This is a genomic window from Sphingomonas cynarae (assembly GCF_039537815.1).
GTDB lineage: Bacteria > Pseudomonadota > Alphaproteobacteria > Sphingomonadales > Sphingomonadaceae > Sphingomonas > Sphingomonas cynarae.
Genome location: NZ_BAABBF010000001.1, coordinates 513,067 through 569,959 on the forward strand (window position 1 = coordinate 513,067; position 56,893 = coordinate 569,959).

General features: G+C 68.2%; 51 protein-coding genes, 1 tRNA gene, 1 pseudogene and 1 riboswitch (2 of these 54 running past the window's edge). Of the genes and pseudogenes, 17 read left to right on the forward strand and 36 right to left on the reverse strand.

Annotated features, from left to right (window positions below):
- Positions 1–266, reverse strand: the start of a protein-coding gene (locus ABD719_RS02365) for a DcaP family trimeric outer membrane transporter (RefSeq protein WP_344691755.1). 1,231 nt of this gene lie to the left of the window's left edge; only the first 266 of its 1,497 coding nucleotides appear in the window; the start codon lies at positions 264–266; the stop codon falls past the left edge of the window.
- A 151-nt stretch (positions 267–417) separates the two neighbouring features.
- Between ABD719_RS02365 and acs the strand changes: the two genes are divergently transcribed.
- Positions 418–2,343, forward strand: a complete 1,926-nt coding sequence (gene acs / locus ABD719_RS02370) for an acetate--CoA ligase (protein ID WP_344691756.1) — start codon at positions 418–420, stop codon at positions 2,341–2,343.
- On the forward strand, positions 2,340–2,972 hold the full coding sequence (locus ABD719_RS02375; RefSeq protein WP_344691955.1) for a LuxR C-terminal-related transcriptional regulator: 633 nt from the start codon (positions 2,340–2,342) through the stop codon (positions 2,970–2,972). Before acs ends, ABD719_RS02375 begins: the two co-directional genes overlap by 4 nt.
- Here the strand turns inward: ABD719_RS02375 and ABD719_RS02380 are convergent.
- From ABD719_RS02380 to ABD719_RS02390, 3 genes are all read right to left on the reverse strand, one after another.
- Complete coding sequence (locus ABD719_RS02380; RefSeq protein WP_344691757.1) at positions 2,962–6,237, reverse strand: hybrid sensor histidine kinase/response regulator; 3,276 nt, start codon at positions 6,235–6,237, stop codon at positions 2,962–2,964. The two genes, ABD719_RS02375 and ABD719_RS02380, sit on opposite strands and share 11 nt — an antisense overlap.
- 125 nt (positions 6,238–6,362) lie before the next feature.
- Positions 6,363–7,838, reverse strand: a complete 1,476-nt coding sequence (locus tag ABD719_RS02385; protein WP_344691758.1) for a DUF389 domain-containing protein — start codon at positions 7,836–7,838, stop codon at positions 6,363–6,365.
- Complete coding sequence (locus tag ABD719_RS02390; RefSeq protein WP_344691759.1) at positions 7,835–9,175, reverse strand: chloride channel protein; 1,341 nt, start codon at positions 9,173–9,175, stop codon at positions 7,835–7,837. Before ABD719_RS02390 ends, ABD719_RS02385 begins: the two co-directional genes overlap by 4 nt.
- Positions 9,176–9,484: 309 nt before the next feature.
- Here ABD719_RS02390 and recF point away from each other — a divergent pair, with 309 nt between their 5' ends.
- Positions 9,485–10,540, forward strand: a complete 1,056-nt coding sequence (recF, locus tag ABD719_RS02395) for a DNA replication/repair protein RecF (RefSeq protein ID WP_344691760.1) — start codon at positions 9,485–9,487, stop codon at positions 10,538–10,540.
- Between the two features lie 30 nt (positions 10,541–10,570).
- On the opposite strand, the gene ABD719_RS02400 is transcribed toward recF, so the two are convergent.
- Together ABD719_RS02400 and ABD719_RS02405 are read right to left on the reverse strand one after the other, a co-directional pair.
- Complete coding sequence (locus tag ABD719_RS02400) at positions 10,571–11,467, reverse strand: EthD domain-containing protein (RefSeq protein WP_344691761.1); 897 nt, start codon at positions 11,465–11,467, stop codon at positions 10,571–10,573.
- 23 nt (positions 11,468–11,490) lie between these two features.
- Positions 11,491–12,552, reverse strand: coding sequence for an SDR family oxidoreductase (locus tag ABD719_RS02405; RefSeq protein WP_344691762.1), 1,062 nt, complete (start codon positions 12,550–12,552; stop codon positions 11,491–11,493).
- A gap of 106 nt (positions 12,553–12,658) precedes the next feature.
- Between ABD719_RS02405 and ABD719_RS02410 the strand changes: the two genes are divergently transcribed.
- The 3 genes from ABD719_RS02410 (at position 12,659) to ABD719_RS02420 (ending at position 16,246) form a co-directional block, all read left to right on the forward strand.
- Positions 12,659–13,039: a winged helix-turn-helix transcriptional regulator gene (locus ABD719_RS02410; RefSeq protein WP_192125709.1), complete on the forward strand. Its 381-nt coding sequence runs from the start codon at positions 12,659–12,661 to the stop codon at positions 13,037–13,039.
- 151 nt (positions 13,040–13,190) lie between these two features.
- Positions 13,191–15,710: a TonB-dependent receptor domain-containing protein gene (locus ABD719_RS02415; RefSeq protein WP_344691764.1), complete on the forward strand. Its 2,520-nt coding sequence runs from the start codon at positions 13,191–13,193 to the stop codon at positions 15,708–15,710.
- An 89-nt stretch (positions 15,711–15,799) separates the two neighbouring features.
- Entirely contained in the window at positions 15,800–16,246 is a 447-nt protein-coding gene (locus ABD719_RS02420; RefSeq protein ID WP_344691765.1) for a BLUF domain-containing protein, read from the forward strand.
- On the opposite strand, the gene ABD719_RS02425 is transcribed toward ABD719_RS02420, so the two are convergent.
- Positions 16,187–17,119 carry an AEC family transporter gene (locus ABD719_RS02425; protein WP_344691766.1) on the reverse strand — a complete coding sequence of 311 codons (933 nt, stop codon included), beginning with the start codon at positions 17,117–17,119 and terminating at the stop codon, positions 16,187–16,189. The genes ABD719_RS02420 and ABD719_RS02425 overlap by 60 nt on opposite strands.
- An 11-nt stretch (positions 17,120–17,130) precedes the next feature.
- On the reverse strand, positions 17,131–18,624 hold the full coding sequence (locus ABD719_RS02430; protein WP_344691767.1) for an FAD/NAD(P)-binding protein: 1,494 nt from the start codon (positions 18,622–18,624) through the stop codon (positions 17,131–17,133).
- Positions 18,625–18,816: 192 nt separating this feature from the next.
- On the opposite strand from ABD719_RS02430, the gene ABD719_RS02435 reads away from it, so the two are divergent.
- A complete protein-coding gene (locus ABD719_RS02435) occupies positions 18,817–20,457 on the forward strand; it encodes an inorganic phosphate transporter (protein ID WP_344691768.1) in 1,641 nt (546 codons plus the stop codon).
- Here ABD719_RS02435 and asd read toward each other — a convergent pair.
- Positions 20,452–21,324, reverse strand: a complete 873-nt coding sequence (asd, locus tag ABD719_RS02440; protein WP_344691769.1) for an archaetidylserine decarboxylase — start codon at positions 21,322–21,324, stop codon at positions 20,452–20,454. The two genes, ABD719_RS02435 and asd, sit on opposite strands and share 6 nt — an antisense overlap.
- Positions 21,325–21,356: 32 nt before the next feature.
- On the opposite strand from asd, the gene ABD719_RS02445 reads away from it, so the two are divergent.
- Positions 21,357–23,033: an aminotransferase class III-fold pyridoxal phosphate-dependent enzyme gene (locus ABD719_RS02445; protein WP_344691770.1), complete on the forward strand. Its 1,677-nt coding sequence runs from the start codon at positions 21,357–21,359 to the stop codon at positions 23,031–23,033.
- Here the strand turns inward: ABD719_RS02445 and ABD719_RS02450 are convergent.
- Positions 23,006–23,614 (reverse strand): hypothetical protein, encoded by a 609-nt coding sequence (locus ABD719_RS02450; RefSeq protein ID WP_344691771.1) that lies wholly within the window; start codon positions 23,612–23,614, stop codon positions 23,006–23,008. The genes ABD719_RS02445 and ABD719_RS02450 overlap by 28 nt on opposite strands.
- Positions 23,611–24,261 carry a class I SAM-dependent methyltransferase gene (locus ABD719_RS02455; protein ID WP_344691772.1) on the reverse strand — a complete coding sequence of 217 codons (651 nt, stop codon included), beginning with the start codon at positions 24,259–24,261 and terminating at the stop codon, positions 23,611–23,613. The genes ABD719_RS02450 and ABD719_RS02455 overlap by 4 nt, the downstream gene beginning before the upstream one ends.
- A gap of 215 nt (positions 24,262–24,476) precedes the next feature.
- On the opposite strand from ABD719_RS02455, the gene ABD719_RS02460 reads away from it, so the two are divergent.
- The 3 genes from ABD719_RS02460 to ABD719_RS02470 all read left to right on the forward strand — a co-directional run bounded on the left by ABD719_RS02460 (position 24,477) and on the right by ABD719_RS02470 (position 27,539).
- The gene (locus ABD719_RS02460; protein ID WP_425567090.1) at positions 24,477–25,436 is read left to right on the forward strand and encodes a UDP-2,3-diacylglucosamine diphosphatase; all 960 of its coding nucleotides are present in this window, start codon (positions 24,477–24,479) and stop codon (positions 25,434–25,436) included.
- Complete coding sequence (locus ABD719_RS02465; RefSeq protein WP_344691773.1) at positions 25,433–26,455, forward strand: glycosyltransferase family 4 protein; 1,023 nt, start codon at positions 25,433–25,435, stop codon at positions 26,453–26,455. Before ABD719_RS02460 ends, ABD719_RS02465 begins: the two co-directional genes overlap by 4 nt.
- A gap of 904 nt (positions 26,456–27,359) precedes the next feature.
- The gene (locus ABD719_RS02470) at positions 27,360–27,539 is read left to right on the forward strand and encodes a hypothetical protein (protein WP_344691774.1); all 180 of its coding nucleotides are present in this window, start codon (positions 27,360–27,362) and stop codon (positions 27,537–27,539) included.
- Between the two features lie 51 nt (positions 27,540–27,590).
- Here the strand turns inward: ABD719_RS02470 and thiC are convergent, their stop codons facing one another.
- The 9 genes from thiC to ABD719_RS02515 all read right to left on the reverse strand — a co-directional run bounded on the left by thiC (position 27,591) and on the right by ABD719_RS02515 (position 35,964).
- Positions 27,591–29,438, reverse strand: a complete 1,848-nt coding sequence (thiC, locus tag ABD719_RS02475) for a phosphomethylpyrimidine synthase ThiC (RefSeq protein ID WP_192125721.1) — start codon at positions 29,436–29,438, stop codon at positions 27,591–27,593.
- A gap of 40 nt (positions 29,439–29,478) precedes the next feature.
- Positions 29,479–29,587: riboswitch (TPP riboswitch) on the reverse strand.
- Between the two features lie 109 nt (positions 29,588–29,696).
- Entirely contained in the window at positions 29,697–30,749 is a 1,053-nt protein-coding gene (locus ABD719_RS02480; protein WP_344691775.1) for a ferritin-like domain-containing protein, read from the reverse strand.
- Positions 30,750–30,798: 49 nt separating this feature from the next.
- On the reverse strand, positions 30,799–31,809 hold the full coding sequence (locus ABD719_RS02485) for a ferritin-like domain-containing protein (RefSeq protein ID WP_344691776.1): 1,011 nt from the start codon (positions 31,807–31,809) through the stop codon (positions 30,799–30,801).
- 192 nt (positions 31,810–32,001) lie between these two features.
- On the reverse strand, positions 32,002–32,874 hold the full coding sequence (locus ABD719_RS02490; protein ID WP_344691777.1) for a MipA/OmpV family protein: 873 nt from the start codon (positions 32,872–32,874) through the stop codon (positions 32,002–32,004).
- Between the two features lie 68 nt (positions 32,875–32,942).
- Positions 32,943–33,386, reverse strand: a complete 444-nt coding sequence (locus tag ABD719_RS02495) for a DUF2141 domain-containing protein (RefSeq protein ID WP_344691778.1) — start codon at positions 33,384–33,386, stop codon at positions 32,943–32,945.
- Positions 33,298–34,107, reverse strand: a complete 810-nt coding sequence (locus tag ABD719_RS02500; protein ID WP_344691779.1) for a sterol desaturase family protein — start codon at positions 34,105–34,107, stop codon at positions 33,298–33,300. The genes ABD719_RS02495 and ABD719_RS02500 overlap by 89 nt, the downstream gene beginning before the upstream one ends.
- The gene (locus tag ABD719_RS02505) at positions 34,104–34,847 is read right to left on the reverse strand and encodes a fatty acid desaturase (RefSeq protein ID WP_344691780.1); all 744 of its coding nucleotides are present in this window, start codon (positions 34,845–34,847) and stop codon (positions 34,104–34,106) included. Before ABD719_RS02505 ends, ABD719_RS02500 begins: the two co-directional genes overlap by 4 nt.
- Positions 34,844–35,359 carry a sterol desaturase family protein gene (locus tag ABD719_RS02510; RefSeq protein ID WP_344691781.1) on the reverse strand — a complete coding sequence of 172 codons (516 nt, stop codon included), beginning with the start codon at positions 35,357–35,359 and terminating at the stop codon, positions 34,844–34,846. The genes ABD719_RS02505 and ABD719_RS02510 overlap by 4 nt, the downstream gene beginning before the upstream one ends.
- Before the next feature lie 62 nt (positions 35,360–35,421).
- Positions 35,422–35,964: a GNAT family N-acetyltransferase gene (locus ABD719_RS02515; RefSeq protein ID WP_344691782.1), complete on the reverse strand. Its 543-nt coding sequence runs from the start codon at positions 35,962–35,964 to the stop codon at positions 35,422–35,424.
- Between the two features lie 124 nt (positions 35,965–36,088).
- On the opposite strand from ABD719_RS02515, the gene ABD719_RS02520 reads away from it, so the two are divergent.
- Positions 36,089–36,943 (forward strand): manganese catalase family protein, encoded by an 855-nt coding sequence (locus tag ABD719_RS02520; protein ID WP_344691783.1) that lies wholly within the window; start codon positions 36,089–36,091, stop codon positions 36,941–36,943.
- Between the two features lie 239 nt (positions 36,944–37,182).
- Here the strand turns inward: ABD719_RS02520 and ABD719_RS02525 are convergent, their stop codons facing one another.
- The 3 genes from ABD719_RS02525 to ABD719_RS02535 form a co-directional block, all read right to left on the reverse strand.
- Positions 37,183–37,404 (reverse strand): hypothetical protein, encoded by a 222-nt coding sequence (locus tag ABD719_RS02525; RefSeq protein ID WP_192125728.1) that lies wholly within the window; start codon positions 37,402–37,404, stop codon positions 37,183–37,185.
- Between the two features lie 3 nt (positions 37,405–37,407).
- Positions 37,408–37,644 (reverse strand): hypothetical protein, encoded by a 237-nt coding sequence (locus ABD719_RS02530; protein ID WP_344691785.1) that lies wholly within the window; start codon positions 37,642–37,644, stop codon positions 37,408–37,410.
- A gap of 282 nt (positions 37,645–37,926) precedes the next feature.
- Positions 37,927–38,169 (reverse strand): hypothetical protein, encoded by a 243-nt coding sequence (locus ABD719_RS02535; protein WP_344691786.1) that lies wholly within the window; start codon positions 38,167–38,169, stop codon positions 37,927–37,929.
- Between the two features lie 141 nt (positions 38,170–38,310).
- Between ABD719_RS02535 and ABD719_RS02540 the strand changes: the two genes are divergently transcribed.
- Positions 38,311–39,183: an SDR family oxidoreductase gene (locus tag ABD719_RS02540; RefSeq protein ID WP_344691787.1), complete on the forward strand. Its 873-nt coding sequence runs from the start codon at positions 38,311–38,313 to the stop codon at positions 39,181–39,183.
- Between the two features lie 46 nt (positions 39,184–39,229).
- Positions 39,230–39,460, forward strand: coding sequence for a hypothetical protein (locus ABD719_RS02545; RefSeq protein ID WP_344691788.1), 231 nt, complete (start codon positions 39,230–39,232; stop codon positions 39,458–39,460).
- 67 nt (positions 39,461–39,527) lie between these two features.
- Here ABD719_RS02545 and ABD719_RS02550 read toward each other — a convergent pair whose 3' ends face one another.
- The 3 genes from ABD719_RS02550 to ABD719_RS02560 all read right to left on the reverse strand — a co-directional run bounded on the left by ABD719_RS02550 (position 39,528) and on the right by ABD719_RS02560 (position 42,798).
- The gene (locus ABD719_RS02550) at positions 39,528–39,980 is read right to left on the reverse strand and encodes a hypothetical protein (RefSeq protein WP_344691789.1); all 453 of its coding nucleotides are present in this window, start codon (positions 39,978–39,980) and stop codon (positions 39,528–39,530) included.
- A gap of 15 nt (positions 39,981–39,995) precedes the next feature.
- Positions 39,996–41,192 carry a multidrug effflux MFS transporter gene (locus ABD719_RS02555; RefSeq protein WP_344691790.1) on the reverse strand — a complete coding sequence of 399 codons (1,197 nt, stop codon included), beginning with the start codon at positions 41,190–41,192 and terminating at the stop codon, positions 39,996–39,998.
- Between the two features lie 91 nt (positions 41,193–41,283).
- Positions 41,284–42,798, reverse strand: coding sequence for a hypothetical protein (locus tag ABD719_RS02560; RefSeq protein WP_344691791.1), 1,515 nt, complete (start codon positions 42,796–42,798; stop codon positions 41,284–41,286).
- Between the two features lie 229 nt (positions 42,799–43,027).
- Between ABD719_RS02560 and ABD719_RS02565 the strand changes: the two genes are divergently transcribed.
- Positions 43,028–44,440, forward strand: coding sequence for an amino acid permease (locus tag ABD719_RS02565; RefSeq protein ID WP_344691792.1), 1,413 nt, complete (start codon positions 43,028–43,030; stop codon positions 44,438–44,440).
- 24 nt (positions 44,441–44,464) lie between these two features.
- Here the strand turns inward: ABD719_RS02565 and ABD719_RS02570 are convergent, their stop codons facing one another.
- The 9 genes and pseudogenes from ABD719_RS02570 to ABD719_RS02610 all read right to left on the reverse strand — a co-directional run bounded on the left by ABD719_RS02570 (position 44,465) and on the right by ABD719_RS02610 (position 52,943).
- Positions 44,465–45,598: an MFS transporter gene (locus ABD719_RS02570; protein ID WP_344691793.1), complete on the reverse strand. Its 1,134-nt coding sequence runs from the start codon at positions 45,596–45,598 to the stop codon at positions 44,465–44,467.
- Between the two features lie 8 nt (positions 45,599–45,606).
- Positions 45,607–48,012, reverse strand: coding sequence for a ligase-associated DNA damage response DEXH box helicase (locus tag ABD719_RS02575; protein ID WP_344691794.1), 2,406 nt, complete (start codon positions 48,010–48,012; stop codon positions 45,607–45,609).
- 79 nt (positions 48,013–48,091) lie between these two features.
- Positions 48,092–48,304 carry a hypothetical protein gene (locus ABD719_RS02580; protein ID WP_344691795.1) on the reverse strand — a complete coding sequence of 71 codons (213 nt, stop codon included), beginning with the start codon at positions 48,302–48,304 and terminating at the stop codon, positions 48,092–48,094.
- Between the two features lie 385 nt (positions 48,305–48,689).
- Positions 48,690–48,797, reverse strand: a pseudogene (locus ABD719_RS18665) (PEPxxWA-CTERM sorting domain-containing protein); the annotation flags it as partial.
- 671 nt (positions 48,798–49,468) lie between these two features.
- A tRNA-Lys gene (locus ABD719_RS02590) sits at positions 49,469–49,544 on the reverse strand.
- A gap of 19 nt (positions 49,545–49,563) precedes the next feature.
- Positions 49,564–50,037, reverse strand: a complete 474-nt coding sequence (gene folK, locus ABD719_RS02595) for a 2-amino-4-hydroxy-6-hydroxymethyldihydropteridine diphosphokinase (RefSeq protein WP_344691797.1) — start codon at positions 50,035–50,037, stop codon at positions 49,564–49,566.
- Complete coding sequence (gene ribA / locus ABD719_RS02600; protein WP_344691798.1) at positions 50,034–51,113, reverse strand: GTP cyclohydrolase II; 1,080 nt, start codon at positions 51,111–51,113, stop codon at positions 50,034–50,036. Before ribA ends, folK begins: the two co-directional genes overlap by 4 nt.
- Before the next feature lie 14 nt (positions 51,114–51,127).
- On the reverse strand, positions 51,128–51,922 hold the full coding sequence (locus ABD719_RS02605; protein WP_344691799.1) for an exodeoxyribonuclease III: 795 nt from the start codon (positions 51,920–51,922) through the stop codon (positions 51,128–51,130).
- A gap of 400 nt (positions 51,923–52,322) precedes the next feature.
- Positions 52,323–52,943, reverse strand: coding sequence for a LolA family protein (locus ABD719_RS02610; protein WP_344691800.1), 621 nt, complete (start codon positions 52,941–52,943; stop codon positions 52,323–52,325).
- Positions 52,944–53,280: 337 nt separating this feature from the next.
- Here ABD719_RS02610 and ABD719_RS02615 point away from each other — a divergent pair, with 337 nt between their 5' ends.
- Positions 53,281–53,736 carry a hypothetical protein gene (locus tag ABD719_RS02615; RefSeq protein WP_344691801.1) on the forward strand — a complete coding sequence of 152 codons (456 nt, stop codon included), beginning with the start codon at positions 53,281–53,283 and terminating at the stop codon, positions 53,734–53,736.
- Between the two features lie 158 nt (positions 53,737–53,894).
- Here ABD719_RS02615 and ABD719_RS02620 read toward each other — a convergent pair whose 3' ends face one another.
- Positions 53,895–56,240 carry a DNA translocase FtsK gene (locus ABD719_RS02620; protein WP_344691802.1) on the reverse strand — a complete coding sequence of 782 codons (2,346 nt, stop codon included), beginning with the start codon at positions 56,238–56,240 and terminating at the stop codon, positions 53,895–53,897.
- A 119-nt stretch (positions 56,241–56,359) separates the two neighbouring features.
- On the opposite strand from ABD719_RS02620, the gene ABD719_RS02625 reads away from it, so the two are divergent.
- Positions 56,360–56,893, forward strand: the 5' portion of a protein-coding gene (locus tag ABD719_RS02625) for a UbiH/UbiF/VisC/COQ6 family ubiquinone biosynthesis hydroxylase (RefSeq protein ID WP_344691803.1). Its footprint extends 681 nt past the window's final position; only the first 534 of its 1,215 coding nucleotides appear in the window; it begins with the start codon at positions 56,360–56,362; the stop codon falls past the right edge of the window.

Below are 56,893 nucleotides of genomic sequence, written 5' to 3' on the forward strand. Positions count from 1 at the left end.
ACGGGTGCCGGTTGCGTCGGGGTGGAGGGGGCCTGTGCTGCCTGTACCGGCGGCGGTGGCGAAGGGAAGGTGGCCGCCGTCCCGCGTCGCCCGGCCAGTTCGGCACGGAGATCGACCACCGCCTGTTCGAGCATCTTCAGCCGCGCCTCCAGCGCCGCTTCGCGCGCGCTGACGTTTTGGGCATGTGCCGGGATCGGCGTGAGGGCCAGCGCGGCGACGCCCGACAGCGCCCATGGCCGTGGCATTCGATATGCGCGCCCGCTCATCCGCCTCTCCTGCCGTGACGGGGCGTACCCGTGCTTTTCTTGCAGGCATCATCGCCCAGCGACTGGTGCTGTGGAACCGCGATAAACGTCGTATACCGCTCGCCGCCGCCAGTCCCTAGAACGCGCAGCAATAGTAGATCAGGAGAGAGTGATGTCCGTCGCGATCCACCGGCCCGACGACCAGAGCGCCGATGCGCCCGCAGATGCCCTGGACCGCGCCCGCACCGCGGCCGCCGCCGACCCGGACGGCTACTGGCGCGACCATGGCCGCTGCGTGGACTGGATCGTGCCGTATCGCGAGGTGAAGGACACATCGTTCGACGCCGCCGATTTCCGCATCCGCTGGTTCGCGGACGGGCAACTGAACGTGTCGGCGAACTGCCTGGACCGGCATCTGGCCACGCGCGGCGATCAGGTCGCGATCGTCTGGGAAGGCGACGAGCCGGGCGAGACGCTGCGCGTCACCTATCGCGACCTGCACGAACGGGTCTGCCGCTTCGCCAACGTTCTGAAGGCGCAGGGTGTGGCGAAGGGCGACCGCGTGACGCTGTACCTGCCGATGATCGTCGAGGCCGCGGTGGCGATGCTGGCATGCGCCCGGATCGGCGCGGTCCATTCCGTCGTGTTCGGCGGCTTTTCGCCCGACAGCCTGGCCGGCCGCATCCGCGATTGCGGATCGCGGATCGTCATCACCGCGGACGAGGGCTGCCGCGGCGGCAAGCGCATTCCGCTCAAGGCCAATGTCGATGCCGCGCTCGCGAACTGCCCCGATGTCGCCAGTGTTCTGGTCGTGCGGCGCACGGGCGGGGACGTGGCGATGACGGCGGGCCGCGACCTCTGGTACGACGAGGCAATGGCGCAGGCCGCGCCCGACTGCACGCCCGAGCTGATGAACGCGGAGGACCCGCTGTTCATCCTCTACACGTCCGGCTCGACCGGCAGCCCCAAGGGTGTGCTGCACACGACCGGCGGCTATCTGGTCTGGGCGACCAAGACGTTCCGCGACGTGTTCGACTATCGCGACGGCGAGGTATTCTGGTGCACGGCGGATGTGGGCTGGGTGACCGGCCACAGCTATGTCGTCTACGGTCCGCTGGCCAGCGGCGCGACGACGGTGATGTTCGACGGCGTGCCGAACTATCCCGATCATGGCCGTTTCTGGGAGACGATCGACCGGCTCGGCGTCAACATCTTCTACACCGCCCCCACCGCGATCCGTGCGCTGATGCGCGAGGGCGACGACTGGGTGAAGCGGTCGTCGCGCGCCTCGCTCCGGCTGCTCGGCAGCGTCGGCGAACCGATCAATCCGGAGGCATGGCGCTGGTATCACGACGTCGCGGGCGATGGCCGCTGCCCGATCGTCGACACCTGGTGGCAGACCGAGACGGGCGGGATCATGATCGCGCCTTCCCCCCATGCGACCGACGCCAAGCCGGGCAGCGCCACCAAGCCCCTGCCCGGCGTGCAGCCGCAACTGGTGGATGCCGAGGGGCAGGTGCTGGAGGGCGCGACCGAAGGCAATCTCGTCATCGCCGATAGCTGGCCGGGGCAGATGCGCACCGTGTGGGGCGATCACGAACGGTTCGTGCAGACCTATTTCACGACCTATCCCGGCAAGTACTTCACCGGCGACGGTGCGCGGCGCGATGCGGACGGCGACTATTGGATCACCGGCCGGGTCGACGACGTCATCAACGTCAGCGGCCACCGCATGGGCACCGCCGAGGTGGAGAGCGCGCTGGTCGCCCATGCCAAGGTATCCGAGGCCGCGGTCGTCGGGATGCCGCACGACGTGAAGGGGCAGGGCATCTACGCCTATGTGACGCTGAATGCGGACACCGCGCCGTCCGACGAGCTGCGCGACGAACTGCGCCGATGGGTCAGGAAGGAGATCGGCCCGATCGCCGTGCCCGATGCGCTGCAGTTCGCGCCGGGCCTGCCCAAGACCAGAAGCGGCAAGATCATGCGCCGCATCCTGCGCAAGATCGCGGAGGGTGACACGTCGAGCCTGGGCGATACCTCCACGCTGGCCGACCCGTCTGTGGTCGATGCGCTGGTCCGGGATCGCGTCGGCTGACCGGCACGATCCTGATCGCGGACGACCATCCGCTGTTCCGTCAGGCGCTGGCGCTGGCGGTCACGACGGTGCGCCCGATGGCGCGGATCGTGGAGGCGGGCACGCTGGCCCGCGCCGCGACGCTCGCGGCGGAAACGGACGACCTGCTGCTGATGCTGCTCGATCTGAAGATGCCGGGGGCGACGGGCTATTCGGGAGTGGCACTCCTCCATGCCGAACGGCCGGCGGTGCCGATCCTCGTCGTGTCGAGCGCCGATCCCGCACAGGCGCTGCCCGAGGTGCGGCGGTTCGGTGCGGTCGGTTTCCTGGGCAAGGACGCCGATCTGGTCGCGATCGAGCGTGCGGTGGCGGCGGCGCTGGACGGCGAAGCGGTGGCGGCGGACGAGGGCGGGCCGCACGACGCGATCAGCGACGCGGCGGCCCGCGTTGCGTCGCTGACGCCGACCCAGCTCAAGGTGCTGCTGGGGGTGCTCGACGGGCGGTACAACAAGGAGATCGCCCATGATCTGGGCATCAGCGAGGCGACGGTGCGCGCCCACATGACCGCAGTGCTGCGCAAGCTGGACGTCACCAACCGCACCCAGGCCGCGCTGGCCGCCCGCGCGCTGGGGCTCGGCGTTACCGACTGAGGGCGTTCGCCAGCCAGGCATCGAACGCCGATGGATCGAGCGGCTTGGCGAGCAGCGCCAGCCCCTGCGCGGCGACGCGCTGCGCCAGCGCCGGATCGGGATCGGCGGTCACCAGCGCCGCCGGGATGGCGGGCAGCGCGGCGATCAATGCGAGACCATCGAGCGCACCGCCCAGATGGAAATCGACCAGCGCCGCGTCATAACGTTCCGCAACCGCCATCGCGGCCGGTGCGTCGCGGACGGCGATCGCCCAGTGCCCACGGGCGGCCAGCATCGCCGCCATCGCATCGCCCACCCGCCTGTCGTCATCCACGACGAGGATCGTCGCGGGGCGGGCGATGCCGTGGGGCGAGGGTGCGCTGACCGGGGCCGGCGCTGCCGTGGTCCGGGGCAAGGCCACCGCGAACCGGCTGCCGCGCCCCACCGCGCTGGTGAGGGTGAGCGGCACGTCGAGCAGTCGCGCTGTCCGCTCGACGATCGCCAGCCCCAGTCCGACGCCGACATCGTCGCTGTTTTCCAGCCGTTCGAACTCGCCGAAGATGCGCTGCCGGTCGGCAGACGGGATGCCGGGGCCGCTGTCCCACACCTCGATCACGATATGTGCCGCCCGTCGACGCAGGCCGACGACGACGCCGCCGCGCATCGTGTACCGGACGGCGTTGGACACCAGGTTCTGCACGATCGAGCGGACCATCGCGGGGTCGCTCGCCACCACCGCGTCGCCGGGGGCAAGGCGAAGCGTCAGCCCCTTGGCCGCGGCCTGCGGCGCGAAGCCGTCGATCAGTTCGCGCAACAGCGGGCGCAGCGCGAGCGGCCGCACCACCGGCTCGATCCCGCCCGCGTCGAGCCGGGAAATGTCGAGCAGCGCACGCAGCAGGCGTTCGGCGGCGACGATCGACTGGTCGACCTTCCCGGCCAGGGGATGGCCGCCCAGCTCCCGGTCGAGCGCGGCCGTGAACAGCCGCGCGGCGTGGAGCGGCTGGATCAGGTCGTGGCTCGCCGCCGCCAGGAAGCGCGTCTTGTCGGCCGTCGCGCGGGCGAGGTCGATGTTGACCGCGGTCAATTCGGCGGTGCGCAGGGCGACGCGGGCCTCCAGATCGGCGCGCGCGCTTTCCAGCACGCGGCGCGCCTGTGCCTCCGCCGTCACATCGGAAAAGCACATGACATAGCCGCCACCGGGCATCGGCCCGCCCACCGTCTTCAGCACGCGCCCGTCGGCGTGGGTCCGCTCGAAGCTGTGCCGCCGGCCGCGGCGGATGTTGGCGAGGCGCCGTTCGACATGACTGTCGACCTCGCCGGGGCCGCACTCGCCGCGCAGCGCGTTGAACGCGATCGCATCGGCCACGGGCGCGCCGACGCGAATCATGCCCGGTGGGAACCCGAACATCTCCAGATAACGGGTGTTCCAGGCGACTAGCGCCAGATCGCGATCGACGACGCTGACCGCGGGATCGATATTCTCCAGCGTCGCGGCGAGCAGCCCTTGCGAGAATTGCAGGCTCTGCCCGCTCTCGTCGAGCATCCGGGCCACGTCGGTGGCGTTCAGCGACGCGCCCGACAGCGCCGAGGCCATCAGCGATCGCGCGGAGGGCGCGCCGACGACGCTGGCCACCAGCCGTTCGGCGCTGCGCGCCTGCGCCCGGCCGACCGACGCGCCCGCATCGCCCGCCAGCGCATAGGCCGCCTTGTCCGGGCCGACGAACCGCGCGACGAATTCGACCAGCTCGCCCAGCGTCTTCAGCTGGCCCGCACCGGCACGGTCCGCCCGCGCGATCGTCAGGCGGGGACGCCGCGCACCGCGCGCCGCGACCAGTGCGTGGACGAACAGATTGGCCGCCAGACTCCACGCCGCGCCCGCCACCGGCGCGCTCAACCCGGTGGCGTCGGTCAGCCCGCGCCACGGCGCGGCGGCACCCAGCGCGGGCGCGAGGACGAAGATCGCCCACATCGCGAAGCCCGTCACCAGCCCCGCCTTGGCCGCCGGGGCATCGCGGCGATCCGCCGCCACCGCCATCGCCAGCGCGGGGGCGAACTGCGCCATCGCGCCGAACGCAACCAGCCCGATCCCCGCCAGCGTCACGCCGTCCGGCATCGCCGCCGCATAGCCCAGCGCGATCGCCATCAGCGCCGCGATCACCGTCCGCCGCACCCGCAGCAGCACGGCACCGACATCCGCCTCGCTGGCGATCGCCAGACGACGGACCAGCAGCGGTCCGACAAGGTCGTTCGACACCATCGTCGACAGCGCGATGGTTTCCACCACCACCATCCCCGTCGCCGCGGAGAAACCGCCGACGAACACGAGCAGCGCCAATGCCCGCTCGCCCGCCTGGAGCGGCAGCGTGATGACCAGCATGTCGGCGATGCCGCCCGGTGCCGCCGCCACGCCGGCCAGCGTGATCGGCACCACCAGCAGGCTGAACAACGCCAGATAGGCGACGAACGGCCAGCGCGCCCGCCGGATGTCCGTCGCGTCGTGCGCCTGGATCACCGCGATGTGAAACTGGCGCGGCAGGCAGATCGCGGCGGCGCCCGCCAGCAGCGTCGTGACCACCACGTCCACCCCCAGTCGATCCGGTGCGAACAGCCCCGCCAGCCGGTCGACCGCGACCGCCCGCGTCGCCGCCGGCACCGACGCGACCGCGAATACCGCGAACAAGCCGATCGCCAGAAAGGCGATCAACCTGACGGCGGATTCGACCGCGACCGCGAACAGCACGCCGGGATTCTGCCCCGCCGCCTCGTAGCGTCGGGTGCCGAACAGCATCGCGAACGCCGCCAGCACCACCGCGGTCGCCGCCATCGGCAGCAACGGCGAGGCACGGCCCGACAGCAGCGCATAGGTGGTGCCGACCGACCGCAGCTGAAGCGCGAGGTACGGCACCGTTCCCGCCAGTGCCAGCAACGTCACCAGCGCGGCGACACCCCGGCTGCGGCCGAACCGGGCGCCGATGAAGTCGGCGACCGAGGTCGCGCCGACATGCTTGGCGACGACAATCAGCCGTTCCAGCCAGCCGATACCCAGCGCGTACAGCAGGATCGGCCCGGCATAGATCGGCAGGTAGGACCAGCCACCGACACTGGCGCTGCCGACCGCGCCGTAGAAGGTCCAGCTGGTGCAGTAGACGGTAAGCGACAGCGCATAGGCCGTGCCCCGCCAGCGCCGTCGAAACCGGCCCGCGACCGGACCGTCCATCCGGTAGGCGACGACGAACAGCAGCCCCGCATAGGTCAATGCCACCGCGAACAGGGCGATGCCGCTCAATGCGTGTGTCTCCGGCCTGACCGTGCCGATACGGGCACCTGCCCGATGCTAGGCGGCGGGTGTCACGGTGTCACCCGCCTTCTCGCGGGGCGGTCGACGATGATGGCATCGCCGGGCCGTGACGATCATTCCGCCGCCGGTGGCATCCAGCGAAGACGGAGGCGCCCGCCGGGCCGGCCCGGCGCGGCGAGGCCACCGCGCGCGACGATCCCCCCCGCGACGGCGGTCCGCTGGCGCAGGGTGGCGCCGTCGACCAGCAGGGTGCGGGCGAGGCGGGCGGAGACCCAGCCGGCCTCACCGAGCGCGGCATCGTCGATTACCCCCGATCTGATCGCGACGAGGGGCAGGGCGACGTCGTCCGGTGGCGCGACGATCGCCTGCCAGCCGGCGGCCGCGGCATCCGCGCGCCGTTCCAGATCGCGATAGCCCGCAACCGTCAGGCCGGGCAGCGGCGCGGCGGTGGCGCGGATCGTGCGGGCAGGCTCGTCGACCCGCACCGTGGCGGGGGCGGCCCCGACGATCATCGCGACGTCCGCCACCGCGCGGTCGCGCGCCCGCGCCGCCGTCGCGGCCGACAGGGCCTCGCCATGGCCGGCGCGGGCGATCTGTGCCGCCTCCACCGCCCCGTTCTCCGGCGAGATGCGGACCTGATCGATATGGACATCGACCGCGCGGGCCAGCCGCCGCCGCAGATCGGCGGCCAGCTTGCGATCCGCATCGGGTTCGATCCGCGGCGTCAGCATCACCGCCCTGACCCGGACCGGATCGATGCCGTGATCGATCTCGACCTGACTGAGCCGGGCGCCGGGGGGAAAATCGTCACCCAGCGCGTCCCTGACCTGGCGCTGCGCCACCGCCTCGAAGGCGATGCGGCGCAGGCCGGCGCCGAGCGGGACCGACAACAGGCCGATCGCCACCGCGAACAGCACGAGCTGCCACCCGGTATGATGCGGCGACAGGTGACTGCCGAAGCCGTAGCAGCGCGCGACGAGCGCGGCGGTCAGCGCGATGGTGATCGCATTGGTCAGGAACAGCAGCAGCGCGCCGGAGAAGACGACCCAGTTCCACGTCGCGATCCCGAAGCCGACCACGACCAGCGGCGGCATCAGGGCGATGGCGATGGCGACGCCCACCACCGTGCCGCCCCGCCCGCGGATCAGCGCGTAGCCGCCGGCGATGGCGGAAAGCAGTGCGACGAGCAGGTCGAACAGCGTCGGCTGCGTCCGCCCCGCGATCTCGCTGGTGATGGTCTGGACGGGAGAGAGCAGGATCAGCACGACCGACATCGTCACCGCGATGACCGATCCCAGCGCCAGCGCAGTCGCGGCACGACGGATCTCGTGGAAATCGAGTGTGGCGATGCCGAAACCCAGGCCGATGATCGGCATCATCAGCGGCGACAACAGCATCGCGCCGATCAGCACCGCCACCGAGGGCATCAGCAGGCCGAGCAGCGAGATCGCGGCCGAGATCACGATGAGGAAGACGTAGCGGCCCGACCATCCCGCCTCGTCGGCGATCTGTCGCAGGATGCCGTCATGATCGACGCCCCTGGTGGCGGTGGCCAGCCAGCGGCGCGGCAGGAACAGGAGTCGTTTCATGGTCGGGGCGATGTCGGCGTCTCCGTCATGGCGAACGTCCGCGACAGGCCATGGTACAGTTTCTCGCGGCAGACCCATTGGCTGGCGGCATCGGCGATGAAGGCGGTCGCGAACATCGGCAGCATCAGGCCGCGGCTGGCGGTCGTCTCCGACAGGATGATGACCGCAGTCAGCGGCGCGCGCACCACCCCGGCGAAATAGGCGACCATGCCGAGGATCACGACCGCGCTGGCCGGCTCGCCGGGGAAGGCGCCGCGCAACAGGTTGCCGACTCCCGCGCCGACGGCGAGCGACGGCGCGAAGATGCCGCCCGGCAGCCCCGCGATCGCGGTCGCCGCGGTGGCGAGCAGCTTGGCCGGGCCGAACCATACCGGCGCATCGACCCCGACGATCATCGCGCGCGCGGCCGGATAGCCGGTGCCCCAGGTAAGCCCGGTGCCTACACCCAGGCACGCGACCACGACGCCGCACAGGCCGGCGAACCGGACGGGATGCGCGCGCGACCAGCGCGTCACCCGGTTGCGACCCAGCGCCATCGTCAGCACGATCCGCGAGAACAGCCCGCCGGCCAGACCGCCCGCCACCCCGGCGACCGGCACGACGATCAGGGCGGACAGGAGCGGCAGATGCGCGCCGATGGCGCCGAAATAGATGTAATCGCCCTGCACCGATTGCGCGACCATGCCGGCGATGACGATCGCGACGAGGACCAGCAGCGTCACCCGCTGTTCGTAGGCGGAGGCCAGTTCCTCGATCGCGAACAGCAGCCCGGCCAGCGGCGTGTTGAACGCCGCCGCGACCCCCGCCGCTCCCCCTGCGATCAACACCCCGCCGCGCAGCGGCACGCGCACGATCCGATGGGTCAGCCCCATGACGGCCGCGGCGAGCTGTACCGTCGGCCCCTCGCGCCCCACCGATGCCCCGGCGAGTACGGCGCCGATCGTCAACACCGCCTTTGCCGCGACCGTCCGGATCGAGATCAGCGTCCGGGTGGCGAGGTTGGGGTTCGCCTGCGCGGCGATCACCTGCGGAATACCCGACCCGCGCGCCAGCGGCGCATAACGCCGCGTGATCCAGACCAGCCCCATGAAGGTGAGCGGCGTGGTGGCCAGCGGCAGCCAGTGCCAGGTCGCGGCGTAGCGGGCGAAGGCCGCCCCGGCCCGGTCCGACGCCTCCGCGAAGAGCGTGGCGACGATCCCGATCAGGATCGCCCCGATCAGGATCGCCGCCCGCGTCCGGAACTGCACCGATTGCGGGCCGCGCGCGCGCAGCAGGGCGCGGTACCGCGCCGGTGTCCAGCGTCTTGCCGGCAGGAAACGATCGATGATGCCAGCCATCGATCGACCCTAAGGCGGTCGGGCCGGCCCGTCACCCCCGCCGGATCGAATGAGTGGAATGGGTTACGGGTAGATCACCTCGCCATCACCCGTATTGTTCCGGGAAGGTCATGTGGTGGGCACCGGGCCCGCCCCAACTGTGCGTGTGGCAACCGGCGCGGGGGTCGGACACGAGGTTCGTTCGTTACCGGTCGTGCCATGACCGGTGGTGGACTTTCAACGGAGGGGAGCGGATGCCATGACATCCGGGATGCGACGTCCAGATCATCCCCTCGCCCGGTCCGGGCGCGCCAACGGTAACGTGGCCGGATGAGTGGTGCCCCGCTGTCCCGGCTGGTCCTGACCGATTTCCGCAACCATGCCACGCTGACGATCGCGCCCGGGGCCGGCTTCGTCGTGCTGACGGGCGAGAACGGCGCGGGCAAGACCAACGTGCTGGAGGCGGTGTCGCTGCTGGCGCCCGGGCGTGGCCTGCGCCGCGCGATGCCGGGGGCGATGGCGCGGCAGGGCGGGGCGGGCGGGTTCGGCATCGCCGCGACGGTGGCGGACGATGTGGCGGTCGCGACGGGCACGCTGGCGAGCGCGCCCGACCGGCGGCTGGTGCGGGTGCAGGGGGCGGCGACGCCAGCGACGACGCTGCCCGAATGGCTGACCGTGTTGTGGCTGACGCCCGCCACCGACCGGCTGTTCGTCGAGCCGGCCGGTGAACGGCGGCGCTTTCTGGATCGTTTGACGCTCGCGCTGGCGCCGGGCCACGCGCTGCACGCGACCCGGTACGAGGCGGCGATGCGGGAACGCAACCGGCTGCTGGCGGGGGACCGGCCGGCCGACCCCGACTGGCTGACCGCGCTGGAGGCGCGGATGGCCGAACATGGCACGGCGCTGGACGCGGCGCGGCACGAGACGGTGACGTTGCTGGCGGAGCGGCTGGCGACGGTGCCGGCGGGGCCGTTCGCACGGGCGGGGCTGGCCCTGATCGGCGAGGCGGTGGCGGCGGACGGATTCGCGCAGGCGCTCGCGATGGGGCGGCGGCGCGATGCCGTGGCGGGACGGACGCTGACCGGGCCGCACCGCGCCGATCTGGCGGTGACGCATCTCGACAAGGGACGGGCGGCGGCGCTCGCCTCCACCGGCGAACAGAAGGCGCTGTTGCTGGGCATCGTGCTGGCCCATGCCGAACTGGTGGCGGAGCGGACGGGCCGTGCGCCGGTGCTGCTGCTCGACGAGGTCGCCGCGCATCTCGATCCGCAGCGACGGGCGGCCTTGTTCATGCGGCTGGAAGGACGCGGCCAGACCTGGATGACGGGGACGGAGATCGCCTTGTTCGAAGGACTGGGGGAGGAGGCGACGCGCATCGCGCTATAGGGATGCGCGTCGCCCCCTCCCGGCGGGGCCTCAGATTTCGCCGGTCAACAGCAGGTGGCGGACATCCGCCCGGGTCTGGTTGACCGCGCCCAGCCGTTCGATCAACTGCGCGGGCCGGCTTCCCCGCAGGCCCGCCAGCGTCAGTTCCCCGTCACGGACATAGGTGTACATACCGCTGACCGCGAAGGCGGTGGCATGGCCGATATGCCGTTGTTGTTCGGCCACCGTCGCGGTGAAGCGGTCGGAGGCGAAGAAGCGTCGCCGGGTCAGTGGCGTGGCGAAGCTGAGGTCCAGCACGGCGATGCGTTCACGCTCGGGCGGCACCTGGTGGGCGACGTTGGGCGCGGGTGGGGCGGGATCGGCATTGTCATAGGCATCGGGAAGGTGAAGCCGCACGCGCAGGAGCGCGGGATCGTCGGCCAACATGGCGGCGAAGCGCGTCATGAAGCCCACGAACGCATCCGGATCGGTATTGCCGGGGCTGAAATGGACGTGCATCCGGTCCAGCCCGTCAGGACCGTTGGGGCTGGGATCGGCGATCCGGTCGACCAGCGTCCGCGATCCATGCGGCAGCGCATAGGCGACGGTGGCGGCGAACATGTTCTGTTCGTCGGCGAACAGGATCGACGATGCGGCGTCGAACTCCTGCTGGTCCGCCGCACTGGCGAACCCGATCTCGACACCGCCGTCCAGTACGTAATCCGGAAAGGCGGCGATCCCGTCCCGCGCCGGCCAGAGATGGGCATCCTGCTCGCGATCGAGGTGGTACTGGACGTACCAGCCGAGCCCCGGCACGCGCGAGCACAGCGGACCATGCACGTCTCGCCAATAGGTCGCGAAGACATCATGGGGGACCTGGGGGCGCCGCAGCACCGTCGTATAGGTATTGATCGCGATGCCGGCATCGCGGGCTGCATGGTCGATCATCATGGCGGGCTCCGGATGGGGGATCAAGGGATCAGCCGGGCGGCGCGCAACCGCCCGAACAGCGTGTAAAAGGCATCGTCGGTCGGCTGATACGCGGTGAAACCGAGCCGGCGGCTCTTCGACATGTCGGTGACCACCTCGATCGGGCGGCCGAGATCGGCGTCGGTGTGCCAGGGCGAGGCGAGCCGCGTCAGATCGGGTTCGGCCAGCCTCTCGCGTTCGGCGATCCGACGCCACAAAGCGGCATCGTCCGCCATCTGATCCTCCAGCGGCCGCACGATGCCGTCGAACGGCGCCGCCTCGATCCCGAACCAGTCGGCGATCCGGCTCCACATCCATTGCCAGCGGAAGACGTCGCCATTGACGATGTTGAACGCCTGATCGTGCGCCGCCGTCGTCCCGGTCGCCCAGAGCAACTGGCGGGCGAGCTGGCCGGCATCGGTCATGTCGGTCAGCCCGCTCCACTGTGCGGCCGAACCGGGGAAGGTGAAGGGCCGCCCCGTCTCGCGGCACAGAGTCGCATAGACGGCCAGCGTCGTGCCCATGTTCATGGCATTGCCGACCGCCAGGCCGATCACGGTGTGGGGGCGGTGGACGCTCCAGGTGAAGCCGTCACGCGCGGCGGCGGCGAACACCTCGTCCTCCTGCGCATAGTAGAAGTTCTCGACATCGAGCCGCCCCTGTTCCTCGCGGAACGGCGTCTGCGGCAACGTGCCTTTGCCATAAGCCTCGAACGGCCCGAGATAATGCTTCAACCCGGTGACGAGCGCGACATGGCGTGGCCGGGTCGGCTTCGGCAGGCCGTCCAGCAGGTTGCGCACCATGACGGCATTGACGCGGATGTTCTCCGCCTCGCTGTCCTGCCGTGCCCAGGTGGTGATGAAGACCGCGTCGGGATCGATCTCCGTCAGTGCCGTGGCGGTGCCGGCGGCATCCTGAAGATCGGCGGCCACCGGCCGCACGCCTGCCTGTTCACCAGGCCGGCGGGCGAGGCCGTGGACGGTCCAGCCCTGTTCCACCAGCAACGCCGTCGTCGCGCTGCCGACTATCCCGCTCGCACCCACCACCAATGCCGTGCCGGCCATGTCGATCCCTTCGGTAAATGACTGTTAGGAAAGGAAGCTAGGCAGCGGCGGAGCCATCTTCTAGACGGCACCGAACAGGGGGCCAGGCACCAGGGGGTAACCACCGATGCAGCCGGGATCGACGGAACCGGAATGGCGCGAGGATTGCGCACCGCGGCGCGTGCTGGCGCTGTTCGCAACCAAATGGACCAGCATGGTGCTGCATACGCTGCACGCGCAGCATGACGGCGCGGCGCGGACCGGGGCGTTGCTGCGCAGTCTGCCGGGCATTTCCAAGAAGATGCTGACGCAGACCGTGCGCGAGATGGAGCAGACGGGCCTAATCACCCGCCATGTCGAAAGCACGATGCCCCCGGCGGTGGAATACCGGCTGACGCCACTGGGCCGCCGGTTCGTTGAGCCGGTCGAACTGCTCTATGCGTGGGGGCGCGACAATGCCGATGCGCTCGACGCGCTGGGCAGCCGGCCATCGGCACGGCGATCCTGACCGATCGTCCCGTCGCATCGCCTAATGAGATGAGTCACCGTAAAGCCACACCCTGCAACCGATTGTAACTTTGCATTGCAATCGTTTGTAATAGGAATATTGAGGGCATCGGAGATCGCGTCTCACGCGACATTTGTACAGGAGAGGGTTTATGCGGATCACGAATTTGCTCGCCGGCACGGCGCTGATGCTGGTCGCCCAGGCCGGAGCGGCACAGACGACGACCCCGGTCGATCAGACGACACCGGATCAGGCTGCGACCGATCAGGCTGCGACCGATCAGGCTGCGGCGACCGATGGCGACAATGCTGATATCGTGGTCACCGGCGTCGCACGCGGTACCAACCGGCTCGACACGTCGGTATCGGTCAGCTCGATCGGCAGCGACCTGACGACGAAGCTGGCTCCCCGCAACACCGCCGAAATCCTGCGCAACCTCCCCGGCATCCGGGTCGAGGCGTCGGGTGGCGAAGGCAATGCCAACATCTCGGTTCGCGGCCTGCCTGTCGCATCGGGCGGTTCCAAGTTCCTCCAGTTGCAGGAAGACGGTCTGCCGATCCTGGAATTCGGCGACATCGTGTTCGGGAATGCCGACATCTTCCTGCGGCCCGACCTGTCGCTGGCGCGAATCGAATCGGTCCGTGGCGGCTCCGCCTCGACCTTCGCCTCCAATTCTCCCGGCGGCATCATCAACTTCATCTCCAAGACCGGTGAGGAGGATGGCGGCGCCTTCCAGCTGTCAAGCGGGCTCGACTATCGCGAATTCCGCACCGATTTCGCCTATGGCGGCCATATCGACGACAAGACGCGGTACGAACTGAGCGGCTTCTACCGGCTGGGCGATGGCCCGCGCGACGTCGGGTACGACGCGATGCGCGGCGGCCAGATCAAGGCGAACATCACCCGCGAGTTCACCGGCGGCTATGTCCGGCTGTACGGCAAGTATCTCGACGATCGCGGTCTCGCCTTCCTGCCGAACCCGGTCCGCGTCACCGGCACGAACAGCGACCCCACCTACACCAACCTGCCGAACTTCTCGATCAACGAGGACACGCTGCACAGCCGCTACATCCAGAACGTGCGGTCGCTCGACGGGCGCAACCAGCCGACGACGCGCCGGATCGACAATGGCATGCACCCGGTGGTGAAGTCGGTCGGGCTCGAAGGCCAGGTCGAGATCGCCGACGGCATCAGCCTGACCGAGCGGTTCCGCTATTCCGATATCTCGGGCGATTTCACCTCGCCCTTCCCGGCCGCCGTGGGCGATGCGCAGACCACGGCCAACGCGCTGGGCGGTGCCGGTGCGCAGCTGTTCTACGGCAGCGGTCCGCTCGGCGGCCAGCGGATCACCAGCCCGTCGACCCTCGGGGGCAACGGCTTGCTGACGAGCGTGGTGCTGTTCGATGTCGATCTGAAGAGCCTGAACAACATCACCAACGATCTGCGCCTGAACGGCGACTTCGCGCTGGGCGAAGGCAAGGTCACCGTCACCGGCGGTTTCTATGCGTCGCGGCAGGACGTGAAGACCGACTGGCTGTGGAATTCCTTCTACCAGTCGGTGCAGGGCAATGGTGAGTCGGTGCTGGTCGATATCCGCACCGCCGCCGGCGTGCCCGTCACGCAGAACGGCAGTTCCGGTTATTCGGCGACCTTCTTCGGCAATTGCTGCCGCCGGTCGTACGACATGCGCTACGACACCTATGCCCCGTTCGCGCAGCTGGGCTACGAGATCGGCAAGTTCAACATCGACGGCAGCCTGCGCTACGACTTCGGGCGTGCTCGCGGCAACATATCCGGCGCGGAAGTCACTGGCGTCAGCGGGCTCCAGACGCTCGATCTGGACGGCAACGGTGTCATCAGCGCACCCGAGCGTTCGGTCGCCTTCATCGCGGCGAACAGCACGGCGCGCATCCGTTACGACTACGATTACCTGTCCTATTCGGTGGGCGCCAATTATCGCCTGTCGCAGACGATGGCGTTGTTCGCCCGCTACAGCCGGGGCGGCCGTGCCAATGCCGACCGCCTGCTGTTCGGTCCGCTCGTCAACAACCGGACCGGCGATCTGGTCGATGGCGCCAAGCCCTACGACTATGTCCGTCAGGCCGAAGGGGGCGTGAAGATCAACCTGGGCGCCGCGGCTCTCTATGCCACCGTGTTCCATGCCAAGACGCAGGAGACGAACTACCTGTTGTCGCAGCAGCAGTTCACCAGCCGCGACTACAAGGCGACGGGCGTCGAGCTGGAAGGCCGCATCCGCCGCGGCATCTTCTCGCTGGCGGCGGGCGGTACCTATACCGATGCCGAGATCACGCGCGATGCGACCGATCCCACGGTTACCGGCAACCGTCCGCAGCGCCAGGCGAAGTTCGTCTATCAGGCCACCCCGCAGATCGACCTCGGCGCGGTGTCGTTCGGCGCCAACGTCATCGGCACGACGGCAAGCTATACCCAGCCGGTCAACCAGTTGAAGATGCCGGGTTATACCCAGGTCAACGGATTCTTGTCGGTTCGCCCGGCGCCGGGCGTCACGCTGAACCTGAACGGCAACAACCTGTTCAACGTGAAGGGCATCACCGAGGCGGAGGATGCCGCGATCCCCGCCAACGGTATCGTCCGCGCCCGGTCGATCAACGGCCGCACCATTTCCGCATCGGCGCGGTTCGACTTCTGAGCCTTTGCCGCCGCAATAGCCGGCCGATCGAACCGACGTTCGATTGGCCGGCTATTGCGGCTGGCCACAGGGGCTAATATTTATACGCCATGCACGACGATCCGCTCCGCCAGATCTTCTATCACAGCCGGTCGACGGGACGCGCCGATCTGGGTGCGATCATGGCATCGTCGAAACGCAACAACGGCATCGATGGGATCACCGGCGTGCTGTTCCACGACGGCCGCTCCTATCTTCAGGTGCTGGAGGGGCCGGCGTCCAGCATCGCGACCACCTATGATCGCATCTGCGCCGATCCGCGGCATACCGACATCACCGTTATCAGCGATCAGGTGATCGAGGACCGCGACTTCGCCTATTGGAGCATGGAACTGCGCGAGACGGGTGCCCCCTCCGACGATGCCACCTGGCGGCTGCGTCGGCGGCTGGAGCGTTTCTCCCCCGATCTGCACCATTATTTCTTCGATGGTGGCGGATCACCCGATGCCCACCGCGCCCATGACCGCGACGGCAAGGGTGACGAGCAGCAGGGATAGCAGGCTCGACAACGCCACCAGGATCGCAGCATCCTTTTCGCGCGTGCCAAGCAGCGAGGCGAACAGCGAGACGTTCGCGGCGATCGGGAACAGGGCGATAAGCCCGACCAGAGCCCGCTCGCGCCCGCCGAGGATACCGACGAACGCGGCCTCCAGCGCCAGCACGATCGCGACCAGCACGACCGCGCTCGCCTGCCGCACCGCGAGTATCCTGCCGAGCAGCGGGAGATCGAGGTCGCCGCCCTTCACGCCGGCCAGATTGAACCCGATCACCGCCATGCCCAGCACGGACACCGCCGTTGACAGCGTGTCGGCAACGGGCCGTACGCCGTCCGGCACCTCGACACCCGCTGTCTTGAGGATCACGGCAAGGACGAAGGCATAGAATAAGGGGATGCGCAGCGCCTTCGATGCGGCGCGGCGCTTGCCCTCCCTGGTGCGCGCGACGAGGTAGTAACCGATCGTGTCGCCGTACAAGGCGGTACCGACGAAGGCGCAGATGATGGTGGAGACCGCCGCCTCGCCGAACAGCGCGCTGGCCACGGGCATCCCGAAAAAGGCGACGTTGAAGAACGAGAAGCTCGCCGACAGCAGTTGCGGATCGAACCGGTCGCCGATCCGGCCCGACAGCCAGCGGGCGGGCAGCGCCATCGCCGCGGCGACCGCGAACATCATCGGCGGGATCACCATCAACTCGCTGGGTTCGGCGCCCAGCACCTTGTCGATCACCAGTAGCGGGATGAAGGCGTAGACCAGCACCGTCGAGATCAGTTTCGGCGCGCGCGGCACATGGCGACCGACGCCCCAGGCCAGCAGGACGACGCCGAACAGCGGCAGGACCTGCGTCGCGATACCGCCCAGCCCGCCGCTCATCGACCCTCCGCTCATTCCTGCTCACCGGTGATCTTGGTCAGGATATCCTGCACCGTGCGTTCCGCGCAGGCGACGTTGAACCATACCGCGTTGGTATCGCGCTGAACGCCGTTGACGAGCTGGCCGATGGCGTAGAGCCGCGGTGCGGCGCGATCGCGGGTGATGACCGCGCCGCTGTGGCGATGCGCCTCGACCCCGCCGGAGGGGTGGGCGTGCAGCCAGCCGCGATCGACGAGATCGCGGACCAGCGTGTCGGGAATCTCCTCCAGTTTCATCGCGGTACCGGTCGCATTGACGACGACGGGCGCGCGCAGCACCGTGCCGTCGGCGAGACGGGAGAGGAACATGCCCTCGTCCGCGTCCCATTCCGTCGTCACCACGCCGGCATGGACGTGCAGCTGTCCACGTGTAGCGGCGGCAGCGAGGCGGCGGGCGTTGACCATCGGCATGGTGAAGCGGGCGGTGGCGAAATGCGGCGCCAGCCAGCGGCCGAACCGTGCCCGGTCGCGGGGGCCGAGCAGGTCCCACATCGCCGATGCTTCGAACCGGGCGGAGGTGAGGATGCGCTGAAAGACCTCCTCGCCGGCTTCCGCCCACGCCATGTCGAGCGGCAGCAGGTCGAGTGCGGGCCGGCCGGTGCGGTCCTCGGCCTGCCAATCGATCGGTGCCCCGACGGCCTCCTCCGCTTCACGCCGGAACAGCCGGAACAGGTCGACGATCGAGAAGCGGGGACCGCGTTCCCGGATCAGCCGATGCATCTCGCCCAGGGTGAAGTGGCGGCGGGGATAGGTCTCCTCCGGTCGGGGTATCTCGACGCGGGGCAGCATGCCATCCTTGGAAACGAAGCGGATCAGGCCGCGATGATCCTGATCGAGCAGCGTCGCCAGCGTATCGATCGCGCTGAGGCTGCTGCCGAGCACGATCACGTCCGCCTCGCGGTCGATCCCCTCACGCAGCCGCGCGGCGGGCCAGGGGAAATCGAAATAACCGCGCCGCCCATCCAGTTCCTCGAACCGGACGGGCTGGGGGGTGCCGAGCGCCAGCAGCGTATAGTCGCTGTCGAAGACGGTGCCGTCGGTCATCCGCACCCGTGCGCCGTCACGGTCGCCCTCGATCGCGGCGGCCTCGCCGCGATGGACGCGCACCTCGATCCCGGCCGCCGCGGCCCTGACCATCGCCGCGTCCAGCACGTGACGGATATAGAGGCCATATTCGTGGCGCGGTGCATATTCGACCGCCTCCGGATCGAGCGGCCGCCGCTCCCCCAGCCACCGCCGGAAATCGCCGGTTTCGTGTGCGTAAAGGCCCATCAGCCGCGATTCGGTATTGAGCAAATGGCCCGGCTGATCGGTGCCGAAAGCCAGACCGGGACCGAGGTCCTCGTCGCGCTCGACCAGGTTGATCGTAAGGCCGCGTACTGGTGATGCAGCGAGTCGGATGGTCATTTCGGCGAAGGCGGCGGAGCCGCACGCCCCCATGCCGATAATCGTGATCGAAGCCGGCATGGTGGAGTTTCCCGTTGCGTTGAGCGCCAGGGTGGAAGCGCATCGACAGGGCTTAACTATCTGCACTATCGGGCGTTCCCGGATCGGACATATCGCCCGGCCGATCTTTCGGGTGGCCCGATCCGGTACGGTGGCCGGACGCGCGCGGACCCTGTCATCAGTTTGTCGCATAGGGAGAAGAAGGCGGACGGCATGGCCACCATCGACACCGCCCTGCCTGCGTCCGCTACCCGCACCGGCCCGCAACTGGATTCGCAACTTCACCCCGCCGGTCGCTGGGTGTTCATGGCGCTGCTCGCCGGCGGGTTGCTCTATGCGGGGGTGAGCATCCTCACCGATACGCAGCAGGTTGGCGAGCAACTGGCGATCGGCGTGTTCCTGTTTCTCGGGCTGGCGCTGGTTATCGCCCTCGGCTTCGAATTCGTGAACGGCTTCCACGATACCGCCAATGCGGTGGCGACGGTGATCTACACCCATGCGATGCCCGCGCCGCTCGCGGTGGTGTGGTCGGGTTTCTTCAACTTCCTCGGCGTGATGCTGTCGTCGGGCGCGGTCGCCTATGCGGTCGTCACGCTGCTGCCGGTCGATCTGGTGCTGCATGTCGGCAGCGCGGCGGGCTATGCGATGATCTTCGCGCTGCTGCTGGCCGCGGTGGGGTGGAATCTGGCGACCTGGTATGCCGGGCTGCCCAATTCGTCGAGCCATGCGCTGATCGGATCGATCCTGGGCGTGGGGATGGCCAATCAGTTCCTGTCGGATCTGCCGGGCGGCACGTCGGGCGTCGACTGGGGGCAGGCGCGCAAGGTGCTGGCGGCGTTGCTGGTCAGTCCATTGCTCGGCTTCGTGGCGGCGTTCGTGCTGCTGTTGGTGATGAAGCGGATCGTGCCCGATCCGGCGCTGTACCGCGAACCCGCCGCCGACCGGCCACCGCCGCGCGGCATCCGGGCGCTGCTGATCGCCACCTGCACCGCGGTCAGCTTCGCGCATGGCGGCAATGACGGGCAGAAGGGCATGGGTCTCATCATGCTGATCCTGATCGGCTGCGCGCCGACGGCCTATGCCCTCAACCGTACCGTGCCCGAAAGCGCGACGCCGGCCTTCGTCCAGGCATCCGCCGACGCGGGGCGCGCCTTTCGCCGGCAGGCGGCGGGCGAGACGATGACGCCCGAGGCGGCACGCGCGGAACTGACCGGCGTGCTGCGCGTCCGCCATCTCCAGCCGCCGCGCAGTTACGCCGCGCTCGCCACGTTGAGCGACGACGTGGCGGACCGGATCGCCGGCTATGGCTCGCTCGGCAAGGTACCGGCGGCAGCCACGCCCAACCTGCGCGGCGACATGTACCTCGTGCTCGACGCGGCGACGCTGGTCCGCAAGGACGACGAGGCCCGCGCGACGATGACCGCGGCCGAACTCGACGCGGTCGGCGCCTATACCGACCGGTTGCAGGAGGGTACGCGGTACATCCCGCTCTGGGTGAAGGTCGCGGTGGCGCTGGCACTGGGGCTCGGCACGATGGTCGGCTGGCGGCGGATCGTGGTGACGGTGGGTGAACGCATCGGCAAGACCCACCTGACGTACGGCATGGGCGCATCGGCCGAACTGGTCGCCGCCTCGACGATCCTGCTGGCGGAGCGGTTCGGCCTGCCGGTGTCGACCACGCATATCCTGTCGTCGGGCGTGGCCGGCGCATCCGTGGCGAACGGCGCGGGGCTGCAACGGCGCACGGTTCGCAACATGGCATTGGCGTGGATCATGACGCTGCCCGCGGCGATGCTGTTGTCGGGCTTCCTCTACTGGGCGATGCTGACGGTCATCCACGCCTTCGGATCATGACGACCCCAGCCGCTCGCCGGCCCTGATGTCGCGACCCTCCGCCAGATCGGGGTGGAGGGACAGGCCACCGGGCAGGAACATCAGGATCGTCGATCCGTGTTCGAACCAGCCCATCTCCGCGCCCCTGGCGAGGGGGACGCGGCAGGCGACGCGGCCGGGGCCATGGTCGCGCAGCAGGGCGGGGGTGTCGAGGAAGGTCAGGCGGATGCCCGCCACCAGGATGGCGGCGACCGCGACCAGCAGGATCGGTGTGCCGTCGGCCAGCCGTGCCTCGATCACCGCGCGTTCGTTACGGCAGAACAGCCGTTCCACCCGGGCGAGCGCAATCGGGTTCACGTTCCAGCAGTCGCCGGACAGATAGGTCACCGCCTCCACCGTCAGATCGGCGGGGGCGTGGAAGCGGTGGTACATGCCCGCGGTCAGCCGCAGCGTGACGAACCGCCCGTCGGCGAAGCGTGCGGCCAGCGCCGGATCGGGCAGCAGCTCGTCCAGTCGATAGGGAAATCCTTTGATTTGATAGGCGACCCCCGCGCGCACCGGGCCATGCGCCCCGATGATCGCGTCGCACGGGCTGGCGATCGCCGCCGGGTCGGGATCGAACGTCCGCGCCCCGGGACGGAGCGCCCGCGTGAACCCGTCGCGCAGGCTGCGGAACGCGGGCTCCGCCGCATCCGACAGGTCGACGTTCGAAAAGAACCGCCACAGCGCCAGCGCCGGCCGCGCGACCAGCGGATGCTCGACCCGGGCGACCCGACCGACGATCCGGGTGGCGAACCGCCGGGGCAGCCGGTTGGTGAGCAGGAAGTTCAGATCCTCCTGCAACAGGATGCGCATCAGCGCGGCACGCACGCCGCCCGGCCTTGTCATGCCCCCGTCACCTCCACCGGGTTGATGGCGGCATGATCCCGATCCTCGCCGCGCTCGCCGCCGTCTCCGCCGGCACCCTGGCCCTTACCAAAGGCCGCCGCCGTCTCGCCCTGTCGCGGGCCAAGCATCCCGGCGCCAGCGGGCATGTCCGCCTCGCCAAGCGGCTGGCGGGACAGATCGGCGGGTTCGACCATGGCGATCGATTCTTCCGGATCGACGGGGCCGACGCCGCCGTGGCCGCGCGGCGACGGGCGGGGTTCGAGCGGCTTGGCGCGCTGTATGCCACGCGCTTTCCGCAGACGCTGGCGCTGACCCGCGAGGCACGGGCGGGACTGTCCGACCTGCAATTCACCGGTGCGTACCGCGTACCCTTTCCGTTCAGCGCGCGGGTGCGCGCGACCCTGGGGACGGGGGCGTTCCTCGAACGGTCCGAGGGGCCGGTCGTCGTCGATCTCGACGGCAACCGCCTGATCGACCTGACCGGCTCCTACGGCGTCAACCTGTTCGGGCAGGAATTCTACAAGGCGACGCTGGCGGAGGGCGCGGCGACGGTGGCGGCACTGGGGCCGGTGCTGGGCGCCTATCACCCGGTGGTCGTCGACAATGTCCGCCGCCTGACCGCCCTGTCGGGGATGGACGAGGTATCGTTCCACATGTCCGGGACCGAGGCGGTGATGCAGGCGGTGCGGCTCGCCCGCTATCATACCCGCCGCCCCCGGATCGTGCGCTTCGCCGGTGCGTACCATGGCTGGTGGGGGGAAGTGCAGCCGGGCATCGGCAATCCCGTCTCCGCCGATCGCACGCTGACGCTGGCCGAGATGTCGGACCGGACGCTGGAGGTGCTGCGCCGCCGACGCGACATCGCCTGTGTGCTGGTCAATCCGTTGCAGGCGCTCCACCCCAATCGCGGTGCGCCGTCCGACAGCCAGCTCGTCGACAGCAGCCGGTGGGCGGGTGCCGATCCCGTGGCCTATCGCGACTGGCTGCACCGGCTGGCCGAAGCGTGTCGGGCGAGCGGCACCGTGCTGATCCTGGACGAGGTGTTCATGGGGTTCCGAATGGCACCGGGCGGGGCGGCGGAATATTTCGGCATCCGGCCCGATCTGGTCACCTATGGCAAGACGCTGGGCGGCGGCCTGCCGGTCGGGGTGCTGGCGGGGCGCGCGGCGTTGATGAAACGCTGGCGCGACGACCGGCCGCTCGACATCTGCTTCGCGCGCGGCACCTTCAACGCGCATCCCTATGTGATGGGGGCGATGAACGCCTTTCTGCGCCGGCTGGAGACGCCCGGCGTACAGGCGCTCTACCGCGACATGGATGCGTGCTGGGATGCCCGCGCCGCTACCATGAACGACGCACTGGCCGAGGCCGGCGTGCCCGTCCGCGTGGCGCATCTGCAGACGGTGTGGACGATGACCTACACCCGGCCGGCGGCGTATAACTGGATGCTGCAATATTATCTCCGGGCGGAGGGGCTGGCATTGAGCTGGGTCGGGACCGGCCGGTTGATCTTCAGCCTCGACATCGACGATGCGCTATTTGCCGAGATCGTGACCCGTGTGGTCGCGGGCGCGCGGGCGATGGCGGCGGACGGCTGGTGGGACGCGCCGGCGGGGCTGACCGACAAGGCGCTGCGGCGGGCGGTGCTGGGGGAGGGGCTGCGTGCCCGCCTGCGGCGTGGTCAGGCGGCCGCCACGTCGTCCGGATGATCCATCCGCTCGCCGTTCAGCAACCGCCGGGGCGCGCCCTTGTACAGGCGGAAGTCGCTGAACGGATCGGTGACGATCTTCGTCGCCCAGACCAGCCCGGTCGCGACATCGTGGATGAAGAACAGTTGCACCGTGCGGAACGCGATCGCCCCGACCCCGAGCATCAGCCAGCCGATCCCGACATGCCGCAGATACGCCTCCACCCCGTCGGGGCGGATCAGCAGGCCGAACAGTGTCGGCTGCACCAGCAGCACGACCGGCACCGCCGCCCACAGGCTCATCAGCACATATTTGCGGAACAGGTTGTAACCGACCTTGATCTCTTCCTTATGGTCGTGGCTGACGCCGTTGACATGGTCGAACGCCTTGGGCTCGAAGAAGAAATGCCCGGCCTGACGACTGGTCATCGCCACGCCCCACGCCATCAGGCTGGCGACCGCGGGATCGATCCACAGCACCAGATAGGCGGTGATGAAGGTGCAGGCGCTGACGAAATGCAGGCTCTGGTTGATCAGGCTGTGATGGTAGAAACGATGGTCGTCCCACCTTTGTTCGGCGAGTTGCGCGCGGAAGCTGGTCATCGTGGCTGTTCCCCGGACTGGCGAAGCTTGGCGAAGCGGACGAGCGAGAAATGGCCGAGCGGCGGCAGCGGCCGGCGTTCCACCAGTTCGATATCGGTGCGGGTCATCGCCCAGTCGGCATAGCGGCTCCACGGAAACTCGGTGCGGAAGCCCAGCCGGCTGGTGACGGGCATCAGCGTCCGCTCGATCGAACCGCGAACGCCCGTGGCGGCGCCGACGCGGGTGGTAATGACGATCTCGCCACCCGGGCGGCAGACCCGCACGAATTCGTCCAGCGCGCGTTCGGGATCGGGGCAGGCGGTGACGACATATTGCGCGACCACCACGTCGAAACTGTCCGCCGGAAAATCGAGCGCCGCCGCATCGCCGACCGCGATCGCCTCGACATGGTCGAGACCGTGCAGGCGGACCCGCGCGCGCGCCTTGTCGAGCATCGCATCCGACAGATCGATGCCGACGATCCGGTTGGCCCCCGAATATTGGGGCAGCGAGATGCCGGTGCCGACCCCGACCTCCAGAATACGGCCGCCGATCCGTTCCGCCGCGCGGATCGCATCGGCGCGGCCTCGGCGGAACACCGGGCCGAACACCAGGTCGTAGACCGGTGCCCACCGGTCATAGGCGCGGGCGACGCCGCTCGTGGTCATCCGTGTTGCCATCCGCGTCCGGCTCCCGATCATCGACCGGTTCAGCATTCGCAGCATCCGATGGCAGTTTCGGGACGTTCCGATGACGGTTCGCCGTCATCACGCAATAATGCAACCAAGTTGTCACGTGGTTTGCACGCTATTGACTTGATCGGGGCGTAGATACGGGGTGTGGCGGGGAGGGTGATCGCCGTCCGATCAGAGGAGGAAACCTCATGGCTTCACTGTCGGCGCGACCGGTGACTGCACGATCCGTGACCCCACCGGCCAACCCACCCCAGGGCGGTCGCCGCCTGCCGCCGATGTTGCCCGACTGGCTTCGGGACGGCGATGATGACGGAGACGGCGGCGGGCAGGGCGCGCGCCGGACCCGCTATCGCACCATCTTCATCTCCGACGCGCATCTGGGCACGGCGGGGTCCAATGCCGGGCTGCTGCTCGATTTCCTCAAGCGCCACGAATGCGAGACGCTGTATCTGGTCGGCGACATCGTCGACGGCTGGCAATTGCGCAAGGGCTGGTACTGGCCGCAGGCGCACAACGACGTCGTCCGTGCGGTGCTGAAGATGGCGAAGCACGGCACCCGCGTGATCTACATTCCCGGTAATCACGACGAGCATTTCCGCGATTATGTCGGGCTGGAATTCGGCGGCATCGAGTTGCTTGCCGACGACGTGCATGTGACGGCGGACGGGCGACGCCTGCTGGTGATCCATGGCGACCAGTTCGACAATGTCGTGCTGTACCATAAGTGGATCGCGTTCCTGGGCGACGGCGCCTACACGCTGCTGCTGAAGAGTAATGGCTGGGTGAACCGGCTGCGCCGCCTGTGCGGCCTGCCCTATTGGTCGCTCGCCGCGCACATGAAGAAGCGGGTGAAGAACGCGGTGCAGTTCATCTCCCGCTTTGAGGAAGTGGTCGCCCATGCGGCGGCCGAACGCGGCGTCGACGGCGTGGTGTGCGGGCATATCCATTCCGCCGAGATCCGCCAGATCGGCGACATCACCTATTACAACGATGGCGACTGGGTGGAGAGCTGCACCGCACTGGTCGAGGATGGAGCCGGCACGCTGTCGATCGTCGACTGGGCCGAACGGGTCGAGCGCGAGGCGCGAGACGACCGTGCCCGCACGGCCAAGCCCCGGCTGGTCGTGGTCGACGGGGTGGCGGGATGAGGATCGCCCTGATCAGCGACGCCTGGCAACCGCAGGTCAACGGCGTGGTCCGCACCCTGACCACCACGGTCGCCGAACTGCAACGGTTGGGTCATGAGATCGAGACGATCACGCCGGACGGGTTCCGGACGGTCGCTTGCCCCAGCTATCCCGAAATCCGGCTGGCGCTGGGCAGCGGTCGGGAGGTCGGGCGACGGCTGGCGGATTTCGCACCCGACGCGATCCATATCGCGACCGAGGGGCCGCTGGGCTGGGCGGCGCGGCGCTGGTGTATGCGCGCCGGCCTGCCCTTCACCACGTCGTTCCATACGCGGTTTCCCGATTACCTCGCGGTACGGACGGGGCTGCCGGCGGGCATCTTCTGGGCGACGCTGCGCCGGTTCCATGCGGCGGCGGACCGGGTGTTCGTCGCGACGCCGACGCTGGCCACCGAATTGCACGGCCGGGGGCTGACCCGGCTGCACCGCTGGGGACGTGGCGTCGACCGTGCGCTGTTCCGGCCGGAAGGCCCGCGCCTGATCGAGGCGGAGGATCTGCCCGGCCCGGTGATGCTGCATGTCGGGCGGGTGGCACCGGAAAAGAATATCGAGGCGTTCCTTGCCGCCGACCTGCCCGGCAGCAAGCTGGTGGTGGGCGAGGGGCCGGCACTGGCGGGCCTGCGCGACCGCTATCCGGCGGCCCGGTTCATGGGGGCATTGCACGGCGAACGGCTGGCGGCGGCGTATCGCACCGCCGACGTGCTGGTGTTCCCCAGCCTGACCGATACGTTCGGTCTGGTGATGGCGGAGGCGGTGGTCAGCGGTACGCCCGTCGCCGCCTTTCCCGTGCCCGGCCCGCTCGACGTGATCGAGCCAGGGACCGGGGTGCTGGACCATGATCTGGTCGCGGCGGTGCGCGGCGCACTGGTGCTGGACCGGGACGGGGTGGCGGCATCGGGATGCCGGTTCGACTGGAGCCGTTGCACCGCCGAATTTCTGGACGGCCTGACGCAGATCGTGCGGACGCCGGTGCCGGCCTGACTGCCTCAGGCCGGCCCGATAGCGCTGCACGACGTACCTGCCGGGTCAGCTTCGAGCCGGATGACATCAGGTTGAACCGGATGTTCGTCGTTGCGAGCGGAGCGAAGCAATCCAGGGCGTCTTGGTCCGGCGCTGGATTGCTTCGCTACGCTCGCAATGACGGATTGGGTCAGACCAACGTCATTCCGTTCTAGTAGGGGCAGGAAGCGGAGTGTTTCCACGTCCATGTATCTGATCTTCCACCCGTTTTGAGGGCTCTCAGGAGGCTGGCAGCATGGGGCGGCACGGTAATAGCCCCGACAATGAACGCAGCGGACGGGCTCGTGCGGCATACATATGGTCTGAGCCGTGAGGATGTCCGGCCGCAGGAGCGGTCAAAATGAGCTATGATTTTTTGGCGCGCTAGACGGCGGCGACAGCATTACAAACTTAAGCCTGCGCTTGGTCTCACTGCAATGGTCGGGTAAAATATCACGTTTATCCAACCAAAAATGCTTGTTGAGCAGCGCTCGCCATGGTCGCGGCGCCAGAGCGCAAAAAATGATAACCCTTATGGCTTGATGCATGGACAAATTAACATGGCAAATTAGATATGGTTGATGGTGCCTGCATCAGGGTCCATTGACCCCGCATGTGTGGGGATAGGCCCCCTTATGGCCTGATGCATATTTAAGCAGGGGCAGTTCCCCCGCATCTGCGGGGACGATCTTGCTGCCAGTTGCCGAATTGCTTTTCAGGCGACCGACGGCAAAACGAAATCAGGGCCGCCGACGGCAATCGGCAGCCCTGATGTAAGGCAGGCATCCCACCTCGTGCTCTAAGCAAGCGCACGTGATTTAGTGGGTTGGTTTTTCCAAGTCAAACCCGGCGATGCCTACGGGATTGACGACGAAAGGGCACGACAATGACAACCGCAATCCGCAAGCCTATCGGCACCACCGCACGGACCGGTGAAACCTGCCCTGAATCGGGCGTTTGGCAGGCGCAATCGACGCCTTCCACGACTGCCCCCATCGCAAAGGGAAACCGGATGCCGCCTTATGGCGGTGTGGCTGTGACGTGGAAGCTGATCCGCTACGCGTAACAGATACTGGAATATGGGATCAGCCGGGGGGATATATCCCCCGGCTGATCGTCACTCCGCTGCCGGCAGATAGACCTCGCTGCCCTTTTCCCGGAAGCGTTCGCTCATGGCGGCCATGCCGGCTTCGGCGTCTTCGGCCGCGACGAACGTTTCGACCGGCGCGTTTTGTTTGGCGGCGAAGTCGCGCACTTCCTGCGTGATCTTCATCGAGCAGAATTTGGGGCCGCACATCGAACAGAAATGCGCGGTCTTCGCACCTTCGGCCGGCAGCGTCTGGTCGTGATACGATTCCGCCGTGTCGGGGTCGAGCGACAGGTTGAACTGGTCGCGCCAGCGGAATTCGAAGCGGGCGCGGGACAGGGCGTCGTCGCGCATCTTGGCCGCCGGATGGCCCTTGGCGAGGTCGGCGGCGTGGGCGGCGAGCTTGTAGGTGACCACGCCGACCTTCACGTCGTCGCGATCGGGCAGGCCCAGATGCTCCTTGGGCGTGACGTAGCAGAGCATCGCGCAGCCGAACCAGCCGATCATCGCCGCACCGATGCCGCTGGTGATGTGGTCGTAGCCGGGTGCGATGTCGGTGGTGAGCGGCCCGAGCGTGTAGAATGGCGCCTCGCCGCACACCTCCAGCTGCTTGGTCATGTTCTCCTTGATCTTGTGCATCGGCACATGGCCGGGGCCTTCGATCATCACCTGCACGTCGCTTTTCCATGCGCGGTGGGTGAGTTCACCCAGCGTATAAAGTTCGGCGAACTGCGCCTCGTCATTGGCGTCCGCGATCGATCCGGGGCGCAGGCCATCGCCCAGCGAATAGGCGATGTCATACGCCTTCATGATCTCGGTGATCTCGTCGAAGCGTTCGTAGAGGAAGGATTCCTTGTGATGCGACAGGCACCATTTCGCCATGATGCTGCCGCCGCGGCTCACGATGCCGGTCACGCGTTTCGCGGTCATCGGCACATAGGGCAGGCGGACGCCGGCGTGGATCGTGAAGTAATCGACGCCCTGTTCGGCCTGTTCGATCAGCGTGTCGCGGAAGATTTCCCACGTCAGCTCCTCGGCGATGCCGCCGACCTTTTCCAGCGCCTGATAGATCGGCACGGTGCCGATCGGCACGGGGCTGTTGCGGATGATCCATTCGCGGGTGTCGTGGATGTTGCGGCCGGTGGACAGGTCCATGACCGTGTCCGCGCCCCAGCGGATCGACCACACGAGTTTGTCGACCTCGCTCGCGACGTTGCTGGCGACCGCGGAATTGCCGATATTGGCGTTGATCTTGACCAGGAAGTTGCGGCCGATCGCCATCGGTTCGGATTCGGGGTGGTTGACGTTGTTGGGGATGATCGCGCGGCCGCGTGCGATCTCGTTCCGGACGAATTCCGGGGTGACGTAATCGGGGATTTCCGCGCCGAAGCTTTCGCCGTCGCGGACGTAATCGCGCAGCATCTCGCGCCCCAGATTCTCGCGGGTCGCGACATATTCCATCTCGGGCGTGATGATGCCGCGCCGGGCATAGTGCATCTGGCTGACATTGGCGCCGGCCTTGGCGCGCAACGGGCGCTTGATGACGCGGGGGAATTGCGGGACGCCGCCCGACCGGTCGGGGCCGAGCTGGCCGTTATCCTCCGGCCGGAGTTCGCGTGCGTCATAGGATTCGACGTCGCCGCGCCCTTCGATCCACTGGCGGCGCAGTTGCGGCAGGCCGGCCATGATGTCGATGCGCGCGTTGTTGTCGGTATAGGGGCCGGAGGTGTCGTAGACGCGCAGGGGCGGCTCGCCGCAGGACGGATCGAGCGAAATCTCGCGCATGGCGACGTTCAGCGGGCCGACATGGATCTTCTTCGATCCACGGATCGCGCCGGTGGTGACGCCGATCTCGGTACGGGCGGGAATATCTGCCATGTCGCGTCTCTCCAAATGTCGGAGAACGGGCACGGATTTCTGGCGAAAGCCGCTCCCTCCCTCCGCCGGTATCAACCGGATCAGGTTCGGCGGGTCGCAGCCTGCTGACTGCCTCTCAAGCGCGCATGAGCGCTCCCCCGGGGAATGGGACCAGCATAGTGTGTGTCGCTACCACAACACAAATGAAAAGGGGCCGCGCCGGATGGCGCGACCCCTTTACCGGCCCGCGGAGGGGGGCAAGCGGACCGGATCGGTGGATCAGGTGTTGGCGACGGTAGTGCGCACCGCACCGTTGACGCCGGCCGGGAAGAAGCCGCCGCTGCTCGTCCCCGCCGCGCCGTTCAGGTACACGATATTGAGTACCTGGCTGGGCGAGCGGACGAAGGCGATGCCGTTGGCATCGGTCGGCACCAGATTGGCGGACGTGACGCCAGCCGCATTGGTGAGGGTGATACCCTGATCGCGCGAACCGCCCTGATTGAGCAGGCCCGAGTTGATGGTGCCGTCCAGCGTATCGCGCGCCGCCGAGATCTGGCCTGCCGCGGTGATGAGCGACTGGGTGCTGAGGCCGCGTGCGTACAGGACGGTGCGAACCAAGCCGGCATGATACGCCTCTGCCGCGTGAATGCCCGCCGCCGCCTCGATGAAGGCGGGTGTACTGAGCAACTGGACGCCGCCCATATAGGCGGTCACCCCGACATCCTCGAACAGGTATGCGCCCAGCAGGAAGTTGTTCTCGTTCAGGTACGGATCGAAGGTGGCGGTGCTGCCGACGACGTTGGAGGCACGGGCGGCGGCCGTGAACGAACCGGTGGCGTCGCCCGAGATGTTGATCGCGGGCTGCGCGGCGGCGGCGGCGCCGAGTTGACGACGCAGGAAGGTGACGTGGGCGATCTCGTCATAGGCGATCTCGCGGGCATATTGCGCGATCACCTGATCCTGGAACTGCACCGGGCGGGGACGACCGGCCTCGGTGGACGGCAACTGCACGCTGCCCTGCGTGCCAATGCCGGCGGTGAGCGCGGCGTTGATCGGCGTGCCGAACGCCGCGTAGCTGTAGAAATTGGCTTCGAGATATTCGAGCTGCAATGCGAAATTGAGCACGTCCGCCTCGGACACGCCCGTGGTCGGCGCGGCGGTGGGGACGGGGGTCGGCGCATCGTCGTCGTCATCGTCGCATGCGGCCAGCAGCGACAGGCCGCCGGCGGCGATGGCCGCACCGCCCGCCGCCCGCATGAAGCGGCGGCGTTCGACGCGGCGCTTGGCATTGGCTTCTTCGATCACGTCCAGAATGAAGCGTTCTTCGGTCATGACAGGTCCTCTCCTGAGGAAAATTTTGGATGCGAGGGCTTATGACGGATCAGGACGCGGTGACGCTGGCCCGCAACGCGCCGTTCAAGCCGTTCGGGAAGAACCCGCCCATCGTGGCCGCCGCCGCATTGAGATAAACGATGTTCAGCACCTGGCTGGGCGTCCGGCTGAACGCGAGGCCATCGGTATCGAGCGGTACGATATTCGACACCAGCGCGCCGCCCACCGTGGTGGGGGAGATACCCTGATCGAGATCGCGCGTCGCCCCGTCGAGCGAGTCGCGCGCATTCGAGATCAGATCGGCATTGGTACGCAACGCCGGGGTGGCGACGCCGCGTGCGTAGAGCGTCGTGCGGACGATCGCAGCATGATACGCCTCCACCGCCAGGATGCCGGCGGCAGCCTGAAGGAACGTCTTGTTGGTGATGAGCGGCGATGCGCCCTTGTAGGCGGTGACGCCGACATCCTCGAATATATACGCGCCGAGCAGGAAGCTGTTGGCATCGGCATAAGGGTCGAACGGCGTCGTCGTGTTGCCGGCCGGGATCACGCCGGCGGCACGGGCGGCGGCGGTGAACGGACCGTCGAGCCCGCCCGAAATGTTGATCGTCGGCTGCGCGACGGCGGCGCTGCCCAATGCGCCGGCGCTGCGCAGGAAGGTGACGTGTGCAAGCTCGTCGGCGGCGATTTCACGGGCATAGGCCTGCACGACCGTATCACCGCCGAAATTCACCGCACGGGCCATGTTGGCGCCGGTGCCGGTGACGACCTGCCCCTGCGTGCCGGTGCCGGTCAGCAGGTTGGCGGCAAGCCCCTGGCCGGTGGTGGCATACAGATAGAATTGGGCTTCGAGATATTCGAGCTGCAACGCGAAGTTCAGAATGTCCGGATCGGTGATCGTCGCGGTCTGTGCGTCAGCGCGCTTGGCGAAGCCGAGCGTGGCGGCCCCGCCAACGGCCAGTGCGCCCATGCCGAAGGCGGCCTTGAAGAATTCACGTCTTTCGTCACGGCGCTCCACGCGCCGGTCGAGTGCGTCTGTCAGTTGCACGCTGTCGGTCATCTGGTGATCCCCTGAGTAAGGCCGACACCATTGGTGACGGCGAGCATCCTCTCTTACGCGGCCCCTGACGATACTGCCGGCATGGACCGGACACAGTTACGCCGGCGCATCGTCGAAAGACGCGCCGGCGTTATAAATTTATTTACGATCCGGACCCTTATGGTCCGGATCAAGGGTTATGAGGGGCGGGGATCAGAACGTGTAGCCGATCCCCAGCGCGCTGGCCCACTGGCTCTTCGATCCGGCGATGGATGTCACCGGGCTGTCCTTGAAGTCGTTCATCATCCCGCGATAGACGACGCCGCCGATCGCCTTCCACCCCTTCAGCAGGTCACCGGTCAGCGCATAGGTGCCGATCACGCCCAGCGACCAGTTCTTCCACCCGTCGCGCGCATTGTAGACGGGCAGGCCGCTGGCGAGGCTTTGCGCACCGTCGACCGAGAAATAGGTGCGGGCATAGCCGCGCCCGGCCCGCTCCGCCGAGGCAAACAGGCCGACGGCCGCCTTGCGGCTGAGCGGGGTAAAATAATTGATCGTCGGCTGCCAGATCGCGCTGTCGTGCACGTTGCTGACGTCGTGGCGATAGCTGACCGTGACCGACAGCTTGTCGTACGGGCTGGTGATGACGCCGGTCTTGCCGATGCCGACGAAGCCGCCCAGCTCGATCGAGGTGTCCAGTTCGCCAAGCGCGCGGATACGGCGGTCGTCGATGCTCTTGTTGCTGTTGCGGTTGAAGTTGACCAATCCGATCGGCCCCGCCTGCAAGTCCCAGGTCGGACCCGGATTGTCGCGGATCAGGTCGACCGAGGCACGGTTGCCGAGCAGCGTGAAGGTATAGCCCTTGATCGTCGCCAGCACACCGGGTGCCGGCGTGAAGCGATAATCATTCGAGCCTTCATAGTCGGTGATATAGGCAGCAGCGACACCGACCGTGATCGAGTCACCGGCCATCTGTTCCTCGATCCCGGTGGGAACCGCAGACGGAGCAGCGTCCTGGGCGAGGGCGGGGGTCGCGAAAGCGACCGCTGCCGCCGCGACGGTCAGGGGAAGAATGACGATGCGCAAGACGCGAACTCCTGGAAGATTACGGCCGCGTAACGCCAGCCGATGGCATTAGGTCCGCGGTGGGCAGGTCAGAAGATGTAACGCATCTGCACCTGTTGCGCTTCGGCATCACTGTCCAGCATGAAGCGGGCGGCGGCGAAGCGCGGCGGTCCGAACCGGATCGCCGGATTGCGCGAGAAGCCGAAACCCTCGCGCGGGATGCCGGCGAAGGTGTCCAGCCGGTTGTTGCTGTTCTCGTCATGGATCACCGCCACGGCATAACCGCCACGCGGCAGGCCCGCGAACGACACCGTACGCGTACCGGCCGGCACCGAGCGGGTGACGGCGCGGACATCGTCGACGCAACCGGGGAAATTGTCGGGATCGGCAGTCAGGCAGACCCGCAGGAGCCCCTTGTCCGACCGGATCTTCGCGACCGAGACGTCAAGCCGGGCGACTGGTACCGCCCCGCCCGTCAACACCGCCGCCAGCGGCAGGAGCAGCAGCCAGCGCGCGCTTCGCAGCGCGGGCATGATCGCGGGCGAAATCGCCGATGCCCCGGTCGGTGCCGCACAGGCGATCCCAGTGGCGGAAGTAAAGGCCATAATTGCACCCGTAGAGTTCGTGATGACGTTGATGATGGCTGGCGGTAATCAGCCATCCACCCAATGCACCGCGCCACATGAACCGTGGGAAAATCTCCCACCCCATGTGGTTGGTCACTCCCATAACCGTCATGATGGTTAAGACCAATGCAAGGCCGGCGACGGGGATCGGAATCACGAATACCAGTAGCGGAATTACCACAGCGCCGGTCAGCGCCTCGATTGGGTGGAACGCCATCGCCGCCCACGCCGTCGGCGGCCGGCTGGCATGGTGCAGGGCATGGGCGATGCGGAACGGTTCGGGCCGGTGCATCCAGCGATGCGTCCAGTAGAACCAGGTATCGTGGAGCAGCAGGTACAGCAGCACCGATACCGGCGCCCACCACAGGGGGCGGTCGCCGATATTCTCGTATACCTGCGTCCAGCCATGATGCTGCCATCCCCAAGCCACGATCCCGGCGGGGATGCCGTAGATCGCGGCGGAGGCGAGGCTCCAGACGATCTCGCGCCGCATCTGGGGGTCCAGCCCGGTATAGAGGCCGGGATGCCGGCGGCGGGTGGCGAACGCGAACGCGCCCGACACGATCAGGTACCGTACGCCGACGATCACCGTCATCGCCAAAGCGGACAGGGTGATGGCGAGAATCATGCCGGCTTCTCCTGACCATCGGCGATCGCCCGGCGCCGCGCGGGCAGGCCCCACCACGGCGTGCCGGGATGGAGGTGATGTTCGTGATGATAGCCGCCGAAGTGGAAGCACGTCAGCAGCGATACCAGCGGCGACGCGACGTTGCTGCGCGCCCGATGCCGGTCGGGAAAGGGCGTGTCGCCATCGCGGTGCGGCAGCCAGGTGCCGAACACGAACAGCTGCGCCACCGCGCCCAACGCCGGCACCGCCCAGAAGAACACGATGTTGCCCAGCGGCGCACCCAGCACCAGCGTATAGACCAGCGCGGCCAGCGTGATGCGCACGATCTGGCCATGCGAATAATAGGTCCGGAAGAACTGCCCGAACCACGCGACCAGCCGCGGGTCGCCGCCGTGATAGTCGGGGTCGAGCAGGCTGGTGCCGGCATGGCGATGATGGTCGTGATGGCGCGGCAGCAACGTCGCATAGGATAGCCCGGCATAAAGCGCGAGGCAGAAGGCACCCACCGCGCGGTTCAGCCGTGGCCGGCCGGGGGCGAGCGCGCCGTGCATCGCATCGTGCGCGACGATGAACAGCCCGGTGCTGAGCCACGTCTGCACGCCGATCATCACGATCGCGACCGGCAGCGTCGCGAGACTCCACTGCCAGAAGAAGATGCCGGTGACATGGATCGCCAGCCATGCGGCGACGATCGCACCCGCCAGCGTCAGGCCGATCCGGGTCTGGCGGGCGGCGTTCACCGGTCGGGTGCCGTTTGCGCTACCGGGGTAGCCGGGGCCGCCCGGCGTGGATCGATGCGCCCGCGCAACTGTGCCTTCAGCGCGGCGGGGCTGCGCGCGAACAGGAAGCCGTGGCTGACGGTGCCGTCCTTGCCTTCCACCGCGTGATGCAGCCGGTGCGCCTGAAGCAGTCGCTTGAAATAGCCGCGCTTGGGCACCCAGCGGAACCCGCCGCGCTGATGGACCAGCAGATCGTGGACGAAGGCGTAGATGCCGCCATAGACGGTGATGCCCAGCGCCATCCACCACAGCGGTTCCCACCACAGCCCGACGACGAACATCACGATCGGCACGATCGCGAAGACGATCGCATACAGGTCGTTCTTCTCGAACCAGCCCTCATGCGGCTCGTGGTGCGACCGGTGCCAGCCCCAGCCCCAGCCGTGCATGACGTATTTATGCGCCGCCCAGGCGAAGCATTCCATGAACACGACCATGCCGACGACCAGCGCGATCTTTTCCCACCAGGACATTCGACTCGAACTCCGCGACCCACGCAAAGGGGCCGATGCAGCGACTTCGGTAAGTGTTTCCCTTACGCCTCGCCGCCTTGGGACGCGAGCCCCCCCATGCGTTCGAGGAAACGGGTAGGGCGGTCGCGATAGCTGCCCTCGGCATAGATGGTGTACCCGACCCGTGCCGCCAACCGCAGCGACGCGATATTGGCAGGATCGATGATGCATACCGTGCGCGGCAGCCGCGCATCCGCCCAGCCGAACAGCGCCGCCAATGCCTCCGCGGCATAGCCATGGCCGTGGGCGTGACCGAGGAATGCCCAGCCGACCTCCGGCGTCCCGGTGAAGTCCGGCACCGTCTCCCGCCGCGAGTCCATGATCCCGACCGAGCCCAGATACCGGCCGCTGCCCGCCTCGCGCACCGTCCAGTGGCCGTAGCCGCAGTGCTGCCAGTGACCGATATAGCGCAGCAGCCGGTGCCACACCTCTTCGGGCGTGAAGATGCGGCCGACGATCGCCTCGTACACTGCCGGATCGGCCCATAACGACACCATGTCGGCATGATCCCCGGCCACGGGCGGGGTCAGGATCAACCGGGCGGAGGTCAGCGTCGGCGGGGTCATGGCATAGCCTGAATTTGATCCAAGTTATTGTGAAAAAGCCGTTTTCGGTCCGGATCGGCAACGACTTTGCGACGATTCACGAGTTTCCCGTCCTGTCATCGAACCATCCAGACGGAGAAATTCCATGTACTATCATGACAAGCGGCTCCAGTATCCGGTCACCGTCGACAAGCCCGATCCGCGGTTCGCGCGGATGCTGCAACAGGCGATCGGCGGGGTCGAGGGCGAGATCCGCGTCTGCATGCAGTATTTCTTCCAGGCATGGGGCAATCGCGCGCCGACCACCAAATATCGCGACATGCTGCTCCACACCGCGACCGAGGAGATCGGCCATATCGAGATGCTGGCGACCGCGGTCGCGCTCAATCTCGACAAGGCCCCTGCCTCGTTGCAGGAAGAGGGCGCGGCCGACGGTATCGTCGGGGCGGTGATGGGTGGCGGCAATGGCCGGCACGCGATCGAGGGCATGATCCACAAGAACCTGCTGTCGGGCGGCCTCGCGGCGATGCCGATGGATTCGGATGGTGTGCCGTTCAACATGAGCCACATCTATGCCAGCGGCAACGTGGCCGCCGACATGTACTGCAACGTCGCGGCGGAAAGCACCGGCCGTGTGCTGGCGGTGCGGTTGTTCAATGCCGCCGAGGACGAGGGCATGAAGAAGATGCTCCACTACATGATCGCGCGCGACACGATGCACCAGCAGCAATGGCTGGCGGTGCTGGAGGAACTGGGTGGCCCGTCCGCCAACCTGCCGGTCCCCAATTCCTTCCCGCAGAGCGAGGAGGATCAGGCCAACAACTATAACTTCTACGCGACAGCGGTGGACGGGTCGGTGCCGGACGGCCGCTGGACGAGCGGCCCGTCGATCGACGGGCGCGGTGAGTTCACGGTGTTCCAGAACAAGCCACTGGGCGAGGAACCGATCCTCGGCCCCGCCCGCCCGGACAGCGGCGCGCAGGACAAGCAGATCGGTTGACCACCGCCGAGGAGCAATCCGGGGTGTCGCACCAGCAGCCCCCGGATTGTCCCGTCAGCGTATGATCCGGATATGATGACGTAAAGCCTGCCCCACCGTCGTTGCGAGCGCAGCGAAGCAATCCAGAGCCCGGTGCGGGACGCCTTGGCTTGCTTCGCTACGCTCGCACCGACGGGATGGGTTAGGCCGATGTCATCCCGTCTGTGCCGGCAATGACGGCGTCGCGAACTAACCCGACCTTACCGTGTCACCTGCCAATTGGCCTCGTCCAGCGCCGCCTCGGCGACGGTGCCCAGATGCGCGGCCAATCCCTGAAAGATCGGGATGGTGAAGGTGACGATCACCGGGTCCCCCTCCGGTTCCTTGAAGGTCAGGACCACGAACCGTGTGCCGGTTTCGTCGATCATGAGGCCCGCCTCGATCGCGCCGGGGCCGCTGGGGCTGATGACGATCTCCGCCATGGTTCAGCTCGGGTGCGCGGCGCTGTCGGCGGCGTCGCTCGTATCTTCGGTCGGGATCGCCACATCGGGGTCGACCGGACGATCATCGTCCTCGCCAAGCCGCATTTGCTCATAGGCGATTTCAAGGTCCGCGACGCCTGACCCGGTCGGCTGGATCGGCAGGTCGCCGAAGCCCTCCGGACCCGAGCCGGCGGGGCGGGGCGCGTCGAAATCGGATCGGGGATCGGTCGGGTCGGGCATGTCACTCTCCTAGCTGGATACGCTCAACGCATCAGCCGCCGTTCCGCACCATCGCTGTCGCGACGGGCGGTACAGGGTCAAAGCCGCCGGCCGACCCGAACCAGCCCGACCAGCGCCAGCATCCCGACCAACAGGATACCCGCTCCTGCCTCGTACCAGAATGTCGCCAGCATATCCGTCATTGCCATCCCTCATGATGCTGCAATGCAATATGGACATGAATTGTTACGATCCGGTAGTCATAATCGCGATCATCAGGACCATTTCCGGCACGGCTCGCCACTATTTTACGGGCGAGCCTTCCAGTTCGCGCTCGCGCCCCTTCTGCTCGTCGCCCTCTTCGTCCGCCGCCATCGCCTCGTTGCAGTCGGTCAGATTGGCCTGACCGGGCGCGCAGGGCACCTCGTCCGGACGCGGCCCGCCATGGCTGACGCGGTAGCCGAGGAAGCAGATCGCGACGATCACCATCAGGATCAGGCTCAGCTTCACGTCGAACGAGCGTTGGGGGTTGCGGTCGTCTGCCATGGGGCCTCCATCCGGCGAGCATGGCCGGATGCTGTGATGCTAGATCACACGATGGGCGATGCCTAGCCGTCCCGGCCGTGCTGCCGGAGCGATCTTGCACCCAAGTCGTTGATGCGGCTGACAACGACAGACAGGAAACCCATGCGCGATCCCCGCACCAGCCAGCCGACCAGTTTCCCGGACGAGCCGCAACAGCCCCGCCCCGGGCTGGAAACCACGATGCGGACCAAGCCCGATCATGGCGAGGACAGCTATGTCGGCAAGGGCCTGCTCGCCGGAAGGGTGGCACTGGTCACCGGCGGCGATTCGGGGATCGGCCGCGCGGTCGCGATCGCCTATGCCCGCGAGGGCGCCGACGTCGCGATCTCCTACCTCGCCGAGGAACAGGCCGATGCCGACGAGACCCGCGACTGGGTGGAAAAGGCGGGCCGTCGCTGCATCCAGTTGCCCGGCGACATCCGCGACCGCGATCATTGCGCCGCGCTGGTCGAGCGGATGGTGGCCGAACTCGGCGGGATCGACATCCTCGTCAACAACGCCGCCGCGCAGACGATCAATGAAGACCTCGCCGATATCGACGACGACGAGATGCAGGGCGCGTTCGCCGCTAACGTCTATGCGATGGTGCGGCTGGCCAAGGCGGCGGTGCCGCACATGAAGCCGGGCGGATCGATCGTGAACTCCACCAGCGTGCAGGCGAAGGTCGCGACCGAGAACATGATCGTCTATTCGACGACCAAGGGCGCGATCGCCAGCCTGACGATCGGCCTGTCCAACCTGCTCGCGCCGCAGGGCATCCGCGTCAATTGCGTCGCGCCGGGGCCGGTGTGGACGCCGATCCAGCCGATCGCGAAACCGTCGGACGAACTGGAGACGCTGGGCAGCAACACCCCGCTCGGCCGCGCCGGCCAGCCCGCCGAACTCGCCCCTGCCTATGTCCTGCTCGCCTCCGACGAGGGCAGCTACATCACCGGTGCGCTGATCCCGGTGACGGGCGGGATGCCGATGCTCTGAACGCCGGTCCACGACCGATCCCACTGCCCGACCCATGGAGACGATGATGACCGACGACACCGCCGTTCAGGCCCGCCAGCGCGAGATCGCCAGCGAGCACCTGCTGTTCAAGCTGATGGAATATGTCGAGGCGCGCCATCCGGGGCTGCTCGATTTCATGGAAGCCAGTCTCGATCATCTCGGCGATCCCGCCACCGACGGGACCAAGGACGACGAGGGGGTACGGGAAATCGCCCGCCGCATGATCGTCGGGGCGCGCAAGCAAGGGGTCGACTGACCACCGGTCCCTTCGTCCTTGCCAGCGCAGCGAAGCAATCCGGACGCCGGATTGCTTCGCTGCATCCTCATTCATGATCCCCCTCGCGCAGCACATCCTCGATCGTCTCCACCGGCACCCCGAACGCGCCGGCAAGCCCCGTGATCGAGGCACCCCGCTTCGCCAGCGCGCGGATGCGGTCGGCGTCGACGACGGTAGTGTAGCCGCGCGTGTCGCGCTGTTCGCGCACCACGTCCTTGCGACCCGATCCACGATGACGACGGGCGGCTGCGCCGTGCGGATCGGCGGCGGCCTGCCGTTCCTCGTCCAGCCTGCGCTGTTCGCGAGCAGCCTCGCGCGCTTTCGTTTCCTCCTCGCGGCGGGCGGCGCGTTCCTCCATCCGGGCGGCCATCGCCGCGTCGCGGTCACCGCCCCGCGCCTCGCGCGCGGCAGCGCGGGCGGCCGCCCGGTCGGCCGGACTGTCGTTGCTCCTGATCCGGAAGGGAGGTGAGGGGGATGCGCCCCAGCTCTTGTCCGCCATGATCGCCCCCGTGCCTCAGGCGGCGTGAAGGGGGCGGAACAGGCGGCCACCCTCGACCACCATCACCACCGCGAGCACGGCGAGGCCGATGCACAGATAACCGATCGCCAGCGGCCAGGTCGTGCCATCGTACGACTGCCCGATCAGCGATCCCACCGCGACCGCGCCGACGCTGGTGATGAAGCCCTGGATCGACGAGGCGGTCCCCGCAATGTGCCCCACCGGCTCCATCGCCATCGCCCCGAAGTTCGATCCGCACAGCCCGATGCAGGTCATGCTGAGCGCCTGGAAGATCATGTAGGTGACCAGCGTCTCATGACCGCTGCCGATCACCCCCAGATGCACGACCGACAGCGCGATCAGCCCCAGCACTGCGGCTTGCGAGATCAGACGGGTGCCGAGCCGTTCGACCAGCCGGCTGTTGGCGAACGACGCGCATCCCATCGAAAAGGCGCAGAGCGCGAACAGCAGCGTGAACCGCTCGCCCGCGCCGAATTCGTCGACGAAGATCTGCTGCGCGGACGAGACGAAGGCGATGATCCCGCCGAACGTCAGCGCCGCCGCCAGCGCGTACCCCGCCGAGAACCGGTTGGTCAGCGTCAGCCGGTACGCACGGCCCAGCGACGCGAACGACAGCGGCGACCGGCGCTCCACCGGCAGCGTCTCATCCAGTCGTGTCGCCGCCCACACCAGCACGAATGCGGCGAACCCCGCCAGCGCGTAGAAGATGAACCGCCACGGCCCGATGCCGAGCAGCAACTGCCCCAGCCCCGGTGCCATAATCGGGACGAGGAAGAAGATCATCTGCGCCACCGACAGCGTCCGCGCCATCTGCCGGCCGGCGAAGCGGTCGCGCACGATCGCCACCGCCAGCACGCGGGTGGACGCCGACATCAGTCCCTGCAGCACCCGCGCGCCGAGCAGCGCGACGAAGGTCTGCGATCCCGCCGCGAAGATGCTGGCCGCGACGAACCCCGCCAGTGTGACGAACAGGATCGGCCGCCGCCCGAACCGGTCGGCCAGCGGACCATAGACCAGCTGCCCCGCCCCGAACCCGAGCATATAGGCGGTGATGATCCACTGCCGGTGATTGGCGGTGGCGATGTTCAACTGGTGGCCGATATCCGCCAGCGCGGGCAGCATCAGGTCCACCCCCAGCGCGTTGACCGCCATCAGCGCCGCGACGAAGGCGACGAATTCGCGCGGGTGCATCGCTGCGTCAGGGTTCCTGCCGTTCATTGCCCCCGACTAGGGCGATGATGCGCGATCGGCAATGGCGGCCTCTATCGGGTGAAGGGCCTGCCTATCTGCCGCCCCGGGCCTCGATCACCCCGCGCAGCTTGGGCGTCTCTTCCAGCGACTGACCGGCATATTCACGCAGACCCCATGCGCCATAGCGGGTGATCGGACCGGTCGCGGCGTAGAGCGCGAACAGATCGCCGCCGCTGACCGCCCCCCATTCCTTCAGGTAATCGGCATAGATCGCCGCCATGCGCGGATCGCGGTTGATCGCCTTGACCAGATCGATCCGCTCCGGATCGACGAGGTGCTGGCCTCCTTCATACGCGATCAGGCGCTTGCCGGTGCGCTTGGCGAGCGCGGCATAGGCGGTCGCTTCCTTGGCGATGATCGAATGTGCCGCCGTCGCCAGCCGCTCGACCTGTGGTCCCGCCCCGGTACCGCCGGTCGCCAGATCGATCGAGAAATAGGGTGCGATGGCGATGGCATCGACACTGCCGCGCAGCTTGCCGCCGTTCCAGTCCATCAGGATTTCGCCCACCCACGGATTGCCCGCCTGCGTCGCGACGACGCGGACCAGGTCGCGCGGACGATCCGCATAGACCTTCGACCAGACCGCCATCAGGTCGATGATCCGCTGCGCATAACGATATTGCGCGGCCTGGAACGCGTTTTCGGACAGGTTCGCCGCCACGCCTTCCTTCTGCGACTGATGCGCCTGCCCGAACTGGTAGTTCCACACCTCGTTCGACAGTTCCACATAGACCGGCCGGCCGGCGGGCACCTGATCGTGGACCATCTGCGCCATGCGCTGCTGGTAATCGGCGTCGGCGTTCAGCGGTACGGTGAACCACGGGCTCGCGCCGACGGCATTGGTCAGCCCGATCTGGTATTCCAGTGCGATCCCGTCGCTGCCGCCGACCGATACGCCACGGGGCTGGCCACGCGTCGCCCAGGTCACGGCGGCGGGATTGCCGTTGGCGCTCGACCAGTCGAGGAAGCGCAGCACGCCGAAGGGCTTCAGGTAATCGATCAGCTGCGTCGTGAAGACCGCGTCGGGTGCGTCGGTGCGCAACCGGCAGTCGAGATCGCGGACCGGATCGGCCGCGCTCGACGATTTCAGTTCCAGCCAGACGCGGGGCGGCTTGCCCGCTTTCCATGAGAAATCGAGCTTGTGATCGCCGGGAAACGGTGCCGATGCCAGCTCGCCGCCGGCGCTCAGCGACCCCGTACCCTTCCACGTGCAGCGCGTCGCGGTCTTGCCGCCGGTGTAGACGGACGCGGGGGGGATCAGGATCGCGTTCAGCGTATGTCCCGGCTCCACCGATTTCGGCATCCCGTCCGGCCGCACCCGATCGCTCGGAATCTGTTTCCAGTTGTCGAGCCAGCCAACGCTCATCGCCTGATTGGCGAAGGTCGGTTCGTTCTGCCAGTAGTTTACGGGCGCGACGTTGACCCCGATCTTCGAGCTGCCGCCCGCGGTCGGGGCGGTACCGGATGCATCTCTCGGTCCGGCGGCAAGGACCGCGGCGGCAAGGGCGATCGCCCCGCCCGCGGCGGTCAGGCTCAGCATTCGCATCGTCGGGCTCCCGTCGTGATATCGGTTGCCCGCCATCGCCCGCAGGGCCGCCGCTGGCAAGCCGGTTGCGGCAGCGGGGGCGGATGGCGGGGCGGGACGGCCGATCCGGCCACATCGGCAGACAGCGAAAACGGCGGAGGCGATTGCCATCGGCGTCGATTGCGGCAGACATAGCGGCTATGCCCGTGGCGCCGCAGCGCGCGGGACACGCAACAACAGGGGACAGGACATGTCGATCATCGGACCGCGCAAGCAACTGGGGGCACATGCGCCGCCGGGCCAGACGCTGGCCAAGACGCTGGGCTGGCCGCACCTGATCGCGCTGGGGGTGGGCGCGATCGTGGGGACGGGCATCTATACGCTGACCGGGGTCGGGGCGGAGCGGGCGGGGCCGGCGGTGATCCTGGCCTTCGCGATCGCGGGGGCGGTGTGCGCCTGCGCCGCGCTGGCCTATGCCGAGCTGGCGACGATGATCCCGGCCGCCGGCAGTGCCTATACCTTCACCTATACCGCGCTGGGCGAGGCGATCGCCTGGGTGGTGGGATGGAGCCTGATCCTGGAATATTCGCTGGCCTGCTCGACGGTAGCGGTCGGCTGGTCGGGCTATCTGGTCGGCTGGATACAGGCGGCGGGCATCGTCCTGCCACAGGCGCTGCTGGTGGGGCCGCACGCCGGCGGGATCATCAACCTGCCCGCGGTGCTGGTCGCGCTGGCGGTGATGGGGATGCTGGTGGCGGGCACGCGTGAAAGCGCGACGCTGAACATCGTGCTGGTCATCATCAAGCTGGTGGCGCTGACCGTCTTCGTCGTCTTCGCGATGCCGGCGTTCGATGCGGACAACCTCCACCCCTTCATGCCCTATGGCTTCGCCAGCGTGGAGCAGGGCGGCACCAAGCGCGGGGTGATGGCGGCGGCGGCGATCGTGTTCTTCGCCTTTTATGGCTTCGATGCGGTGGCGACCTCGGCAGAGGAGGCCAAGCGGCCCGGCCGCGACCTGACGATCGGGATCGTCGGATCGATGCTGGTGTGCACGGTGATCTACATGGCGGTCGCGGTGGCGGCGATCGGTGCGGTGCCGTTCCAGCAACTGGCTAATTCGCCCGAGCCGCTGGCGCTGGTGCTGCGGTCGCTGAACCAGCCCAAGGCGGCCTATCTGATCGCGCTGGCCGCGGTGGTCGCACTGCCGTCGGTCATCCTCGTGATGATGTACGGGCAAAGCCGCATCTTCTTCGTGATGGCGCGCGACGGCCTGTTGCCGCAGCAACTGGCGACCGTCAGCAAGCGGACCGGCGCGCCGACCCGGATCACGGTACTGACCGGCATCTCGATCGCGGCGGTGGCGGGTTTCTTCCGGCTCGACGAGATCGCCGAACTGGCCAATGCCGGCACGCTGATCGCGTTCATCGCGGTGGGCGCGTGCCTGATGGTCCTGCGCCGTACCGCGCCCGATGCACGGCGGCTGTTCCGCTGCCCGGCGCCCTATGTGGTCGGCACGCTGGCGATCCTGGGCTGCCTGTACCTGCTCTATAGCCTGCCGGGCACGACGCTGTTCCGGTTCTGCATCTGGAACGCGATCGGGCTGGTCTTCTACGTCGCCTATGGCCGTCGCCACAGCTTTGCGCGGCGGGGCGAACCGGCCTGACGCCGGGCTGGCGGCGCGGGCGGGTCAGACCCGTGCCACGCGCCGTGCCGCCAGCGCGACGAGGATCATCAGGCCGGCCAGTATCCAGAACGCGCCCGGCAGGCCGATCCGCTGTGCCACCAGCCCGATCCCCGCCGGGCCGGCGAGGATGCCGGCGTAACCGAGGGTGGTGACGGCGGCGATGGCGATCGGGGGCGGCATCGTCCGTTGCCGCCCGGCGGCGCTGAACAGCACCGGCACGATGTTCGACGCGCCGAGCCCGATCGCGGCGAACCCCGCCATCGCGATCGTTGACGGTCCTGCGAGCAGCAGCACGAACCCCGACGCGGTAAGGATACCGCCGCCGAACAGGATGCGGGCCGCGCCCAGCCGGCGCACCGCCCGGTCCCCCGCCAGCCGCCCCACCGTCATCGCGATCGCGAAGATCATGTAGCCGAGCCCGCCCTGTGCCAGCCCAACCAGACCCATGCCGGTGACGAGCAGCGCCCCCCAGTCGAGGATCGCGCCCTCGACCAGAAAGGTCGTCGCGGCGAGCAGGGCGAGCAGCAGCACGACACCATGTGGCCATGCCAGCGGAGTCGGATCGCCCCGTGCCGCCAGCAGGCGGGGCGCGGCGACCGCCAGTGCGGTCAGCGCCACCCCGGTGGCGACCATCGTGCCGGCAAAGGGCGACAGCCCGGCCGCCAGCAACGCGGTCATCCCGCCCGCGCCGGCAAAGCCGCCGATGCTGAACAGCGCATGGAATCCCGACATCAGCGGCCGGGCGGCGCGCCGTTCCACCTCGACCGCGTGGACGTTCATCGCCACGTCGATCGTGCCCAGCGCCGCGCCGAATCCGAACAGCGCGACCGCCAGCGTCGCCACGCCGTCCGCGACCGCCAGCGCCGGCAGCAGCAGCGCCAGCAGGGTGCCGCCGCCCAGGATCATCGGCCGGCTGCCCCGCCGTGCCGCCAGCGCGCCGGTAACCGGCATCGCCACCACCGAACCGATGCCCAGGTTGAGCAGCAACAGGCCGAGCGTCGCGTCGTCGATGCCCGCGCGCGCCTTGGCGAACGGTACCATCGGCGCCCAGCACGCCATCACGAAGCCGGCGACCAGAAATGCCAAGCGCGTGGCCAGCCGTGCGCCGGGGGGATCGGACGGGGGAGGTCGGGTCATCGCGGCCCTCAATCCACCCGCATGGCCTCGGCCGCCAGCACCTCCGCCTCGACCAGCAGCGCATCGTCGCTGGCGTGGGTCGACACCCTCTCGCGCCCGATCAGGACCAGCACGGGCACCGCCAGCGGCGACACCCGGTCGAGCGCGACGTGCAGCATCGTGCCGCCCGCCCGGTCGAGCAGATGCGCCAGCCGCCCGACATCGGTCATCCGCGCGCGGGCATCGTCCCACGCCGCCTGCAACAGCAGATGCGTCGGTTCGTATTTGCGCAGCACGTCGTAGATCAGATCGGTGGAGAAGGTGACCTGCCGCCCGGTCTTGCGCTTGCCGGGATGCTGGCGGTCGACGAGGCCACCGATCACCGCGACCTCGCGGAACGCGCGTTTCAGCAGGTGCGACTGCTGCACCCATTCGACGAATTCATGTTCGAGAATATCGGCGGAAAACAGTGCGGCGGGATCGGTGATCGGCTCCAGCCCGAAACACGCGATCGCATAGTCGTTGGCGACGAACCCCAGCGGTCGCAGCCCCTGCATCTCCATCCGCCGGGTCAGCAACATGCCGAGCGACTGGTGCGCGTTCCACCCCTCGAACCCATAGGCGACCATGTAATACCGCCCCTCGCGCGGGAAGGTTTCGACCAGCAACTGGCCCGGTTTCGGCAGGACGGAGCGACGCTCGTGGATTTCCAGCCACTCGCGCACGTCGGCGGGGAAGCGCCCCCATTCCGCCGAACTCGACAGGAAATCGCGCACCCGGTCGGCGAGGCTGGTTGACAGCGGCATCCGGCTGCCGCCGTAGCTGGGCACGCGGGCGGGGCGTGACGTGGCGCGGACGATCAGATCCTCGGTATCGATCTTCTCCACTTCCAGGCTGAGCCCGGCGAAGAAGAAGGTGTCGCCATGCGACAGCGTGGCGGCGAACCCCTCCTCCACCTTGCCCAGATTGCGGCCGTTGCGGAAGCGGACGGTGAGCATGGTCGATTCGACGATGATGCCGGCGTTCAGCCGGTGCTGCGCGACGAACTTCGGATGCGCGACGCGCCATGTCCCGTCCGGCTCCTCCACCAGCCGGCGGAACCGGTCATAGGCGCGCAGGGAATAGCCGCCGTCGCGGATGAAGCCGAGCACGCGGTCGAACACCTCGTCGGTCAGCGCCGAATAGGGCAGGGCGGAGCGGATTTCGTCCAGCAACGCGTCCGGCCGGAACGGCGCGGCGCAGGCGCAGGCCATCACATGCTGCGCCAGCACGTCGAGCGTGCCGGGGCGGAACAGGTCGGGGTCGAGTTCGCCGGCCTCCACCGCATCCAGCGCGGCGCGCGCCTCCAGATATTCGAAGCGGTTGCCGGGCACGAGGATCGCTTGCGACGCCTCGTCCAGCCGGTGGTTGGCGCGGCCGATCCGCTGGAGCAGCCGCGAAGATCCCTTGGGCGCGCCCATCTGGATCACGCAGTCGACATCGCCCCAGTCGACCCCCAGATCGAGGCTGGCGGTGGCGACCAGCGCGCGCAGCCGGCCATCCGCCATCGCGCCTTCCACCTTGCGCCGCGCCTCCAGCGACAGGCTGCCGTGATGGACGCCGATCGGCAGTCCCTTGTCGTTCGCCTTCCACAAATCCTGAAAGATCAGCTCGGCGAGGCTGCGGGTGTTGCAGAAGACGATGGTGGTGCGATGCGCCTCGATCTCGCGCATCACCTGTTGCGCGGCATAGCGGCCGGAATGGCCCGCCCAGGGCACCCGGTCCTCGGGCAGCAATATCTCGATCACCGGATCGGCCCCCGCCTCGCCGATCACCAGGCGGACGGTGTCGATGTCGCCATCCGGCGCCAGCCAGGCGCGATAGCCGTCGGGATCCGCCACCGTCGCCGACAGCGCGACGCGGCGCAGGGTCGGCGACAGCCGCTGCAACCGCGCCATCGACAGCGCCAGCAGGTCGCCGCGCTTGCCGGTGGCGAAGGCATGGACCTCGTCGATCACGATCGTGCGCAGGCCGGCGAACATCGTCGCGGCATCGGGATAGGACAGCAGCAGCGACAGCGATTCGGGGGTGGTCAGCAGGATGTGCGGCGGCTTCACCCGTTGCCGCGCCTTGCGGTCGGAGGGGGTGTCGCCGGTCCGCGTCTCGACCCGGATATCCAGCCCCATCTCCTCGACCGGGCCGATCAGGTTGCGCTGGATGTCGACTGCCAGCGCCTTCAGCGGCGAGACGTAGAGCGTGTGCAGCCCCTCGACGGGCGACTCGATCAGTTCGGTCAGCGTCGGCAGGAATCCCGCCAGCGTCTTGCCCGCGCCGGTGGTGGCGACCAGCAGCGCATGGTGCCCGGCGCGGCCCTCCGCCAGCATCGCCAGTTGATGCCGGCGCGGCGCCCAGCCGCGCGTCGCGAACCATGCGGCAAGGGGGGCGGGAAGATCCATTCGTTCTTGCATGTAGGCACGCGGGCGGGATTGGGGAACGGCAGATGCCGATATCGCCCCGTCACCGCCTGCGCGGTCCCTAGCCGGCGTGCGGGGTCGGCACCGGGGTGGGCAGGCTGTCGTCCGGCAGGGGCGGGGTATCGAGGCGGCCATCGCTGAACCCCTTCAGCCACCGTTGCCGCTTCACCAGGTCGACGCCCGGCAGATAGGGGCAATCCACCGCCAGCCGGTTGCCGTCCCGACCGGCACGATGGCCCTCCCCGTAGATCGCGTCGTCGTCCTGAACGCCCATGTTTCGCTCCCCTCGGCTGGCTGCGGCCATCCGTCATCCAACGCGGCGGGCGCAGGTTCGGGCCAGTCCGTTGTCGCGGGACGGTGAACGACGGTGCCGGTCCGACGTTGATGCCGGATGAAATACAGGCACTCCACCGCCGGTCGGCCGCCGCCGACGGATGTTCAGCAGGCGCATCTTTCCCTCACGATGGGCAAGCGGATGCGCCTTGCCGTGGATGTGCGGGTGACGCCGCGGGGCCTGCTGGCGATCGGTGGCCTCGTCTCGGCGATCCTGTTGTCCACGGCCGCGCTGGTCCATACCGCGCGGCGACCGGCCTGACGGCAAGGGGGCCGCGGACCTTTCGATCCGCGACCCCCCGTTTCCGTAATCCGAAGCGATGCCGTCAGGCGTAACGGACCCGCGTGGTGCGACGACGATAGCGGGCGGCACCGCCGACCATCGCGAAACCGGCGAACATCATCATCCAGGTCGCCGGTTCGGGGATAGCGGCGGTGACCTCGTCATAGGTGACGGTCAGCGTGCCGCCGACCCACTGCGCATCGGGCGATACCAGGGTATCGTTGAAATCCTCGAAATATTCGAGCCGCAGGATACCATCGGTCCCGACGGCGAAGTCCAGCCCCAGGCCGGTCAGGTTTACCGCCCCGAAATAGCGGGCCGTGCCGGGCCGCCTATCATCCAGACCGGGATTGAGGGACACGCCATCGCCATCGGTATCCGAGCCGGTAAGCGCTACCGACGCCTCCGACAGGAAGCTCGGTGAAAAGGCGGTGATGGTGACATCGAACGCGATGGCGGTGATCCGCGACAGCCCGCCGATGTTGAACGTCTGCACGGTGTTCTGGTCATTGGCGAACATGCCATAGCTCTGCGCGCCGGTGACATCGACGACCAGCGTCGCGGCCTCGGCCTGCGATACCGGCAGGGTGGTTCCCAGAAGGGCAGCGGCGATCACGTATCGAATGGTCTTCCCCATCACGGTTCTCCCTGTTCGGCCTCGACGGTAAATCCGGGGGAGGTGGCAGGAGAACGACCCGATGGGTCACTGCCAGACGCTCGGGATCGAGTACCGACAGCGATCATGACATAAATCGCGATCACCTCAAGGGGTGATTAACGGCTTGTTCATATACTGGATCAAGGACGCCGGTGATCATACGATGGTGGGTCCGCCGGGGCTCGAACCCGGGACCTCTCGATTAAAAGTCGCTTGCTCTACCGACTGAGCTACGGACCCCCGCCATCGACCCGCGCACCTAGGGGCGAGGGACGCGCCGGTCAACCTGTCCCAGCAACTGCCGCATCGTCCGCCCGGTGACGGGATCGCGCCACCCCGGTGCGATGCGGGCGAGCGGCGCGAGGACGAAGCGGCGCTGGCGGAAGGCGGGGTGGGGGATCGCGAGCGTCCGCGTGCCCCAGCGGCCGCCCGACCAGAGGACGATATCGAGATCGATCGGTCGCGCGCCCCAGCGGCGGCCGGGGCGGCGGCCCATCCCCCGTTCGATCGCCTTCAGCCGGGCGAGCAGGGCGGGGGGCGGCTCGTCGCTCGCCACCAGCGCGGCGGCGTTGGCGAAGCGGCGAATGGAGGGGCCGAGCGGCGCGGTGGCGATGACCGGCGAGACGGCGACGATGCCGCCGATCCGGGCCAGTGCCGCCCGGATCGCATCGGCGGGGCCGCCGTGAGGCCCGCGACGGTTGCCGCCGAGCGCGATCGCATAGGTCGCGGTCACAACTGATGCCCGGTCCGGTCGCGCTTGGTGGCGAGATAGCGTTCGTTGTGCGGATTGGGTGGTAGGTGATGGGGGATGCGTTCGACCACCATGGTCCCCGCCGCCTCCAGCCCCGCGACCTTGGCGGGGTTGTTGGTCAGCAGCCGGACCCGGTCCTGCCCCAGCAGCGCCAGCATCCGCGCCGCCACCCCAAAATCGCGGGCATCGACCGCGAAGCCGAGCCGGGTGTTGGCGTCGACCGTGTCGAACCCCTGATCCTGCAACCGGTAGGCGCGCAGCTTGTTGACGAGGCCGATGCCGCGCCCCTCCTGCCGCAGATAGAGCAGGATGCCCCAGCCATGCGCGGCGATCGCATCGATGGCGGCCTGAAGCTGCGGCCCGCAATCGCATTTCAGGCTGCCGAGCACGTCGCCGGTCAGGCATTCGCTGTGCAGCCGGACGAGCGGCGGGCGGCCATCGGGCTGGCCGATCAGCAGCGCGACATGCTCGTCACCGCTGTCGGGGGCGCGGAAGGCGACGATCTCCGCGTCCTCCGCCCCCGCCACCGGCAGGCGGGCGCGAGTGGCGATGCGCAACGCCGTCGCGTCCTGATGCCGGCCGATCGCGACCGGATCGATCGTCACGTCCGGATCGATGCCGTCGATGAAGAAGGCGGGCAGCAGCCCCGCGATCCGCGCCAGGCGGATCGCGGCCAGCGACGCGACCGGTCGGTCGATATACTCGGTACGGAACGGCCCCTTCAGCGGGGTTGCGAGGTCGAGCGCCGGATCGGCGAGCGCGACGGCGGTATCGAAGTCGAGCCACGGCGCAGGCGCGACCACCACCGGCAGGTCGGGATCGGCGGCGGCGAGCTGGTTGGTCAGTTTCAGCGTCGCCGCGCGGCCGCTGGAGATCAGCACCGGATAGCGGCCGGCGGGCGCGAAACCATCGAGCGCGCGGGCATCGGCGGTTTCCACCGCCAGCAGGGTCAGCGCATCCTCGCCGGCCGCATGGATCGCGATCGGCCAGCCGCGGCGGATCGCATCGATCGCCCGCGCCACGCTGCGCCCGTCGTTCGAGGCGCGCGCATCGGTCAAGCCGGGGCCATCGGTCAAAAGGCGAACTCGGTCATGATCGGGATATGATCGGACGGTTTCAGCCAGTTGCGGCAATCCTCGAATACGGTGTGGCCGGTCGCCTGCGCCGCCACGTCGCGGGTCGCCCACATATGATCGAGCCGGCGGCCGCGATCGGAGGCGGCCCAGTCCTTGGCGCGGTAGCTCCACCAGGTGTGGAGGCGCGCGGGGGCGGGGTGGAAATGGCGGCCGAGATCGACCCAGTCGCCCGCCGCCTGCAACGCCGCCAGCGTCTCCACCTCGACGGGCGTATGGCTGACGACGTCGAGCAGCTGCTTGTGACTCCACACATCCTCGGGCAGCGGCGCGATGTTGAAGTCGCCGGTCAGGATGGTGGGGCCGGCAAGGCCCGCCGACCAATCGGTCATCCGGCCGAGGAAATCGAGCTTCTGCCCGAATTTCGGGTTCGCCTCCCGATCGGGCACGTCGCCGCCGGCGGGGACATAGACATTCTCCAGCCGGACGCCGCCCGGCAGGCGGACACCCAGATGCCGCGCCTCCTGATTCGCCTGCCAGTCCAGCCGGTCGTCCGCCTCCAGCGGCACGCGCGACACGATCGCGACGCCGTGATGCATCCGCTGGCCGTGGACGATGATCCAGTCATACCCCAGCGCCCTGAACGCGGCGCGGGGGAAATCCTGATCCACGACCTTGGTTTCCTGCAGGCACAGGATATCCGGCTGCACATCCCGCAGGAAGCGTTCGACGATCTCGATCCGGAAACGGACCGAGTTGATGTTCCAGGATACGATCTTCACGTGCCGGTCCATAATGCCGCAGCGCCCGCCCGGAAAGTCATCGGCGGAAAGTCACGGTGGAAAGTCACGAACGTCGCATCCTACAGCCCCCCACGCGAAAGCGGCACAGGGCGGCACGGGGCGGCGGGCGGGGTCATCGCGCCCGGTCTGGCAGAACCGGCGGCTGTAGGACAGCGGCCGGTGGCCGGACACGAAAAGGCCCTCGCTCCGGGGGCATGGAACGAGGGCCGACTCAGCGTTCGTCACGCAGGCGGGATATGGGTCGAACCCCGGGCAACAGGGGGGAAATCCCGGGCGCCCCACATCCGCGAAACCGGCATTAGCGGCGCAAACCTGTCAGCCAGATGAATGGTCAGCAGAAACACCCTTTGTCGCCCGGCTTTCGCGACCAACCGAGTATCGCTGCTGCGAATCAGTTGCGCGCGGTGCGGCGCGGGTCGGTCCAGCGGAACGCATTGGCGGCGACCGGCGCGCCGTAGCGCTGGTTGGACAGGCGAATCGTGGTGCGGTTGTTCTGGCTGTCGAGCGCGACCCAGCCCTGCAGGCTCAACCCCGCCGGCGCGGCGGGGTTGCGCGCGAAGACCAGGGTGATGACGCCGTATTCGGGATGCTTGGGATCGCGCGCCTCCACCGAGACGAGCCGGCCGTCGCCCGGCACCATCTTCGCGAAGCCGGCGATGTCGCGTTTGGGATCGAGCAGCACGCCGAGCGGCGAGTTGCGGATCGGCCAGCGCTGCACCTGCCGCACCGAATAATCGACGAAGGTGAGCGCGCCGCCCTCCGCGACGATCAGCAGCGGCACGCCCTTTTCATACTGGAAGCGGATGTTGCCGGGCTGTTTCCAGGTCAGCGTGCCGGTCAGCACCTTGCCGTTGCGGTCGGCCTGGGTGAAATCCGCGGTCATCGTGGTGATGCCCTGCAGATGGCGCTGCACGGTGGCGAGGTCCGATGCCTGCGCGGCGGCGGGCACCGCGGCGGGCGCGGCGGCGATCAGGGCGAGGGGGGCTAATGGAACGATCGAGCGGAACACCATGCATACTCCTTGCTGCCGCCCATCTCGCGGCACCGGCTTGAACCCGTCGTGAACCCGCGACGCGGCGGCATGGTCCCTTGCCCTTTTCGGGGGCGTAGTCGGGGTGCGGGATGGCGACCGGATTTCGTGCGCAGACGCCAGCGTGTTCGCCTGTGCCCCGCCCGCCTATTACCGCGCCTGAATAGGGTCGAGTCGGTCTGACGTTCTCACTTCGGGTTTTCGATCGGGAAGGGCCGCCGCGCCACGCAAGGTCGGCTATCGCCGACCACCTCCCCGAGAGCGGCCCTTCTGCTGTCGCCCAATTGCGGACATTCGTGATCGATGCGACCTTGCACAGATGATCCTTTTCGACCCTGACGCTGAAAAACCTTTCGAAGCCTCCTTTGACGGTTGCTTCCCGTATAAAGATGCGTCCGCCTCGAAGCTCATCTGCCAAGGATGGGCAATCTCCCTTAATGCCGCCTTCTGTGTTTTGGATGAGCTATGCCGACCACCATATCCGCGCACTGTTTCGCAGGAGCGGTTACGAGAGCTTCTGTCCGAGTGGGCGGCTGGCCCCGATCACCCGCTCAAGGCTCCCGTTCTGCACGCTGCTAATGCCTTGATCGACGACGCGCCGCTCGTCTGGGAGCAAGGCGTCGAACTGATGAAGCAAGTCGGAAGCTACGATAGCCAGCGAGCCGCGCTTGGCATCGTCTACTTCGCTTCCGACTGCGACAGCACCGAAGGAAACGAGGCGCTCACAGAGACTGACAAGGAGATACGGGAGAGGTGGGACGCGAGAGGCGTCTGAGGCAACGTCCGCTCTCCGCCACTTTCAGACGTTCCGGCGCCGGCCGGTTCGGGTTGTGATGGCGGGCGGCATCGGCGGGGATCGGATGAATCATATCCGACCGGTGAGGGCGGCGGGATCAGCGGTGGGCCGATCCGCATCACCCCGCCCGCCCCGCCTCAGATCGCGTGGCCCTCGGTGTCGCGCAGTACCTCGCGGCGGCCGACATGGTCGGGGCGGCCGACGATGCCGTCCTTCTCCATCTTCTCGATCAGGCGGGCGGCGGAGTTGTAGCCGATGCGGAGCTGGCGCTGGAGCCAGCTGGTCGACGCCTTCTGCGATTCGCACACCAGCTGGATCGCGGCGCGATATTGCTGCTCCTCCGCCGAATCCTCACCCGTAGGCGCGCCTTCCAGCGCGAAGCTTTCCGCCGGTTCCTCGGTGACGGAGGAGATGTAGTCGGGCAGCCCCTGACCGCGCCAGTGATCCGCGACCGCGCGCACCTCGTCGTCGCTCATGAAGGGGCCGTGGACGCGGACGATGCCCTTGCCGCCGGGCATGTACAGCATGTCGCCGCGCCCCAGCAGCTGTTCGGCGCCCTGTTCGCCCAGGATGGTGCGCGAATCGATCTTGCTGGTGACGTGGAAGCTGATCCGGGTCGGCAGGTTCGCCTTGATGACGCCGGTGATGACGTCGACCGAGGGCCGCTGCGTCGCCATGATGAGGTGGATGCCCGCCGCGCGCGCCTTTTGCGCCAAACGCTGGATCAGGAATTCCACCTCCTTGCCCGCGGTCATCATCAGGTCGGCCAGCTCGTCGACCACCACCACGATCTGGGGCAGCGGATCATAGTCGAGCTTCTCCTCCTCGTAGATCGGCGCGCCGGTATCGGCGTTGTAGCCGGTCTGCACCTTGCGCCCCAACGGCTGGCCCTTCGCCTTGGCGGCGCGGACCTTGTCGTTGAAGCCCGCCAGGTTGCGCACACCGACCGAGGACATCTGGCGATAGCGGTCTTCCATCGTCTCCACCGCCCATTTGAGGGCGCGCACCGCCTTGGCCGGATCGGTGACCACCGGCGAGAGGAGATGGGGGATGTCGTCGTACATGATGAGTTCGAGCATCTTGGGATCGATCATGATCATGCGGCACTGGTTCGGCGTGAGCCGGTAGAGCAGCGACAGGATCATGCAGTTCAACCCCACCGACTTGCCCGAGCCGGTGGTGCCCGCGACCAGCAGGTGCGGCATCGGCGCGAGATCGGTGATGACGGGATCGCCGGCGATGTTCTTGCCGAGGATGATCGGAAGCTGCGCGGCCTGATCCTCGAACGCCTGGCTGCCGACCATCTCGTGGAACGACACGGTCTCGCGGCGGGCATTGGGCAGTTCGATGCCGATGACGTTGCGGCCGGGGATCACCGCCACGCGCGCCGAGATCGCCGACATGTTGCGCGCGATGTCGTCCGCCAGCGCGATGACGCGGCTGGCCTTGATGCCGGGCGCCGGTTCCAGTTCGTACATCGTCACGACCGGGCCGGGCCGCACCTCGATGATCGAGCCCTTGACGTGGAAATCGTCGAGGACGTTTTCGAGCAGGCGGGCGTTGCGCTCCAGCCCCGCCTTGTCGATCACGTTGCCGGCGGAGGGGGGCGCGGGGACGAGCAGGTCGAGCCCCGGCAGCACGTAATTGTCGGGCCGGTCGGTCGGTTGCTGGCGCTTGGGCGGGGCGGAGGCGAGGGTGGGCGCGGCCGGGCGATCGGCGATCACCGGCGCGGGGCGGGGGGCGGCGTCCTCGTCCGGGCGGGGCAGCGCGCGGCGTTTCAGGTCGAGGGGCTCGGGATCGGCATCCGGTTCGGCAACGTCGCCGGCATAGGGATCGTCGGCGTAAGCGGCGTCGGCATCGTCGCCGGCCATGACCGCGCGGCGCGGGCGGCGCAGGCGCCAGCGATGCTCCGACAGGTCGATCTCCAGACTGCGCGCCCAGATGACGACGCCCGCCACCCCCGCGACCAGCCCGACCGCGCGGGCGCCCCACAGCATCACCAGCGGCTCGCCGGTAAAGGCCAGCGCCCAGTCGGTCGCCCCCGCCACCGCGATGCCGACGATCCCGCCCCAGCCCGCCGGCAGCGCCAGCACCGCCGAGGTCGAGATGAAGGCGAGCGCGCTGGCCATCAGCGCCACGCCCAGCGTCGCGCCGCGCAGCATCCGGCCCCAGCGGCCTGGCGGCACATCGCGCCACAGGCGGGAGGCGACGATCGGGCCGACCGGCAGCAGCGCGGCGACGACGGGGCCGAACAGCGACAGCAACAGGTCCGCGATCCACGCGCCGGGCAGCCCCAGCAGGTTGGCCGCGCCCTGCCCGGCGGCGGTGTTGATGGCGGGATCGCCGGGATGATAACTGGCCAGCGCCAGCGCCAGCGCCAGCGTGACCACCCCGATCGCGACGGCGGCGATCAACGCGCCGCTGCGCACCGCACCGGCCTTCACCGTCTCGCGCCACAACGCCGGCTGCGCCTGGCTGGCCATCGCCCTGATTCCTTAGAAATATGATCCGGATTGAGGGGCGGAATCATCGGCCTTTGCGTTCATCCCGTCAAGTTTCCGGGAACATTGGCAGCCCGCCGCCGGGGGAGTAGGACGGACGCATGGACAACGATGTCATCATCCTCGGCGGCGGACTCGTCGGCTCGACGCTGGCGCTGGCGCTGGCCGCCTCCGGCCTGACCGCGGCGGTCGTCGACCCAGCCGATCCGGCGGTCACGCTCGCCCCCGGCTTCGACGGCCGCGCCTCCGCGATCGCGAGTGCGAGTGGGCGGATGCTGGAGGCGATCGGGATCGCGCCGGCGCTGGCGGGGCAGGGCTGCGCGATCCGGCAGATCCGGGTCAGCGACGGGCTGGAACCCGGCAAGCTCGATTTCGTGCCCGATGCCGACGACGGCGCGCTGGGCACGATGTACGAGAACAAGCTGCTGCGCCGGGCGCTGTTCGACGCCGCCACCGCCTCGCCCGCGATCGACCTGCGGATGAAGACCCGCGCGACCACGGTGGAACGCGGCCCGCACGGCGTGACCGCGACGCTGGACGACGGCAGCACGCTGCGCGCGCCGTTGCTGGTCGCGGCCGAGGGGCGGAATTCGCCGACGCGCGAGGGGGCGGGGATCAACGTGGCGCGCTGGTCC

Bases quoted from the DNA above. Each gene is read 5' to 3' on its own strand.
- ABD719_RS02425 (WP_344691766.1), bottom strand. From the start codon at position 17,119: ATGAGCGGCGGGCTGGGCGGTATCGCGACGCAGGTCCTGCCGCTGTTC.
- ABD719_RS02420 (WP_344691765.1), top strand. From the start codon at position 15,800: ATGCACGACGATCCGCTCCGCCAGATCTTCTATCACAGCCGGTCGACG.
- ABD719_RS02405 (WP_344691762.1), bottom strand. From the start codon at position 12,552: ATGGCCGGCACGGCATTGGTGGTGGGTGCGAGCGGGATAGTCGGCAGC.
- ABD719_RS02445 (WP_344691770.1), top strand. From the start codon at position 21,357: ATGATCCCGATCCTCGCCGCGCTCGCCGCCGTCTCCGCCGGCACCCTG.
- ABD719_RS02570 (WP_344691793.1), bottom strand. From the start codon at position 45,598: ATGACCCGACCTCCCCCGTCCGATCCCCCCGGCGCACGGCTGGCCACG.
- ABD719_RS02435 (WP_344691768.1), top strand. From the start codon at position 18,817: ATGGCCACCATCGACACCGCCCTGCCTGCGTCCGCTACCCGCACCGGC.
- ABD719_RS02390 (WP_344691759.1), bottom strand. From the start codon at position 9,175: ATGGCTGGCATCATCGATCGTTTCCTGCCGGCAAGACGCTGGACACCG.
- asd (WP_344691769.1), bottom strand. From the start codon at position 21,324: ATGACAAGGCCGGGCGGCGTGCGTGCCGCGCTGATGCGCATCCTGTTG.
- ABD719_RS02410 (WP_192125709.1), top strand. From the start codon at position 12,659: ATGCAGCCGGGATCGACGGAACCGGAATGGCGCGAGGATTGCGCACCG.
- ABD719_RS02610 (WP_344691800.1), bottom strand. From the start codon at position 52,943: ATGGTGTTCCGCTCGATCGTTCCATTAGCCCCCCTCGCCCTGATCGCC.
- ABD719_RS02455 (WP_344691772.1), bottom strand. From the start codon at position 24,261: ATGACCACGAGCGGCGTCGCCCGCGCCTATGACCGGTGGGCACCGGTC.
- ABD719_RS02450 (WP_344691771.1), bottom strand. From the start codon at position 23,614: ATGACCAGCTTCCGCGCGCAACTCGCCGAACAAAGGTGGGACGACCAT.
- ABD719_RS02500 (WP_344691779.1), bottom strand. From the start codon at position 34,107: ATGATTCTCGCCATCACCCTGTCCGCTTTGGCGATGACGGTGATCGTC.
- ABD719_RS02565 (WP_344691792.1), top strand. From the start codon at position 43,028: ATGTCGATCATCGGACCGCGCAAGCAACTGGGGGCACATGCGCCGCCG.
- ABD719_RS02575 (WP_344691794.1), bottom strand. From the start codon at position 48,012: ATGGATCTTCCCGCCCCCCTTGCCGCATGGTTCGCGACGCGCGGCTGG.
- ABD719_RS02430 (WP_344691767.1), bottom strand. From the start codon at position 18,624: ATGCCGGCTTCGATCACGATTATCGGCATGGGGGCGTGCGGCTCCGCC.
- ABD719_RS02465 (WP_344691773.1), top strand. From the start codon at position 25,433: ATGAGGATCGCCCTGATCAGCGACGCCTGGCAACCGCAGGTCAACGGC.
- ABD719_RS02540 (WP_344691787.1), top strand. From the start codon at position 38,311: ATGCGCGATCCCCGCACCAGCCAGCCGACCAGTTTCCCGGACGAGCCG.
- ABD719_RS02530 (WP_344691785.1), bottom strand. From the start codon at position 37,644: ATGCCCGACCCGACCGATCCCCGATCCGATTTCGACGCGCCCCGCCCC.
- ABD719_RS02520 (WP_344691783.1), top strand. From the start codon at position 36,089: ATGTACTATCATGACAAGCGGCTCCAGTATCCGGTCACCGTCGACAAG.
- ABD719_RS02580 (WP_344691795.1), bottom strand. From the start codon at position 48,304: ATGGGCGTTCAGGACGACGACGCGATCTACGGGGAGGGCCATCGTGCC.
- ABD719_RS02605 (WP_344691799.1), bottom strand. From the start codon at position 51,922: ATGGACCGGCACGTGAAGATCGTATCCTGGAACATCAACTCGGTCCGT.
- ABD719_RS02400 (WP_344691761.1), bottom strand. From the start codon at position 11,467: ATGATCGACCATGCAGCCCGCGATGCCGGCATCGCGATCAATACCTAT.
- ABD719_RS02460 (WP_425567090.1), top strand. From the start codon at position 24,477: ATGGCTTCACTGTCGGCGCGACCGGTGACTGCACGATCCGTGACCCCA.
- ABD719_RS02485 (WP_344691776.1), bottom strand. From the start codon at position 31,809: ATGACCGACAGCGTGCAACTGACAGACGCACTCGACCGGCGCGTGGAG.
- acs (WP_344691756.1), top strand. From the start codon at position 418: ATGTCCGTCGCGATCCACCGGCCCGACGACCAGAGCGCCGATGCGCCC.
- ABD719_RS02525 (WP_192125728.1), bottom strand. From the start codon at position 37,404: ATGGCGGAGATCGTCATCAGCCCCAGCGGCCCCGGCGCGATCGAGGCG.
- recF (WP_344691760.1), top strand. From the start codon at position 9,485: ATGAGTGGTGCCCCGCTGTCCCGGCTGGTCCTGACCGATTTCCGCAAC.
- ABD719_RS02415 (WP_344691764.1), top strand. From the start codon at position 13,191: ATGCGGATCACGAATTTGCTCGCCGGCACGGCGCTGATGCTGGTCGCC.
- ABD719_RS02515 (WP_344691782.1), bottom strand. From the start codon at position 35,964: ATGACCCCGCCGACGCTGACCTCCGCCCGGTTGATCCTGACCCCGCCC.
- ABD719_RS02550 (WP_344691789.1), bottom strand. From the start codon at position 39,980: ATGGCGGACAAGAGCTGGGGCGCATCCCCCTCACCTCCCTTCCGGATC.
- ABD719_RS02510 (WP_344691781.1), bottom strand. From the start codon at position 35,359: ATGTCCTGGTGGGAAAAGATCGCGCTGGTCGTCGGCATGGTCGTGTTC.
- ABD719_RS02385 (WP_344691758.1), bottom strand. From the start codon at position 7,838: ATGAAACGACTCCTGTTCCTGCCGCGCCGCTGGCTGGCCACCGCCACC.
- ABD719_RS02470 (WP_344691774.1), top strand. From the start codon at position 27,360: ATGACAACCGCAATCCGCAAGCCTATCGGCACCACCGCACGGACCGGT.
- ABD719_RS02535 (WP_344691786.1), bottom strand. From the start codon at position 38,169: ATGGCAGACGACCGCAACCCCCAACGCTCGTTCGACGTGAAGCTGAGC.
- ABD719_RS02620 (WP_344691802.1), bottom strand. From the start codon at position 56,240: ATGGCCAGCCAGGCGCAGCCGGCGTTGTGGCGCGAGACGGTGAAGGCC.
- ABD719_RS02545 (WP_344691788.1), top strand. From the start codon at position 39,230: ATGACCGACGACACCGCCGTTCAGGCCCGCCAGCGCGAGATCGCCAGC.
- thiC (WP_192125721.1), bottom strand. From the start codon at position 29,438: ATGGCAGATATTCCCGCCCGTACCGAGATCGGCGTCACCACCGGCGCG.
- ABD719_RS02495 (WP_344691778.1), bottom strand. From the start codon at position 33,386: ATGCCCGCGCTGCGAAGCGCGCGCTGGCTGCTGCTCCTGCCGCTGGCG.
- ABD719_RS02560 (WP_344691791.1), bottom strand. From the start codon at position 42,798: ATGCGAATGCTGAGCCTGACCGCCGCGGGCGGGGCGATCGCCCTTGCC.
- ABD719_RS02615 (WP_344691801.1), top strand. From the start codon at position 53,281: ATGATCCTTTTCGACCCTGACGCTGAAAAACCTTTCGAAGCCTCCTTT.
- ABD719_RS02480 (WP_344691775.1), bottom strand. From the start codon at position 30,749: ATGACCGAAGAACGCTTCATTCTGGACGTGATCGAAGAAGCCAATGCC.
- ABD719_RS02555 (WP_344691790.1), bottom strand. From the start codon at position 41,192: ATGCACCCGCGCGAATTCGTCGCCTTCGTCGCGGCGCTGATGGCGGTC.